At 48.4% G+C, this 51,026-nt stretch carries 37 protein-coding genes, 1 pseudogene and 1 riboswitch; of the genes and pseudogenes, 20 read left to right on the top strand and 18 right to left on the bottom strand.

The genetic code is table 11. From position 1 onward, the window contains the following. Nucleotides 1-197 precede the first annotated feature (197 nt). Complete coding sequence (locus ACESTD_RS15830; RefSeq protein ID WP_022402249.1) at nt 198-1,046, bottom strand: AraC family transcriptional regulator; 849 nt, start codon at nt 1,044-1,046, stop codon at nt 198-200. Nucleotides 1,047-1,266: 220 nt separating this feature from the next. On the opposite strand from ACESTD_RS15830, the gene ACESTD_RS15825 reads away from it, so the two are divergent. The 9 genes from ACESTD_RS15825 to rodA all read left to right on the top strand — a co-directional run bounded on the left by ACESTD_RS15825 (nt 1,267) and on the right by rodA (nt 14,590). Next, nucleotides 1,267-2,760 carry an ATP-binding protein gene (locus ACESTD_RS15825; RefSeq protein WP_005828554.1) on the top strand — a complete coding sequence of 498 codons (1,494 nt, stop codon included), beginning with the start codon at nt 1,267-1,269 and terminating at the stop codon, nt 2,758-2,760. 104 nt (nt 2,761-2,864) lie between these two features. Then, nucleotides 2,865-4,826 carry a ribosomal protection-like ABC-F family protein gene (gene abc-f / locus ACESTD_RS15820; RefSeq protein ID WP_008665967.1) on the top strand — a complete coding sequence of 654 codons (1,962 nt, stop codon included), beginning with the start codon at nt 2,865-2,867 and terminating at the stop codon, nt 4,824-4,826. A 20-nt stretch (nt 4,827-4,846) separates the two neighbouring features. Further along, nucleotides 4,847-6,883, top strand: a complete 2,037-nt coding sequence (locus ACESTD_RS15815) for a M13 family metallopeptidase (protein ID WP_061412075.1) — start codon at nt 4,847-4,849, stop codon at nt 6,881-6,883. A gap of 160 nt (nt 6,884-7,043) precedes the next feature. Continuing rightward, nucleotides 7,044-8,567: a bifunctional phosphoribosylaminoimidazolecarboxamide formyltransferase/IMP cyclohydrolase gene (gene purH, locus ACESTD_RS15810; protein WP_009037258.1), complete on the top strand. Its 1,524-nt coding sequence runs from the start codon at nt 7,044-7,046 to the stop codon at nt 8,565-8,567. Nucleotides 8,568-8,689: 122 nt separating this feature from the next. Further along, on the top strand, nt 8,690-9,712 hold the full coding sequence (locus ACESTD_RS15805) for a rod shape-determining protein (RefSeq protein ID WP_005828544.1): 1,023 nt from the start codon (nt 8,690-8,692) through the stop codon (nt 9,710-9,712). After that, entirely contained in the window at nt 9,712-10,557 is an 846-nt protein-coding gene (mreC, locus tag ACESTD_RS15800; protein ID WP_005828542.1) for a rod shape-determining protein MreC, read from the top strand. Before ACESTD_RS15805 ends, mreC begins: the two co-directional genes overlap by 1 nt. Nucleotides 10,558-10,663: 106 nt before the next feature. Continuing rightward, the gene (mreD, locus tag ACESTD_RS15795; RefSeq protein WP_005828540.1) at nt 10,664-11,167 is read left to right on the top strand and encodes a rod shape-determining protein MreD; all 504 of its coding nucleotides are present in this window, start codon (nt 10,664-10,666) and stop codon (nt 11,165-11,167) included. 19 nt (nt 11,168-11,186) lie between these two features. Then, on the top strand, nt 11,187-13,055 hold the full coding sequence (gene mrdA, locus ACESTD_RS15790) for a penicillin-binding protein 2 (RefSeq protein WP_034523063.1): 1,869 nt from the start codon (nt 11,187-11,189) through the stop codon (nt 13,053-13,055). Between the two features lie 77 nt (nt 13,056-13,132). Then, nucleotides 13,133-14,590: a rod shape-determining protein RodA gene (gene rodA, locus ACESTD_RS15785; RefSeq protein ID WP_005834947.1), complete on the top strand. Its 1,458-nt coding sequence runs from the start codon at nt 13,133-13,135 to the stop codon at nt 14,588-14,590. 317 nt (nt 14,591-14,907) lie between these two features. Here the strand turns inward: rodA and ACESTD_RS15780 are convergent, their stop codons facing one another. The 5 genes from ACESTD_RS15780 to ACESTD_RS15760 all read right to left on the bottom strand — a co-directional run bounded on the left by ACESTD_RS15780 (nt 14,908) and on the right by ACESTD_RS15760 (nt 20,966). After that, a complete protein-coding gene (locus ACESTD_RS15780; protein WP_034523064.1) occupies nt 14,908-15,393 on the bottom strand; it encodes a gliding motility lipoprotein GldH in 486 nt (161 codons plus the stop codon). Further along, entirely contained in the window at nt 15,371-16,747 is a 1,377-nt protein-coding gene (ricT, locus tag ACESTD_RS15775; RefSeq protein ID WP_171029046.1) for a regulatory iron-sulfur-containing complex subunit RicT, read from the bottom strand. The genes ACESTD_RS15780 and ricT overlap by 23 nt, the downstream gene beginning before the upstream one ends. Nucleotides 16,748-16,813: 66 nt before the next feature. Continuing rightward, on the bottom strand, nt 16,814-17,941 hold the full coding sequence (gene holB / locus ACESTD_RS15770) for a DNA polymerase III subunit delta' (RefSeq protein WP_117689258.1): 1,128 nt from the start codon (nt 17,939-17,941) through the stop codon (nt 16,814-16,816). A 72-nt stretch (nt 17,942-18,013) separates the two neighbouring features. After that, on the bottom strand, nt 18,014-18,967 hold the full coding sequence (gene metF, locus ACESTD_RS15765) for a methylenetetrahydrofolate reductase [NAD(P)H] (RefSeq protein ID WP_016274213.1): 954 nt from the start codon (nt 18,965-18,967) through the stop codon (nt 18,014-18,016). Between the two features lie 91 nt (nt 18,968-19,058). Continuing rightward, complete coding sequence (locus ACESTD_RS15760; protein ID WP_022402253.1) at nt 19,059-20,966, bottom strand: fimbrillin family protein; 1,908 nt, start codon at nt 20,964-20,966, stop codon at nt 19,059-19,061. Nucleotides 20,967-21,306: 340 nt separating this feature from the next. Here ACESTD_RS15760 and metA point away from each other — a divergent pair, with 340 nt between their 5' ends. The 5 genes from metA (at nt 21,307) to ACESTD_RS15735 (ending at nt 25,969) form a co-directional block, all read left to right on the top strand. Continuing rightward, on the top strand, nt 21,307-22,224 hold the full coding sequence (metA, locus tag ACESTD_RS15755; protein WP_005828529.1) for a homoserine O-succinyltransferase: 918 nt from the start codon (nt 21,307-21,309) through the stop codon (nt 22,222-22,224). Between the two features lie 18 nt (nt 22,225-22,242). Beyond that, nucleotides 22,243-24,108 carry a U32 family peptidase gene (locus tag ACESTD_RS15750; RefSeq protein ID WP_373158996.1) on the top strand — a complete coding sequence of 622 codons (1,866 nt, stop codon included), beginning with the start codon at nt 22,243-22,245 and terminating at the stop codon, nt 24,106-24,108. Between the two features lie 41 nt (nt 24,109-24,149). Beyond that, on the top strand, nt 24,150-25,205 hold the full coding sequence (locus ACESTD_RS15745) for a hypothetical protein (protein ID WP_005828525.1): 1,056 nt from the start codon (nt 24,150-24,152) through the stop codon (nt 25,203-25,205). A 76-nt stretch (nt 25,206-25,281) separates the two neighbouring features. Then, nucleotides 25,282-25,569 (top strand): hypothetical protein, encoded by a 288-nt coding sequence (locus ACESTD_RS15740; protein WP_005828523.1) that lies wholly within the window; start codon nt 25,282-25,284, stop codon nt 25,567-25,569. Between the two features lie 37 nt (nt 25,570-25,606). Then, a complete protein-coding gene (locus tag ACESTD_RS15735; RefSeq protein ID WP_005834963.1) occupies nt 25,607-25,969 on the top strand; it encodes a type II toxin-antitoxin system VapC family toxin in 363 nt (120 codons plus the stop codon). 112 nt (nt 25,970-26,081) lie between these two features. Here ACESTD_RS15735 and ACESTD_RS15730 read toward each other — a convergent pair whose 3' ends face one another. The 5 genes and pseudogenes from ACESTD_RS15730 to radA all read right to left on the bottom strand — a co-directional run bounded on the left by ACESTD_RS15730 (nt 26,082) and on the right by radA (nt 36,585). Beyond that, nucleotides 26,082-28,538, bottom strand: a complete 2,457-nt coding sequence (locus tag ACESTD_RS15730; protein ID WP_061412073.1) for a TonB-dependent receptor — start codon at nt 28,536-28,538, stop codon at nt 26,082-26,084. Nucleotides 28,539-28,802: 264 nt separating this feature from the next. Next, nucleotides 28,803-29,414 carry a LuxR C-terminal-related transcriptional regulator gene (locus ACESTD_RS15725; protein ID WP_005828517.1) on the bottom strand — a complete coding sequence of 204 codons (612 nt, stop codon included), beginning with the start codon at nt 29,412-29,414 and terminating at the stop codon, nt 28,803-28,805. 89 nt (nt 29,415-29,503) lie between these two features. After that, a pseudogene (locus ACESTD_RS15720) lies at nt 29,504-33,496 on the bottom strand (two-component regulator propeller domain-containing protein). Nucleotides 33,497-33,589: 93 nt separating this feature from the next. After that, nucleotides 33,590-35,212, bottom strand: coding sequence for an NAD(P)/FAD-dependent oxidoreductase (locus tag ACESTD_RS15715; protein WP_005834972.1), 1,623 nt, complete (start codon nt 35,210-35,212; stop codon nt 33,590-33,592). Between the two features lie 5 nt (nt 35,213-35,217). Next, a complete protein-coding gene (radA, locus tag ACESTD_RS15710; RefSeq protein WP_005834974.1) occupies nt 35,218-36,585 on the bottom strand; it encodes a DNA repair protein RadA in 1,368 nt (455 codons plus the stop codon). 121 nt (nt 36,586-36,706) lie between these two features. Here radA and ACESTD_RS15705 point away from each other — a divergent pair, with 121 nt between their 5' ends. Next, nucleotides 36,707-37,249 (top strand): carbonic anhydrase, encoded by a 543-nt coding sequence (locus ACESTD_RS15705; protein WP_005834976.1) that lies wholly within the window; start codon nt 36,707-36,709, stop codon nt 37,247-37,249. 10 nt (nt 37,250-37,259) lie between these two features. Here the strand turns inward: ACESTD_RS15705 and ACESTD_RS15700 are convergent, their stop codons facing one another. Beyond that, complete coding sequence (locus tag ACESTD_RS15700; protein ID WP_005834979.1) at nt 37,260-38,297, bottom strand: asparaginase; 1,038 nt, start codon at nt 38,295-38,297, stop codon at nt 37,260-37,262. 448 nt (nt 38,298-38,745) lie between these two features. On the opposite strand from ACESTD_RS15700, the gene thrA reads away from it, so the two are divergent. The 3 genes from thrA to thrC all read left to right on the top strand — a co-directional run bounded on the left by thrA (nt 38,746) and on the right by thrC (nt 43,831). Then, nucleotides 38,746-41,178: a bifunctional aspartate kinase/homoserine dehydrogenase I gene (gene thrA, locus ACESTD_RS15695; RefSeq protein ID WP_373158995.1), complete on the top strand. Its 2,433-nt coding sequence runs from the start codon at nt 38,746-38,748 to the stop codon at nt 41,176-41,178. A 21-nt stretch (nt 41,179-41,199) separates the two neighbouring features. After that, entirely contained in the window at nt 41,200-42,459 is a 1,260-nt protein-coding gene (locus ACESTD_RS15690) for a cofactor-independent phosphoglycerate mutase (RefSeq protein ID WP_008665992.1), read from the top strand. Nucleotides 42,460-42,529: 70 nt separating this feature from the next. Next, on the top strand, nt 42,530-43,831 hold the full coding sequence (thrC, locus tag ACESTD_RS15685) for a threonine synthase (RefSeq protein WP_035450267.1): 1,302 nt from the start codon (nt 42,530-42,532) through the stop codon (nt 43,829-43,831). A 485-nt stretch (nt 43,832-44,316) separates the two neighbouring features. On the opposite strand, the gene ACESTD_RS15680 is transcribed toward thrC, so the two are convergent. Together ACESTD_RS15680 and ACESTD_RS15675 are read right to left on the bottom strand one after the other, a co-directional pair. Then, nucleotides 44,317-44,640 (bottom strand): type II toxin-antitoxin system RelE/ParE family toxin, encoded by a 324-nt coding sequence (locus ACESTD_RS15680; RefSeq protein ID WP_120130138.1) that lies wholly within the window; start codon nt 44,638-44,640, stop codon nt 44,317-44,319. Next, complete coding sequence (locus ACESTD_RS15675; protein WP_165860120.1) at nt 44,625-44,792, bottom strand: hypothetical protein; 168 nt, start codon at nt 44,790-44,792, stop codon at nt 44,625-44,627. Before ACESTD_RS15675 ends, ACESTD_RS15680 begins: the two co-directional genes overlap by 16 nt. Nucleotides 44,793-44,861: 69 nt before the next feature. Here ACESTD_RS15675 and ACESTD_RS15670 point away from each other — a divergent pair, with 69 nt between their 5' ends. Beyond that, nucleotides 44,862-45,770 (top strand): DMT family transporter, encoded by a 909-nt coding sequence (locus ACESTD_RS15670; protein ID WP_005834988.1) that lies wholly within the window; start codon nt 44,862-44,864, stop codon nt 45,768-45,770. Here ACESTD_RS15670 and ACESTD_RS15665 read toward each other — a convergent pair. The 3 genes from ACESTD_RS15665 to ACESTD_RS15655 are packed head-to-tail and all read right to left on the bottom strand — an operon-like array spanning nt 45,730 to nt 49,377. Then, a complete protein-coding gene (locus tag ACESTD_RS15665; protein WP_009037242.1) occupies nt 45,730-46,407 on the bottom strand; it encodes a thiamine diphosphokinase in 678 nt (225 codons plus the stop codon). The genes ACESTD_RS15670 and ACESTD_RS15665 overlap by 41 nt on opposite strands. A gap of 7 nt (nt 46,408-46,414) precedes the next feature. Beyond that, on the bottom strand, nt 46,415-47,065 hold the full coding sequence (gene pnuC, locus ACESTD_RS15660; RefSeq protein ID WP_005834990.1) for a nicotinamide riboside transporter PnuC: 651 nt from the start codon (nt 47,063-47,065) through the stop codon (nt 46,415-46,417). After that, nucleotides 47,065-49,377, bottom strand: a complete 2,313-nt coding sequence (locus ACESTD_RS15655) for a TonB-dependent receptor (protein WP_005834991.1) — start codon at nt 49,375-49,377, stop codon at nt 47,065-47,067. Before ACESTD_RS15655 ends, pnuC begins: the two co-directional genes overlap by 1 nt. A 33-nt stretch (nt 49,378-49,410) precedes the next feature. Continuing rightward, nucleotides 49,411-49,507: riboswitch (TPP riboswitch) on the bottom strand. Between the two features lie 105 nt (nt 49,508-49,612). On the opposite strand from ACESTD_RS15655, the gene ACESTD_RS15650 reads away from it, so the two are divergent. Further along, on the top strand, nt 49,613-50,482 hold the full coding sequence (locus tag ACESTD_RS15650; protein WP_034528887.1) for a mechanosensitive ion channel family protein: 870 nt from the start codon (nt 49,613-49,615) through the stop codon (nt 50,480-50,482). Between the two features lie 125 nt (nt 50,483-50,607). Here ACESTD_RS15650 and ACESTD_RS15645 read toward each other — a convergent pair whose 3' ends face one another. Further along, nucleotides 50,608-50,850: a hypothetical protein gene (locus ACESTD_RS15645; protein WP_005828479.1), complete on the bottom strand. Its 243-nt coding sequence runs from the start codon at nt 50,848-50,850 to the stop codon at nt 50,608-50,610. Nucleotides 50,851-51,026: the final 176 nt, after the last annotated feature.

Raw genomic sequence — 51,026 nt, 5'->3', positions numbered from 1 at the left:
AAGATGTAGAAAGGAATAGACACTCGTTTCCACTCACAAAGATAGTCGCGGTCTTGCTTTTCATAGAGGAAATATAAGGAATTCTACGGTTATGTGTTTTTTATTGCTAAGAAGGTAGGTTGATGGCAGACTTCTCTTATTGAGGAATGCGGGTATTCTCATGGCAGAATATCCGCATTTTGTGTTTTGAGTAGATTTTATTGTTTTGAGGATGTACGGAACTTCTGAGGAGGTATTCCCGTATGACGTTTAAAGAATTTGTTGAAGAAGGCCGCATTATTAAAACCTAGACTCACGGCTATATCCTTTATCGGAGTGTTGGCGGTACAAAGCTGTGCTTTGGCATCCATGATGATAGTATTGTTGATGATTTCCATGGCTGTATGTCCTGATTCCTTTTTGACAAGGCGGCAAAGAGCTGCCGGCCTCATATTCATTTTCAATGCATAATAGGACACTTGATGCTCCCGGACATAGTCTGTGTGTACCAATCGGATAAAAATGCGGTATTGGTTGAAATGCCTGCTGCCCGGAGTCTCTTTTATTCTAGGGCGTTCCGGACAGAGTTCGGATATACCTTGTAACAGATAGGTCAGTAGAGTTTGCAATGAAACTAGACTTGAGGGGCTTTCTGTTCTTTGGTAGAGGTGTGACAAATAGGTCATGAACTCGGCATAAAGCTGGAAGTCCGTTTTCGATAGAGGAAAAATATAGTGTTTGCCTATAATGTGAAACTTATCCATCATGAGCTTGCCGGCCCCTGCACTTTGGATAAGTTGCTGGGAAAACATGGCGACATATATTTCAGCATCCTCTGACGTGTGTAGCAATTGTACGAAGGTCTCGGGAGGAATAACTAGGAGGGCGTTAGCTTCAACCCTGAATTGAGTATGGTTTATGATAGTTTTCAGAACTCCTTTGGTGCATAGAGCGAAGATACTGGCCTTGGTGTGGTATGGCTTTTCCACTAGCGGATTCAGTTCATTGGTTGTGATATGATTGCAGGCAATGAACTCGGCATTTATATTGAATTCGGATATATTCATGTTGGAGATTTTAAGACACAAAAATGGGGGATAATAATGTATAAATGACAGAGATAACAGTTAAAATCAATATTACGCTCAATTTGTCTCTGTTAAATAAGGTAAAGTTGTGAATAATAGAATATATACATGCTAAAACGGAATATTGATTTATAAGGGTTTGTTTGTGGCATAAGCATTTTAGCCCGAACTTTGCTCCTTGTATGATAAAACAATTCTGATGAATCCGAATGTTCCTCAAGAAGTACGTATAATAAATGCCATCTCCGAGCAGTTGTTCAACTCATGGCCCGTCAGCATTATTATGATTGATTTGGAAGATTGTATCTGGCGTCTGAATCAGCAGGTGATGAATGAACTCCATTTGAATGAGTATGTGATAGGGCGGCGTATCACTGACTTATTGGAAGTGGTATGTGATAAAAAGAATGTGTTAGAAGACCTTTTGCTGCAACTTCGGGAGAGGGATGTGCGGATTATTCCCTTAGATATCAATTGCTTTATACGTGAATTGAAGAGTGGTATCAGTTTTCTGATACAAGGTGCTATGGTGGGAATTCATGAAGATGGACAATTGGTGAGGATTGTACTCTATTTCAGGAATGTGTTGGAAGAACGGACACAGAAGCATTTGCTGAATATTGCGCTGAGCCGCACCCAGATATTTCAATGGTCTTTCGACATGGAACATAATCTGATGATTATAGAACCGCGTTATTTTGAATATTTGGGGATTCCTACGCGTGACTATACGCTGACGCCTGAGGAATTCGCATTTCTGATTCATCCGGACGACCGGAAGGGAGTGTTTGATGCTTTGGCTTTACAGTTGCATGGTAATTTGTACGAACGCCCAGTGGAATACCGTCTACGGAGGGGAGACGGCAAGTGGGAGTGGTTTGAGGCGCAATCTACCTATGTGGGGCAATTGACGGATTTGCCGTTCCGTATCATCGGTATTTGCATGAGTACGCAGAAATACAAGGATACGGAGAATAAATTGAACGAGGCTTTGCAGAAAGCGCAACGTAGCGATGAGTTGAAGAGCGTATTTCTTGCTAATATGAGCCACGAGATACGTACGCCACTAAATGCCATTGTGGGCTTCTCTACACTACTGGCTTGTGGGGATGCCGACTTGTCGCGGCAGGAGATTATGGAATTTACGTCTTTGATTGAAAAGAACAGCCAGTTGTTAATGGTGTTGATTTCAGATATTCTGGATTTGTCCAAGATAGAATCGAACACGATGGAATTCCATTTTGAGAAGGTTTCTTTAAATGGCATATTGGAAAGCATTTACAGTGCGCAGAAGATGAATCTTCGGAAAGGAGTGGAGCTACTGCTAGACCTTCCGGACCGGGCGGCAGTTATCTATACAGATCCTACGCGTTTGGGGCAAGTTGTCAACAATCTTATCAATAATGCGGTGAAGTTCACTGCTGAAGGACGCATAACCATAGGGTATAGGCTGAAGGACTTTGCTACATTGGAAGTCTTTGTGGAAGATACGGGAACTGGCATGTCGGAAGAAGTTCTGGCGCACATTTTTGAACGTTTCTATAAGGGAGATGCTTTTGTGCAGGGCACGGGATTGGGATTGGCCATTTGCAGGACTATCGTTGAAAGGTTTCATGGAAAAATAGAAGTGGCTTCAACTCTTGGCAAGGGGAGCCGCTTTGCAATTGTCCTTCCGCAGGAAATGCGGGAGTAGTGTTCTCTTTCTTGGATATTTGATGTAATTATGTGAGCGTATGATATTGTATAACGTTGAAAATCGCTACCTTTGCAGTCTTGAACGATAAATTCATTGACACTATGATATCTGTAGAAGGACTGAAGGTAGAATTTAATGCCACTCCTCTGTTCGAAGACGTCTCTTATGTTATCAATAAGAAAGACCGTATAGCTCTTGTCGGCAAGAATGGTGCCGGTAAGTCCACCATGCTCAAGATATTGGCTGGCATTCAGCAGCCCACTGCCGGCATTGTTGCCGTTCCCCGCGAATGTACTATCGGGTATTTGCCCCAAGTGATGATACTCAGTGACAAGCGCACCGTAATGCAGGAGGCTGAACTTGCCTTCGAGCATATTTTTGAGATGCAGGCGGGCATCGAACGCATGAATCGGCAACTTGCCGAACGTACCGATTACGACAGCGAGGATTACCAGAAACTGATTGACCGCTTCACTCACGAAAACGAACGTTTTCTGATGATGGGCGGCACCAACTACCGTGCCGAAATAGAGCGCACGCTCCAAGGGCTGGGCTTCAGCCGCGAGGACTTTGACCGCTCTACAAGCGAGTTTTCCGGTGGTTGGCGTATGCGTATAGAGCTTGCCAAGCTGTTGCTTCGCCGTCCGGATGTGTTGCTGCTCGACGAGCCTACCAACCACCTTGACATCGAGAGTATCCAGTGGTTGGAGAACTTCCTTTCCACCCGTGCCAATGCGGTGGTGCTTGTCAGCCACGACCGCGCCTTTTTGAACAATGTCACTACGCGTACCATCGAAATAACTTGTGGACGCATTTACGACTATAAAGTGAAATACGATGAGTTCGTGGTGCTTCGCAAGGAGCGCCGGGAGCAGCAACTACGTGCTTACGAGAATCAGCAGAAGCAGATACAAGATACGGAAGATTTCATCGAACGTTTCCGGTACAAAGCTACCAAGGCTGTGCAAGTGCAGAGCCGCATCAAGCAGCTCGAAAAGATAGAGCGCATCGAAGTGGATGAGGAAGACAACTCCTCTTTGCGCCTGAAGTTTGTTTGCAGTAGCCGTAGCGGTAATTATCCCGTTATCTGCGAGGATATGGAGAAATCCTACGGTGGGCACGTTGTTTTCCACGATGTAAATTTGACTATCAACCGAGGAGAGAAGGTTGCTTTTGTCGGTAAGAACGGCGAAGGTAAGTCTACGCTTGTAAAGTGTATTATGGGTGAGATTACGGATTATACCGGTAAGCTTACACTGGGACATAATGTGCAGATTGGATATTTTGCCCAGAACCAGGCACAGCTTTTGGATGAGAGCCTGACTGTATTCGATACGATTGACCGCGTGGCCGTAGGGGATATCCGCCTCAAAATCCGTGATATTCTAGGTGCTTTCATGTTCGGCGGTGAGGCTTCGGATAAAAAGGTGAAGGTGCTCAGCGGTGGAGAGCGTACCCGGCTTGCCATGATAAAACTGCTGTTGGAGCCGGTGAATTTCCTGATTCTCGACGAACCTACGAATCATCTTGACATGCGTTCCAAAGATGTGTTGAAGGAGGCTATCCGCGATTTTGACGGAACGGTGATAATAGTCAGCCATGACCGTGATTTTCTGGACGGACTTGCGACTAAAGTGTACGAGTTTGGTGGCGGACTGGTGAAGGAACATCTGGGAGGAATTTATGATTTCCTGCAAAAGAAGCAGATAGAGAGCCTGAATGAGTTACAGAAATCCCCTTCACTTTCCGCTTCGCCCACTGCCGGTAAGGCGGCATCGGGAAATGTTGGTGCAGAACCGGTTCAACCCTCGGCAGCCAAACTCTCTTATGAGGAGCAGAAGGAGCTTAATAAGAAGCTCAAGAAACTGGAACGTCGCGTTGCCGATTGTGAAGCGGAGATAGAGCAGACGGAGGCTGCCATTGCCATTCTTGAGGCCAGGATGGCCACACCGGAAGGTGCTTCGGACATGTCGCTTTATGAGCAGCACCAAAAACTGAAAGAGCAGCTTGACCGCGTGATGGAAGAGTGGGACGCGGCTACTGTAGAGTTGGAGAATCACTAACTATTATATTTTATATGTTTATGAAAGCAAATCATTTGTTACCCATTGCAGCATTCTGTCTGATGACGGCTTCCTGCAACACCGGCAAGCAGCAGGCTGAACTTACAGCAGGCATCCAGCTCGCCAATCTTGACACAACGGCTCTACCCGGAACTGACTTTTACCAATACGCATGTGGCGGTTGGATGAAGAACAATCCGATTCCTGCTGAATACTCACAGTACGGTTCTTTTACTATCCTTGCAGAAAACAACCGCAAGCAGATTCAAGGACTGATTGAAGAGCTTGCCGCCACCCAGCACGAAGCCGGCAGCGTGGCACAAAAAATCGGTGACTTGTACAAAATCGTAATGGACAGCGTGAAGCTGAACAAGGACGGTGTAGCCCCCATCAAGGCTGAACTCGACCAGCTGGCTGCTTTGAAGGACAAGAAGGAGCTTTATGCCTTGCTGGGCGATATGCAGAAGAAGGGTATCATCGCCTACAACGTGCTGTATGTTGGCGCTGACGAAATGAACAGTAGCATGAATGCTGTACAGACCTATCAGACCGGGCTGAGCATGGGCGAACGTGAATACTATCTGGAGAATGATGAGGCTACTGCCAAAATTCGTGATGCTTTCCGTACACATGTACAGAAGATGTATCAGTTGGCTGGTTTCGACGAGGCTACTGCCAAGAAAGGTATGGAGGTGGTGATGGATGTGGAAACACGTCTTGCCAAGGCTTTCCGCTCTCGTACGGAGTTGCGTGACCCGCATGCCAATTATAACAAGATGAGCATGGAAGAGTTGAAGAAGAATTATCCTACTTTCGATTGGGATGCTTATTTGTCTGCCATGGGCTTGAAGGATGTGAAGGAAATCATCGTAGGCCAGCCCGCTTCACTGAAAGCTGCTGCCGATATTCTGGATACGCTGCCCATTGAACAGCAGAGCCTTTATCTGCAATGGAAATTGATTGATTCTGCCGCAAGCTTGCTGAACGATGCTATGGCAGAACAGAACTTCGACTTCTACAGCCGCACCATGAGCGGTACACAAGAGATGCAGCCCCGCTGGAAGAGAGCGGTAAGCACTGTAAGCAGCGCGCTGGGCGAAGCTGTAGGTCAGATGTACGTGGAGAAATATTTCCCTGCTGCTGCCAAGGAGCGTATGGTGACTTTGGTGAAGAACTTGCAGGAAAGCCTGGGCGAACGTATCCAGAATCTTGCTTGGATGGGTGATTCCACTAAGGTGAAAGCTCTGGAGAAACTGGCTACCTTCCATGTGAAGATTGGTTATCCCGACACTTGGAAAGACTACTCCACACTGGAAATCAAAAACGACTCTTACTGGGCAAACATGGAACGTGCCAACGAGTGGAGCCATGCCGAAATGATAGCCAAGGCCGGCAAGCCGGTGGATAAGGACGAATGGCTGATGACTCCGCAGACCGTCAACGCTTACTATAACCCGACCACCAACGAAATCTGTTTCCCCGCCGGTATCCTGCAATATCCTTTCTTCGATATGAATGCGGATGACGCCTTCAACTACGGTGCCATCGGTGTGGTAATCGGTCATGAAATGACTCACGGATTCGACGACCAGGGTCGCCAGTACGACAAGGACGGTAACCTGAAAGACTGGTGGACTGCTGAAGATGCCAAGAACTTTGACGAGCGTGCCCAGGTGATGGTAAACTTCTTTGATAGCATCGAGGTTGCTCCGGGTGTATATGCCAACGGACGCATGACATTGGGTGAGAATATTGCCGACCACGGTGGTCTGCAGGTTTCTTATCAGGCATTCAAGAAAGCTACGGCTGCCAATCCGCTGCCGGTGCTGGACGGTCTTACTCCCGAACAACGTTTCTTCCTGGCATACGCAGGTGTATGGGCTAATGATATCCGTCCCGAAGAAGTGCTGAACCGCACAAAAAGTGATGTGCACTCATTGGGCGAATGGCGCGTAAACGGTGCATTGCCGCAAATCGGTGCTTGGTATGAGGCATTCAACGTGACAGAAAAAGACCCGATGTTCTTGCCGGTAGAAAAACGTGTATCTATTTGGTAAACCAACAAAATAACCCTTAAAAAAAGGCGGCAGACTGGAAACAGATGCCGCCTTTTTTAATTATACCTAATTTATTGTGTATGAATGTATGTATGAATAAACAAAATTTGTAACTTTGCGCATCAAATACTAATATACGCATACTTTAATACGCAAATCCATGTCTGAAACAAAAAGAATCAAAACAGCTCTGGTATCTGTTTACCATAAGGAAGGTTTGGACGAAATCATTACCAAACTGCATGAAGAAGGTGTAGAGTTCCTCTCAACCGGTGGAACCCGTCAGTTTATAGAATCCCTGGGTTATCCCTGCAAGGCAGTGGAAGACCTCACTACATACCCTTCCATCCTGGGCGGACGCGTGAAGACTTTGCATCCGAAGGTTTTTGGAGGTATTCTTTGCCGCCGCGGATTGGAGCAAGACATGCAACAGATTGAAAAATATGAAATCCCCGAAATAGACCTCGTCATTGTTGACCTCTATCCGTTTGAGGCTACCGTTGCCAGTGGTGCCGAAGAACCTGCCATCATCGAAAAGATTGACATAGGCGGTATCTCTCTGATTCGTGCCGCAGCCAAGAACTATAACGACGTGGTTATCATCGCTTCGCAAGCACAATATCAGCCGTTCCGCGACATGCTGATGGAACACGGAGCCACTACTACCATCGAAGAACGCCGTTGGTTTGCCAAAGAGGCTTTCGGAGTGTCTTCACACTATGATTCTGCCATCTTCAACTATTTCGATGGCGAGGAAGGTTCCGCTTTCCGTTGTTCTGCCAACAGCCAGAAGACTTTACGCTATGGCGAGAATCCGCATCAGAAAGGTTATTTCTATGGCAATATTGATGCTATGTTCGACCAGATTCACGGTAAGGAAATCTCTTATAACAACCTGCTCGACATCAATGCTGCCGTTGACTTGATTGACGAATTCAAGGATACGACTTTCGCTATCCTGAAGCATAATAATGCTTGTGGACTGGCTTCACGTCCCACTGTGCTCGAAGCATGGAACGATGCGCTTGCCGGTGACCCGGTATCCGCTTTTGGTGGTGTGCTCATCACTAATGCCGTGATTGACAAGGCTGCTGCCGAAGAAATCAATAAAATTTTCTTTGAGGTGATTATCGCTCCCGATTATGATGTGGATGCGTTGGAAATCCTCGGTCAGAAGAAGAACCGTATTATCCTGGTCCGCAAGCCGGCAGCTCTGCCTAAGAAGCAGTTCCGCTCTTTGCTGAATGGCGTATTGGTTCAGGACCGCGACCTTAAGGTGGAAACTCCTGAAGAATTGAAGACTGTAACTACGAAGGCTCCCACTGCACAGGAAATTGAGGATATGCTCTTTGCAAACAAGATTGTGAAGAACAGTAAGTCGAATGCCATTGTGCTGGCAAAAGGAAAGCAGTTGTTGGCAAGTGGTGTAGGTCAAACCAGCCGTGTGGATGCTTTGAAGCAGGCTATCGAGAAAGCCAAAAACTTCGGTTTCGACTTGAATGGCGCTGTAATGGCAAGTGACGCATTCTTCCCTTTCCCCGACTGCGTGGAAATTGCCGGCAATGAAGGCGTAACAGCCGTCATCCAGCCGGGTGGAAGTATCAAGGATGAACTCTCGTTTGAATATTGCAACGAGCATGGCATTGCCATGGTGACTACGGGATTCCGTCACTTTAAACACTAATTCGGATTTACGATTTGACGATTTACGATTTACGATTGAAGTTACATCGTAAGTCTGAATCTCAAATTGTAAAGAAGAGGAATATCAATCGTAAATCGTAAATAGTTAAATCGTAAATATTAATGGGATTATTCTCCTTTACACAAGAAATAGCGATGGACCTTGGCACAGCCAATACCATCATCACCACGAATGGCAAGATTGTGGTGGATGAGCCTTCGGTGGTGGCTTTGGACCGTCGTACCGATAAGATGATTGCCGTGGGTGACAAGGCAAAGATGATGCACGAAAAGACCCACGAAAACATACGTACCATCCGTCCGTTGCGCGACGGTGTGATTGCCGACTTCTATGCCTGCGAGCAGATGATACGCGGACTTATCAAGATGGTGAACAACCGTAACCGTCTCTTCTCTCCGTCACTCCGCATGGTAATCGGGGTTCCTTCGGGCAGTACCGAAGTGGAGCTGCGTGCCGTGCGCGACTCTGCCGAGCATGCCGGCGGGCGCGACGTTTATTTGATTTTCGAGCCGATGGCTGCTGCCATCGGTATCGGTATCGATGTAGAGGCTCCCGAAGGCAACATGATTGTTGACATAGGTGGTGGTTCTACGGAAATTGCCGTTATCTCTTTGGGAGGTATCGTAAGTAACAACTCCATCCGCATTGCCGGTGACGACTTGACTGCCGATATTCAGGAATACATGAGCCGCCAGCACAACGTGAAGGTCAGCGAGCGTATGGCTGAGCGTATTAAGATTAATGTGGGTGCTGCCTTGACGGAACTCGGTGAGGATGCTCCTGAAGACTATATCGTTCATGGTCCGAACCGCATCACGGCATTGCCCATGGAAGTGCCGGTATGCTATCAGGAAGTGGCGCATTGCTTGGAGAAGTCTATCTCTAAGATTGAGACAGCCATCTTGAGCGCATTGGAAAATACGCCTCCCGAATTGTATGCCGACATCGTTCACAACGGTATCTATCTTGCCGGTGGCGGTGCATTGCTTCGTGGACTGGATAAGCGTCTGACTGATAAAATAAACATACCGTTCCACATTGCGGAAGACCCCTTGCATGCCGTTGCCAAAGGTACGGGCGTGGCATTGAAGAACGTTGACCGCTTCTCATTCTTGATGCGGTAATGCGAAATTTATTAAACTTTCTCATTAAATATAATTACTGGTTCCTCTTTCTTCTGTTAGAGGTTGCCAGTTTTATTTTATTATTTCGCTTTAATCATTACCAGCAGAGTGTGTATTTCACCTCTGCCAATGGCGTGGCGGGGAAGGTTTATGAAATATCGGGTGGCATCACTTCCTATTTCCACTTGAAGACGGCCAACGAAGACCTGCTCGACCGCAACATGTGGTTGGAGCAGCGGCTTTCGTTTCTGGAAAATGTCTTGAAGGAGAAAGGATTGGACTCCGCCAGGTTGTACAGCATGGAACGGCTTGCTCCTACGGAGTATCAGATATTCAAGGCGAATGTCATAAAGAACAGCTTGAACAAGGCTGACAATTATATCACTTTAGACCGTGGAACAACAGAAGGTATCCGTCCTGAGATGGGAGTTGTAGATGCCAATGGCGTGGTGGGTATTGTGTATAAGACCTCTCCCCATTACTCGTTGGTTATTCCGTTGCTGAACAGCAAGTCGAGCATCAGCTGTAAGATTGTGGGCAGTGATTATTTCGGTTATTTGAAGTGGGAGGGAGGTAATTCCCGTTTTGCCTATCTGAAGGATTTGCCCCGGCATGCCGAATTCAATCTGGGAGATACAGTAGTGACCAGCGGCTATTCCACCGTGTTTCCAGAAGGTGTCATGGTGGGGACGGTGGATGACATGTCTGACTCGCACGACGGGCTTTCGTATCTGTTGAAGATAAAGCTGGCTACGGACTTTGGAAAGGTGAGCAATGTGCGCGTCATTTCCCGCAACGGGCAGGATGAACAAAAGGCATTGGAGTCGAGGGCGGACGAGAAGTGACTAAGAAATTAGGGATTAGGGGTTAAGGATTAGGGATTAATCATCTTTATATCTTATAACTTATACACTCAATAACTTGTAACTCGTAACTTATAACTCATTAGCGTTGTTAATTAATTATCTGCATAAAATAGGATGGTTCATAGGCTTGGTACTGTTGCAGGTGCTGATATTGAACAATGTGCATATTGCAGGATATGCCACTCCATTTCTGTATATCTACTTGATACTGAAGTTTGAGTCGGACACTCCCCGCAATGCGTTGATGTTGTGGGCATTCTTTTTAGGGCTGGCTGTCGACGTCTTTTCCGACACACCGGGGATGAACGCTGCCGCTACGGTGTTGCTGGCTTTCTTGCGCCCCACTTTCCTGCGGCTGTTCGTGCCTCGTGACACGCTGGATACACTGGTTCCGGCCATCCGTACAATGGGGATTCTTCCTTTCCTGAAATATCTGGTTGTGAGTGTGCTGATACATCACGGCTTGTTGCTTACCCTCGAATTCTTCTCTTTTGCCCATATTGGTACGCTGTTGTTGAGAATTGCGGCAAGTACCCTGCTTACTGTGACCTGCATTATGGCTGTTGAGGGAATAAGAAAGAAAGGATAAAGGGATTAAGGATTAGGAATTGATGAAAGACTATACACTGGAAAAGCGGAAATATGTAATTGGAGCGGCGGCTATTGTCATCGTTCTTATTTACGTGTTCCGGCTGTTCGACCTGCAAATCATGACTGATGACTACAAGAAGAACGCGGACAGTAACGCTTTTCTGAACAAGATACAATATCCATCACGGGGGGCTATCTACGACCGTAACGGTAAGTTGCTCGTGTTTAACCAGCCTGCCTATGATATTACGTTTGTGCCTCGGGAGGTGACGCAGCTGGATACACTCGACCTTTGCAGTGCCTTGAACATTACCCGTGAGCAGTTTGACAAACGGATGAAGGACGTCAAGAACCGCTGGATGAACCCCGGTTATTCCAAATACACCCATCAGGTGTTCATGACGCAGCTTTCTGCCGAAGAGTGCGGTGTGTTTCAGGAGAAGCTGTTCAAATTTCCAGGTTTCTATATTCAGCGGCGTACTATCCGTCAATATACCTATAACTCTGCCGGCCATTTGCTGGGAGACATCGGCGAAGTGTCCAAGAAAGACATTGAGAACGATGACTATTATATTCGCGGAGACTATATAGGCAAGCAAGGCATCGAGAAATCCTATGAAAAGTATCTGCGTGGAGAGAAGGGGGTGGAGATTCTGCTTCGTGACGCTCACGGGCGCATCCAGGGACACTACATGGACGGACAGTTGGACCGTTCCTCCGTACCCGGCAAGAACCTGACACTAGGCATCGACATTGACCTCCAGATGTTGGGCGAACGGCTGCTTCAACACAAAATCGGTGCCATTGTGGCCATCGAACCGGCTACGGGTGAGATTCTGTGCATGGTTTCCTCGCCTACCTTTGACCCTCATCTGATGATAGGGCGCCAGCGGGGAAAGAACCACCGCCTGCTGCAGATGGACAAGCGGAAGCCTTTGTTGAACCGTGCCATCATGGGAGCTTATCCGCCGGGCTCCACCTTCAAGACGGCGCAGGCACTGACTTTCCTTCAGGAAGAGATTATCCACGAAGATTATCCGACTTTCCCTTGTGCGCATGGTTTCAATCATAAAGGCCTTCATGTGGGATGTCACGGACATGGTTCGCCTCTGTCGCTGATTCCTGCCATCGCTACCTCTTGTAATTCCTATTTCTGTTGGGGATTGTATCGCATGTTCGGTGATAAAAAATACGGTTCGCCGCAGAATGCCATTACCGTATGGAAAGACCACATGGTATCGCAGGGCTTCGGCTATCGGCTCGGTACCGACCTCCCCGGCGAACAGCGTGGACTGATACCGAATGCAAAGTTCTACGACAAGCCCTATCGGGGTTCGTGGAACGGTCTGACGGTGATTAGTATCTCCATCGGGCAGGGAGAGATTCTCGCCACCCCGTTGCAGATAGCCAATCTGGGTGCCACCATTGCCAACCGGGGGCATTTCATTACTCCGCACATCGTGAAGGAGATAGAAGACAATGAACTGGACAGCATCTATCGCAATCCCCGTTATCCCACCATCGACCGCGAATATTATGAAATGGTGGTGAAAGGCATGCGTGCCGCTGTAGACGGAAGTACGGGTAGCGCCACTTGCCGCATGGCGGGAGCCATCCTGCCGGGTGTGGAGGTCTGCGGAAAGACGGGCACGGCACAGAACCGCGGCAAGGACCATTCTGTCTTTATGGGCTTTGCCCCGATGGACAACCCTAAGATAGCCATTGCCGTCTATGTGGAGAACGGTGGTTTCGGTGCCACGTATGGCGTACCTATCGGTGCCATGATGATGGACCAGTATCTGCATGGAAAGCTGTCGCCCGAGAATGAGATACGGGCGGAAGAATTCAGTAACCGGGTGATACTTTACGGAGATGAGGAGAGATGATGATTAGGGATTAAGGATTAGGGGTTAGGGATGAACGGTGAGTGACTTCAATAGTAAATAGTAAAATCGTAAATAAATTGGTGACAAGGAGAGATAGCATATGGAAATCATTGGACTGGGTGACGATTGTCGTTTACCTGCTGCTGATTGTATTCGGCTGGTTCAGTGTCTGTGGGGCGAGTTATGATTATGGTGACCGTGACTTTCTGGACTTCTCTACGCGTGCCGGCAAGCAGTTTGTCTGGATTATATGTTCCTTCGGGCTGGGGTTTGTGCTGCTGATGCTGGATGATTCCCTCTATGACATGTTCTCCTACCTTATATATATAGGGCTGATGCTGTTGCTGATTGTCACGATATTCATTGCGCCCGACACGAAAGGGTCGCGGTCGTGGCTCATTCTGGGGCCGGTCAGTTTGCAGCCGGCGGAGTTTGCCAAGTTTGCCACGGCGCTGGCGCTTGCCAAGTATATGAGCGCCTACTCGTTTACGATGAAGAATTGGAAAAGCTCCCTTATGCTGGCTTTCTTGATTCTTTTCCCCATGTTGCTGATTATCCTACAGCGGGAGACGGGTTCGGCATTGGTGTACTCTGCATTTTTCCTGATGCTTTATCGGGAGGGAATGCCGGGCGTGGTACTGTTCTCGGGTATATGTGCAGTGGCCTACTTTGTGGTGGGCATCCGTTTTGATGCGGTGATGATTGCCGATACACCGACGCCTATCGGAGAATTTGCCGTGCTGCTGATGGTACTGCTCTTTGCCGGAGGCATGGTGTGGGTCTATAAAAAGCGCTGGGAGCCCACGCGGAATATTATCGGCGGTTCGCTGGGAGTGCTGCTCGTGGCTTATCTGATTTCGGAATACGTAGTACCCTTCAACTTGGTGTGGGTGCAGTGGGGGCTTTGTGCACTTGTTATCGGGTATCTTGTCTTTCTTTCTTTAAGCGAGCGCCATTTATCTTATTTTCTGATTGGGCTGTTTGCTTTGGGTTCGATAGGTTTCCTCTACTCCAGCGACTACTTCTTCAATAAAGTGCTGGAGCCCCATCAACAGATACGTATCAAGGTGGTGCTCGGTATGGAAGAGGACCTTGCTGGTGCCGGCTATAACGTGAACCAGTCGAAGATAGCCATCGGCTCCGGGGGGCTGACCGGCAAAGGTTTCTTGAATGGTACGCAGACAAAGCTGAAGTATGTGCCGGAGCAAGATACGGACTTCATTTTTTGCACCGTGGGTGAGGAGGAAGGATTCGTAGGGTCTACGGCTGTACTGTTACTGTTCCTTATTCTTATTTTACGGCTGATTGTCGTGGCCGAGCGGCAGCAATCTCCCTTTGGCCGGGTGTATGGTTATTCTGTGCTTAGTATATTCTTGTTCCATCTATTCATCAATATAGGCATGGTGCTGGGGCTGACCCCCGTCATCGGTATCCCGTTGCCTTTCTTCAGTTACGGAGGTTCTTCTCTCTGGGGATTCACAATCTTGCTGTTTATCTTTCTGCGGATTGATGCGGGACGTAATCGTCGAATTTAGTTATGACCGTTTCCTTGTGGGACATACGAATGGACTTGATTATCATTACATTGCATTTACACATTGTTTACATCGTAATGTAACGGTCGTTACACCGCATTGTAACGTCCTTTACGCTGTATCGTAACGACTTTTACGCTATATTGTAACGCCCTTTACATGCTGGTGTAACGGTCGTTACATCCTGGCGTAAAAGACGTAACGCTACGAGGTAAGAGGGCAAGTTATGATACCCCGCCCGTTTCCGCTTCAAGGAGACGTGAGTGGGAGACTGAGGTGGTTGTTAGAAGAAGGTAATAAAGAACAATAGGGAGTTCCTATCTCTTCAGTTTGATGCCGATGTCATTGATTCCTTGCAGCCTTTCGTCCGGTAGCGTATAGGCCACTTTAAAGAGGTAGGTGCCGGGTTTGCCGATTCGAACGCTTCCTGCGGGAACGGCAGTCTGATAGAGACCTCCCCAGCCGTCACCTTTCCAGATTCCTTCTTTGTCCGCGAGGATTAGCTGTATGGTGTCCGTGGGTGACGGAATGGAATCTGCGGTGGTGTAGCAGATGGATAGAGGTAGATTCTGATAGGGGTAGTTGCTTCGGTTACGAACTTCCAAAGACAGTTTGTAGTAGGTCAGTGAGTCGGTGACCTTCACGTCGAAAGAGAGCGTGTCTTCGCGCAGCCAGCCTTCGGTGGGAAGGGATTGGAAGGAATGGTATACGGTCTGTTTGTCGCAAGCGCTCAGCAGGCTTGCGACAAACAGTAGTATGATACCTTTCAGGCAGAGATTCCTATTCTTGAGCCGGTTTGTCATTTTGGGCAGGTCTTTCACCTTGAGGTTTGGGCTTATTGTTACGGGGCGGACGACGGTTGTTATTGTTCCGTTGTTGACGTTCGCCTTGTTGCTGTTCACCTTGTTTGGGTGCTTGCCGGTCTTGTTTCTGTCTCGGTTGCCGGTCTTGCCTGGATTGTTCTCTCTGGTTGTTGGATTGCGGAGCACCCTGCTGCTCACCTCCTTGCGGACGACCGTTTCCACTCTTTTTCTTTCTCTTGTTACGGCTGTTGTTGCTGTTCTCGCCACCGTTGCCGTCACTGCCACTCTTGCCTTTCCGGCTGCGGTCAAAGCGGGTGAGGCTCTCTTGTTCCAGCAAGTCCACCGGCTTTTTGGGTTCGGAACGATGGGTTTCTTCTATCAGGCTGTCGGGCTTGATGCCACGTCTGTTCAAACCGATAATCTCGAAGGCGCGTCTGCCGCTGATGGTCACCAGGTTGGCGGGGATGTTCTTGTCACTTGAGTAGGTTATCTGGTTGCTCAGAATGTCGGCTTTGAAGAAGAAGAACTCGCCGTCTTTGGTTTCCAGGGTAATCTCGCGTGAGGGCAGGCGTTTCTGTGCTTCCACGTAGCAGTCCACTTCGTAGTTGAGGCAGCACTTCAGCTTGGCGCATTGTCCGGCAAGTTTCTGCGGATTCAGTGATATGTCCTGGAAGCGTGCAGCGCTGGTAGATACCGACACGAAGGAGGTCATCCAGGTGGCGCAGCAGAGTTCGCGTCCGCAGGGACCGATGCCACCAATGCGTCCGGCTTCCTGGCGGGCGCCAATCTGTTTCATCTCGATGCGCACGCGGAAGGCGTCGGCAAGGACCTTGATGAGCTGGCGGAAGTCCACACGCTCGTCGGCGATGTAGTAGAAGATGGCTTTGTTGCCGTCTCCCTGGTATTCCACGTCACCAATCTTCATGTTGAGGTTGAGGTCCAGGGCAATCTGGCGCGAGCGTATCATGGTGGCGTGCTCGCGGGCTTTTGCCTCGTTGTACTTCTCCATATCTACGGGCTTCGCCTTGCGGTAGATGCGTTTGATGTCTGCCTCAGACTTGATATTGGCTTTCTTCATTTGCAGCGGCACGAGACGTCCGGTCAGGGTCACCACGCCGATGTCATGTCCGGGGGTGGCTTCTACGGCTACGATGTCGCCTTTCTCCAGGGGTATCTTGTTGCTGTTGCGGAAATATCCCTTGCGGGTATTCTTGAACTGAACCTCTACCAGCTCGCTTTCATCGGCATTGCCCGGTATGTCGGCCAGCCAGTCGTAGGTGTTCAGTTGCTTGTCCTGCCTGCCGCAACTCTTGCAGCAGAGACCTCCGCTTCCGTTATGTAGTTTAAATTCCATCATCTATTTATTTACTATTTGACTATTTACGATTTGATACTTTGCATTTCATTATTTTGCCACTTTTCATTGTTTCAATAAAACAATCATTTTGAGAGAGAAGTCGAAAAACACCATGCGGGCGTTTACGTTCTGCTCGATGTGGCGTTGCGCTTCACTTAGTTCGTCCATGATACCCATGACGTTCCGTTCGTTGACAAAGGGGGCGAAACGGGTGGCGAAGTTCTGTTCGGGCAGCGTCATGTAGTTCATCTCCTTGCGGTGCAGGTTGTAGATGAAGTTCTCGCGGGTCATGCGCTGGCAGTAGTCCAGGAAGTTCTTCTGCCGTTCGCGTCCCATGGCAGCAAGCTGCTCGCTCCATTGTTTCATTTCCCGTATCTTGCGCTGGTAGGAGAGTCGCATCAGGCTGACAAAGAGGTTGAAGAACAGTTCGTTCTCTTCGTTCAGATGGATGGTCTCCAATACTTTGATGAAGTCTCCGTTTGCCAGGTGGGCTATCGTCTCGCTGTCGCGGGGCTGCACTCCGTACTTCTGCTGCAGGGCTTCGGCTATGTCGGCTTCTTCAATCTTAGGAATGTTGAAGCGCTGCGTGCGGCTGAGGATGGTGGGCAGTATCATTTCCGGAGCTTCGGAGATGAGGAGGAATATCGTTTTCTCGGGTGGCTCTTCCAGCAGTTTCAGCAGCTTGTTGGCGCATACTTCATGCAGCTTTTCGGGTAGCCATACGATGGTGACTTTGTAACCTCCTTCACTGGATTTCAGACTCAGCTTGCGGGTTATCTCGTCGCTTTCTTTGGCATAGATAATAGCTTGTCCGTTTTCGGCATCCATCTCGTTCAGCCAGTGGTTCAGCCCGAAGTAGGGGCTGTTCAGCAACAGGTGCCGCCAGTTGGCGATATAGTCGTCGCAGACTTCCTTTTTCCCTTTGGCGCTCTTGACGATAGGGTATACGAAGTGTACGTCCGGGTGCACCAGCTTATTCCATTTTACGCAGGAGGGACAAGTACCGCAGGCATCGGTTTCCGTCCGGTTGGGACAGCAGATGTAGCGGGCATAGGCAAGTGCCAATGGGAGTTTTCCTACTCCGGCAGGGCCACAGAAGAGTTGTGCGTGGGGGATACGTCCTTCCTGCACTTCTTGTATCAGCCTTTGCTTGGCTGCCTCTTGGCCTATTATGTCCTTGAAACTGAACACGGGTTAATTAGTTATAAGTTATTACTTGTGACACTGCCTATTGTCAATTGTCAACTGTTGATTGTCCATTGTTTAGTAGATTTGTTTGGCTACTTCCTTGATGCTGTCTGTAGCTCCTACCGAGTAGAAGTGGAGGCTTGGGACGCCATGGGCTATCAGCTCTTTGCACTGCTGCACGCACCATTCGATACCCACTTGCTGAGCTTCCGCATCGGTGTTGCACTTCAGAACCTCTTGGGTCAGTTCCTCGGGCAAATCTACTTTGAACGTCTTGGGTATCATGCTGAGTTGTGACAACTTCTTGAAGGGCTTGATGCCCGGGATAATCGGGATGGTGACACCGGCTTGACGGGCACGTTCCACGAAGTCGAAATATTTCCGGTTGTCGTAGAAGAGCTGGGTCACGGCATACTCTGCACCCATTTCCATTTTTTTCTTCAGCCAGTAGATGTCTGTATCCATGTTGGGGGCTTCTTCATGCTTTTCCGGATAGCACGCCACACCGTATGAAAACGGGGTATTGGTAACTTTCATCTCGGAGCCGTCCACAAAAATACCTTTATTGAAGTTGTTGATTTGCTCTTGTAGTTCGACGGCGTGGTGGTAACCGTTGCCCACGGGGATAAAAGAGGATTCGTGCTTTGCCTTGTCGCCACGAAGCACCAGCAGGTCGGTGATGCCGAGGAATTGCAGGTCGAGCAGCACGTACTCCGTCTCTTCGCGGGTGAAGCCGCTGCAAAGGATGTGCGGCACCATGGTGATGTTGTACTTGTTCTGGATGGCAGCAGCTACGGCTACGGTGCCGGGGCGGCGGCGCAGGCGGTTTCGCTGGAACAATCCGTTGCCGAGGTCTTTGTACACGTACTCGCTGCGGTGCGTGGTGATGTTGATGTATTTGGGGTCGAATTCCCGTAACGTATCTATGGTTTGATACAGCTTTTCGATGCCCGTACCTTTCAGTGGTGGCAATATTTCAAAGGAAAAAGCTGTTTTTTCGTTACTGTTTATCAGGTCGATTACTCTCATTTCTCTTTCGTTATCTTTGTCCGATTGGCAAAAATCTTGCACATTGGGAACAAAAATACAAAAAAGAAATGAGAAATGCCGAAATTGCCGGCTATTCTTTTATACAGCGGATGGAAAGAGCTTTATAGTAGGGCTTACCGGTGACATGGGCAGTGCTTGATACAAACTCGTCGCTTTCGCCGAGAAAATAAATGGTGCTTTCCGAAAGGGTATGCTTTGTATGATCCCAACTCCAAAAGGCGGTCATTTTATTGGGGCTGTTGTGTCCTTTGTTGTACCACATTCCTACCGGGAAAGCATTGAACCGGGTATGGTTGTTGACGGGGGCAACTTCACCGGATACCATTGCCTGCCATTCTCCTGCTTTTAGTATGGAGGCATCGTTGCCGGTGTAGTTTTTCAGCTGTTCCCAGTCTGCATCCGATGGAATTTTCCAGCCCTCGGGAGCCAGCTCTCCTGCCAGTATGGATTCTCCATTGTAAAAATAAATATCATATTTGTCCGGCTTGTAATATCCGGCTTTGTCTGTTCCCAAGTCACTCTGTTTTTTCAAGGGAGCTCCGTCACGGTAGGTGGTGGCATGGAGCTCTTTACCCATCCAGTATTGGGCTCCAATCTTGACAATGGGGTATTCGGTAGACACTCCTTTTCTGATGTCTCGAAGGGTGTAGCATGCCACATTCACTTTGATGGCGTTTTCCGGTTTATCCAGAAGTAGCTTATGGTTATTGTCTATATAGAGCTTGTCTATGCCGGTATATTCCCCTTTAGTGTAGGTAAATCCATAGTCGTCTGTATTCCAGCTTATTCTTCCTCCGCAGATGGTGTCTTTACGGTCTGCAAGCTGTAGGATGACTCCATTGCTCAGGTCGGTCTTTTCATTTTCGCCTATGGGATAGGCTATAACGGCTCTGGAAGTCAATGACGCTGATTTGAGATATTCCTTGCAGACTTCTGCAATGGGTATCCCTTCGTGATAAATTCTGTACACATTTGAAAGAGAAAAGGAGAGAGCGGAGATATGTATGGCAGTGTAATCTTCCATATTGTCGGTGTCGATGGGAGGGAGGCTGCTCCATTCCTTGATTTTTCCGGCAAAACTGCTCAGTACGTTGCTGTTGCTCTGCATGGCTGATATGTTAATGATACATTGCGTGCTGCTACTCATTTCCACTTCGGGTATTGCACAACTGTATATACGTCCGCTCCACTCCATAATGAAGGATTGCTTGCCATCATTTATCGTTTGGGGTATGATGATGAATTCCTTGCCGGTAAGTTTGTTGTCTTTGACGCTCCATTCGCCGGAGGCTATGATGTCTTGTGTCCCCGTAAGATTACTGAAAGTCCCGTCTTCCAGATTATAATCGGCCGAGGTCTTGAGCCCGGTTGCGATGATACGCGGATTGGCTTTCAGCAAATCATTGGCAGAGTTGCTTGCGTCGGGTGTCAGAGAGATTGCCAGTTTGGACAGCTTGTGTTGGAACTCCAGGGTTACAGATTTGGTTTTACTGGTGATTCCTTGCGCTTTAGCTACCAAGAAGTCACTTTGTGCGCGGTTTTTCTCATTGCTCTGGTCTATCTGCACAGATACGGGAAGAACGGGTGTACCGGCAGCTACCCCTTCGGTTTGGTAAGGGTGGTAACTGATAAAGTCCAGTGACACATCTCCTTCCGGATAGAATACTGTCTTTTTGGGAACCAGTGTGGAGCCTTCCGTATATTCCAGGGCCAGATTGTCAATATACCGTTTTCCCTTGATGGAGCCGGAGGAAGTGGTTGCAAACAAGCCCATTCTGTCTCCTTTTTCAAAGGCGGTGTTTGTGACCTTGGTACTGGCCTTTTCCATTTTGATAGAGAACGTGATAGGTGTCGTCCCTTCCTCGATTTCCGCTTCTGATTCTTCGTCAATCCGGTTCACACAAGCTGTATTCCCTAAGGACATGCAGCAGAATAAAGAGGCAGCCAAGACTCCTCTTGCAAGAATAAGTTTCTTCATTATATTATTATTGTGGGGCAACGGTTTTTCCGCTTTCCCAATTATACCCAATGAACCTTGTCTTAAAAATATGGATTTAGCAGAGCTATAACCGGTATGGAAAAGTCTTTTACGCTTTTGGATGCTAATTATCAGTATCACGCTTGATGCCGCAGTGCTTTTTAATCTTATTTTTTAATAACTTTTAATAGGTTTCGGGTACAAATGTAATTAAACGTGTTAAATGAAGAGGGATAAATCGATAAAACTTTTATAATTTATTTATCACACTCTGATTTTTTGCCTAACTTTACACGCTAAAATCGTAGACAGTAATAAGTTAAACCATAGATATAAACTCATGCCTTTAAATTTACCCGATAAACTACCCGCTATCGAGTTGCTGAAAGAGGAGAATATATTTGTCATTGACAATTCCCGGGCAACCCAGCAGGATATCCGTCCGCTGCGTATCGTGATTCTGAACTTGATGCCGCTAAAGATTACAACGGAAACGGACCTGGTGCGTCTGCTTTCCAATACTCCGCTTCAGGTGGAAATCTCGTTCATGAAGATAAAAAGCCATACTTCCAAGAACACTCCGATAGAACACATGAAAACATTTTATACGGATTTCGACAAGATGCGCGGTGAAAAGTACGATGGCATGATTATCACCGGTGCTCCGGTAGAGCAGATGGATTTTGAGGAGGTGACTTATTGGGATGAGATTACTGAAATCTTCGACTGGGCGCGTACGCATGTCACCTCTACGCTCTACATCTGCTGGGCGGCGCAGGCAGGGCTCTATCATCATTATGGAGTGCCGAAGTATGCACTGGATAAGAAGATGTTCGGTATCTTTGAACATCGTACCTTGCAACCGTTGCATCCCATTTTCCGTGGATTTGATGATATGTTCTATGTGCCGCATAGCCGCCACACGGAAGTGCGCCGGGAAGATATACAGAAGGTTCCGGAATTGACGCTGCTTTCCGAGTCGGAGGATGCTGGTGTATATATGGCGGTGGCCCGTGGAGGGCGTGAGTTCTTCGTGACCGGCCATTCGGAATACTCCCCGCTGACATTGGATACAGAGTATCGCCGTGACTTGAATAAGGGCCTGCCCATTGAGATACCCCGTAACTACTATGTGGACGATGACCCGGACAAAGGAGTGCTGGTGCGTTGGCGTGCCCATGCCAATCTGTTGTTCTCCAATTGGCTGAATTATTTTGTATATCAGGAGACGCCGTATAATATTAATGAAATAGGGTGAGTTACTCGTAACTAAACGATGATAAAGCAACGTAAAATAGAGCTGCTGGCTCCTGCCAAGAATTTGGAGTGTGGCATAGAAGCAGTGAATCATGGGGCAGATGCGGTATACATCGGTGCACCCAAGTTCGGTGCGCGTGCGGCTGCTGTCAACTCTTTGGAGGATATTGCCGCTTTGGTGGAGCATGCCCATCTGTATAATGCCCGTATCTATGTGACGGTCAATACCATTCTGAAAGAAGAAGAGCTGAAAGAGACGGAGAGGATGATTTGGGAGCTGTACCGCATCGGTGTGGATGCACTGATTGTACAGGATATGGGGATTACGCGGTTGAATTTGCCGCCCATTCCGTTGCATGGCAGTACGCAGATGGATAACCGTACGCCGGAGAAAGTACGTTTCCTTGCCGATGCCGGTTTCCGTCAGGTGGTGTTGGTACGCGAACTTTCTTTGCAGGAGATACGCGGTATCCATGAGGCGTGTCCCGACGTGCCGCTCGAAGTCTTTGTACACGGGGCTCTTTGCGTCAGTTATAGCGGGCAGTGCTATGTCAGCCAGGCTTGTTTCGGACGGAGTGCCAACCGGGGGGAATGTGCGCAATTCTGCCGTTTACCCTTCAGTCTGGTAGATGCCGATGGCAAGACCATTGTGCGTAATAAGCATCTGCTTTCTTTGAAGGACCTCAACCAAAGCGAGGTGTTGGAAGAACTGCTGGATGCCGGAGCCACTTCGCTGAAGATAGAAGGCCGCTTGAAGGATGTGACCTATGTGAAGAATGTGACGGCGGCTTACCGTAGGAAGCTCGATGCCATTTTTGCCCGTCGCAAGGAATATACCCGTGCTTCTTCGGGCACCTGCCGTTTCGATTTCCAGCCACAGTTGGACAAGAGCTTCAGCCGTGGTTTCACGCATTACTTCCTACAAGGCAGGGGAGGGGAAATCACTTCATTCGATACGCCCAAATCTTTAGGAGAGGAGATGGGCACTTTGAAGGAACAGCGCGGTGGATATATTACGGTGGCAGGCGTGAAGCCTTTCCACAACGGAGACGGCGTCTGTTTTTTGGACGAGCAAGGACGTTTGCAGGGTTTCCGTATCAACCGGGTGGACGGTAACAAACTCTATCCGGCAGGGGAAGTGCCTCGCATCAAACCTCGTACACGGCTTTATCGCAATTTCGACCAGGAGTTTGAACGTATCCTTACCCGTAAATCCTCCGAACGCAAAATCGGTGTTTGTTGGGAGTTGGCAGATACTTCTTTCGGTTTCAGCCTGACGGCTGCGGACGAAGATGATAACCGCGTGACACTCTCTTTCCCTTATCCGAAAGAACCGGCACGCACGCCACAGGCGGATAATCTGCGCAGCCAACTGGCTAAGTTGGGGAATACCCCTTTCGAGGTAGCCGGGCATTTATCAGAAGAGGCGTCGGGTATCAGGCTCAATCTCTCTGAAAACTGGTTTCTTCCTGCTTCCGTGGTGGCAGACTGGCGTCGGCAGGTGATAGATAGGCTGATTGTGGCTCGGCGTGTTACTTATCGTCGTGAGTTGGCTGTCTGGAAACCGACAAGCCATGCTTTCCCTGCTACTTCACTGACCTATCTGGGCAATGTGATGAACAGTGCTGCCCGGAGTTTTTACCGTGAGCATGGACTTTCGTCTATAGCACCTGCCTACGAGGCACAAGCGGTTCCGGATGCTGTACTCATGTTCTGCAAACATTGCCTGCGTTTCAGTATGGGATGGTGTCCCACCTATCAGAAAGGACATTCTCCTTATAGGGAACCTTATTATTTGGTTGGGACGGACGGCAAGCGTTTCCGCTTGTCTTTTGATTGCAAGAATTGCCAGATGAAAGTCATTGCTCATGAAGAGCCGCTTTAATGAAGGACGAAGAATGAGGAATTACTAATAAAGACTTGAAAATGAGGAGTGAGGAACGGGCACATAATGAAAGGCTGGCAAATGACCGGTACCGGGAAGCGGGCAGGGACAAACATCCTTTGCGTTCACTGCGTTCCCTCCTATTCTGCATTCTTTATTTTTCATGCTTCATTGCTTTAGTTTCCTGCCATTATTCCCGTCCTAATCTTGAAGATGAACATCTGTCTAAGGAGACGCGTGATTCGCTGGCCTATCTTTTTGAGCGGCATTATACTTGGAATACCAATCTGGAAGTGCTGGCAGATTCTGTGAATTTGGCTTGTCTGCCCGTGAAGGACTGCTATAATATGCTTTATCGGGGAGACCGCGTGGTGGTTGCCGAGTTCGCCATCCATCCTGCCGACAGTGTGGATAGTGTATGGGTGAAGCTTGCCCATTCGCAGGAAGTGCAGGGTTGGTTGCGGGAGTCCGAAATGATGCATGCCTTTGTTCCTACAGACAGCATTTCGCAGGCCATCTACTTGTTCAGTGATACCCATGCCTCTTATTTTATCATTATTTTTGCCTTGTTTGTGGCAGTCTGGCTGTTCCGGGCTTTTCGGCGCAAGCAGTTGAGGATGGTGTACTTTAATGATATAGACAGTCTCTATCCGTTGTTGCTATGTCTGCTGATGGCGTTCTGTGCCACTATTTACGAATCTATACAAGTGTTTGCGCCGGAGACGTGGCAACACTTCTATTTTAATCCTACCTTGTCGCCGTTCAAGGTACCGCTTGTGCTTTCTGCTTTTCTGATGGGTATCTGGCTGTTTATAGTGGTGTTGCTGGCGGTACTCGACGATTTGTTTCGCCAGTTAAGTCCGGCGGCGGCCGTATTCTATCTGTTGGGGCTGGCCTCCTGCTGCATCTTCTGTTATTTTTTCTTTATCCTGACTACATCTATCTACGTCGGATACTTGTTTTTGACCGCTTTTGTATGGGTATTCCTCAAAAGGCTTCGCATTTCGCTGCTGGCTTCACGCTATCGTTGCGGCAGATGCGGGCAGAAACTGAGGGAGAAGGGAGTCTGCCCACATTGCGGAGCTATCAATGAATAAAAAAGCTTTGTAACTTTTCCATATTCAGTAGGAAAATGTAACTTTGTAGTTGAACTTTTAAAAGGAGGAATTGATTATGAGTAGTTTGGAGTTGGAAGCCGGAAAATTGGAGTTGATTCGTGAGATAGTCAATATCAATAGCAGTACTGCATTGGAGAGCCTCAGAAAATATATGAAGGAGGTTTTGAATAAGAATAGTCATTCCATTCCGACAGCGGCAGATAGCAAATTGCTGACTAAGCGTATGCTTGCAAAGTATGCCGGTAGTTGGAAGGACAATCGTGATTCTGATGAAATCAATGATGATATATATGCATCACGCCTTTCTCGAAAAGAAGAAAACTTTAGCCCCTTTGACGAATGAAACGATATTTGCTTGATCTAATATTTGTGTTCACTTCATGCGTCAGAAATTTGGAGTAGACGAACATATTGAAAAGGTGGGCTGGGAACATTGTTGCATTTCGGAGGTTACGGTAGCAGAGTTGTTGTTCGGTGCAGAGCGAAGTAATAATGTGGAGAGAAACTTGCAGCTTGTTACTGATTTCTGCCAAGATATCAAGGTAATACCTTTGTCCTCGGCTTTATGTTGTTATGCCTGGAGTAAGGCTGCCTTATATAGTCAAGGAACTCCCATTGAGGATTTGGACTTATTTATAGGATGTACAGCGGTGGCTAACCAAATGATAATGGTTACTGAAAACAAGAAACATCTGGAAAGAATACCTAATATTGAAATTGAAAACTGGGTACATAGAGGATAACTTCTCCTCTGTCAGATAGAAACATAGAAACGGTCGTTCGGGTATGCAATGTGTAAGTACCCGAACGACCGTTTCTATTTTCCTTTACTTTCGGAGGGACAAAGCTCTCCAATCAGAACCTGCACCTCAACTCTATTCCCGCCTGCACAGGCCGTCCTTTCTGCATAAATCCGTTCCCCATACTCTCAAAATAGAACGAAGCATACTCTTTGTCCAGTGCATTGCGCACCCAGAAATCAATCTGTCCATGTCCTTTCTGGAAGCTGATACGTCCGTTCAGCGTGCCGTAGAAGGCTTGGCTCACGGTATTCTTCTCGGTCCAGTAGATGCGCCCGGCACCGGTGTAGTTAGCGTTCAGCTGGATGCGGTCCAGCCAGTGTCCCGGACGGATGCGGAAGATGTACTGACCGCCCACGTTCATGGTATGCTTGGGAACAAAGGGTACGTGCTTGCCGTTGTAGCTGATTTCCTGAAGCTCCCCATTCACTTTCTCGTTGGTGATGTAATCCTTAAAGGTGGCATAGGTATAACCATAACTTGCATTCAGCGTGAAGTCCGTAGCAACGGCAGCCGTCAAGGCAACCTCTGCCCCCTGGCTGCGGCTTTTGCCGGCATTTGCCGTTTCGCGTCCCAGTCCGCTTGGGGCGAAGCGTGAAATCTGCTGGTCGCGGGTTTCCAGCCAGAAGATGGCGGCGTCGGCATGCAGACGTCCGTCCAGCAGATTCAAGTGTGTTCCTATTTCGTAGTTCCAGGTCTGTTCGGGCTTGTAGACGGTGGCGGATTTTGCATCCGGATTCTCTCCCGCATCGGGGAAGTATTTGCCCACCAGCTCTTTGTAGGCATCCGGCACGTTGGGCATAATCGCCTCTTTGCTTTGCCGCATCATGTCATTCTTCAAACTGGATTGCAGCAGGTCGGAGAACATCTGCACGTTGTAGCCTCCCGAACGGTAACCTTTGCTGACCGTTGCATACACATTTCCTCTGTTTCGCGCAAAGTCATACTGCAAAGCAAACTTGGGCAACAGCTGAAGATAATCCTTATCAATGTTTCCTTGGTAGCGCGACTCTACGGTCAGCGCCGTCTCCGGCATCATCTCTATTTCGCGGATGACGACGTCGCCCCGCTTCATTTCTCCCTTGATGCCCACCTTGTAGTCCAGGCTGGTGCCGGAGTTGTAATCCATCTTCATACGCTCATAATCCAGGCGTAACCCGGCAGTGAACGACACTCCTTTCAGCCCGAATAAATCTCTGAAGGTGGATTGATGAAAGAGTGCCCCATTCAGCAGCGGAGTGTCGAAACTGCCCCCGATGGGCATGGTCCGGCTGCTGATGCCCAGTGAGGGCAGGATATTCATGCTCATGGACGGTCCCATCTCTACTTGTATTTGCGATGGGATGACACTGCCCAACATCTGGTTCAGCATCCCCATTCCGGCTTCCCTGAAAGTGACGGGAGCTTCCGTATTCAGCCATTGGTAGAAGCCGAAGGCGCCGGTGGTCCATTGCCAGCGGCTGCCGCTTTTACTCTTCAAGATGATTTCCTCGCTCAGTGCGTGGGAGCGTTGTTTCTGTTGCAGGGTATAGATGTCGTTGGCGGTGAAGTCTTGGTCTATGTCCATGCAGTCCTTTAGAAACTGGTAGCCGGTGACCATGCTCAACGTGAAGTGCTGTGTCTGGTATTCCAGGTTCAGACCCGTGTTCAGCAGGTTGCGGTAGTAGTTGCTGCGGGCGTTATTGGAGATTTTTCCGATGTAGGGCTTCAGCGGCTCGCTCTGTGCTTCGGGGGCCAGGCTGCCTTGGTAGAAATACGGGTAGCCACCCTGGTCGCTGTATTCGTAGTTGATGTTTAGGTCCACCTTCCAGTTGTCCGAGGGGAGGTAGATGGCGCGGATGCGTCCGCCTGCCGATTGCCCCTTGTCCGCTTTCTCGTCCCTCACCGTGTTGCGGAAGAATCCTCCTTGATAATCGTAAAAACCTCCGGTGGAAAAGGCGAACCGTTCCGAAAGGCGGTGATAGTGGGTCAGCGAGGTATTATAGGCATTGTACGTACCTGCCCCCATGCGGAAGTCCGTCCCCTGGTAGGAGAAGGGCGATTTGGTGTGCACCTTAATCAATCCGCCCATGGCATTGCGCCCGTAGAGCGTGCCCTGCGGACCGCGTAGCACGTCGATGCGCTCTACGTCGGCATAGCTGAAGTCGAAGGCTGACTTGTCTATATAAGGTATATTGTCTACATAAAGTCCTACGGAGGGAGTGTTGATGCGCGAGCCGATGCCGCGGATATAGACTGCCGAAGTCAGTCGCGAGCCGTAGTCGGGGATAAACATATTGGGCACTACGGATGTCAGATTCTTGATGGAGTTCACCTGTGCGTTCTGCATGTCCTGCTGCGAAAGCAGGGTGACGGCGGCGGGCTGCTCGCGCAGTTTCCGGTTTTCTTTGGGGGCGGCAATGACGGTTATTTCCTCTACATCCACCACTTTCAAGGTGTCTGCCTCTTCGGCAAGTACGTTGCCGGTTGCCAGGAGGCAGAAGATACCGGTCAAAATTCTATATCTATTCATAAACTGGTTTTTTAGCGCCTGCAAAGTAAAGGGATTCTTGCGGAAGGGACAATCCTCATTTATTAGGATTTCGTTCCTGGAGTGCTAATCTTAAATCGTTCCATCATGCGGAAAATATCGTTCCTCCGTGGGGTAAAAATCGTTCCACCATGGTGGAACGATTTTTACCCCACGGAGGAACGATTAGATGTTAGCACATTAGCACACTAATTGGGGCGAAGTTTTTCTGAAAAGACTTCGCTTCTGATGTATCCGGTTGTAGGATTATATTCTGTCCGCTTCCACATATCCGTGCATCACGGCATAGATAGTCAGCCCGGACACGGACTTGATACCCAGCTTCTCGGTGATATTCTTGCGGTGTGAGATGACGGTGGTCAGGCTGATGTTCAGTTTGTCGGCAATCTCCTTGTTGATGAGACCTTTGGTAATCAGCACCAGCACTTCTATTTCGCGGGCGGAAAGGTCGTGCCCGGCGGCTGTATTTATTGCCATATCCGAGTGTCTGGCGGGTGCCGGCTTTCCGTGGTTTTGTCTGTATTGGTTTCCGTATTGGCGCAGCTGCAGAATGTTTTTTGCCAGATTTTGTTCGTCCTGATAGATGTTTAGCGTCGGCATGCCCGACAGTTGGGGGACGGTTTCACCATTGACCAGCACAATGGTTTTGGGCTTGCGCTCCAGAAAGAAAGCGGTATGCTCGAAGTAAATCTGTGAAGAGATGAAATAATGTACATACATGTCAGGCGTATCATCCATCAGTTCGCCAAAGGAACGGAAAGAGCGGATGATGGCTGTCGGGATGATTTCCTCCAGCAAGTTCTGCAGTCCCAGACAGGAGAGGGTGTTGGAGTCGACGATTGCTATTTCAGGAGTCATTCTCGTTTTTTTGTTTCTGCAAAAATACGGATTATTTTTTAGGGTTTGTCTGTGCGGGGCTGCAAAATGAAAAATTCTCCTATGCAGAACTATTCTCCCTCTCCTTTTGGGGAGCGGGGAGTGTCTCCTTTCGCATATTGGCTGGGGCTGACATTGAAATATTTCTTAAAGACTTCCCGGAAGTATTTCCCATCGCAGAAACCGGTTCTTTCTGCTACTTCAGTCACGGAATATTTCCCTTCTTTCAATAGCTCGGTAGCATGTTTCAAACGGATATTCCGTACGAAATCTGCCGGTGCCTGGCCGGTCAGCGCTTTCAGTTTACTGTAGAAACTGGTACGGCTCATATTCAGGAGCGAGCACAATACGTCCACTGTGAAATCGGGATTATCCATGTTCTCCTCGATATGTCTCTTTACATTCGACATGAATTTCCAGTCGAGACTGTTGGAGCAAGTGGTAGTTGTGGAGGGCTCTTCTTCTGTATTGATTTCCAAATTCGCATATCTCTTGCGCAGCAATGCGCGGTTGGCAAGCAGATTGGCAATGCTGGCTTTCAGTATGTTTATGCTGAAAGGTTTTACAATATATTCGTCCGCACCGATATGGAGTCCTTCGAGAATGTTCTTTTCATCTCCCAGTGCCGTCAGCAGTACTACCGGGATGTGGGATGTTTCAATATCGTTCTTGATGGCGATGCATAATTCGTCGCCTCGCATTTCCGGCATCATGATGTCGGAAAGAATCAGTCCCGGCCAGAATTGTTTTACAATGGTCAGCGCTTCCTTGCCGTTGTTGCATACTTGTACATTGTAAATCGGAGAGAACGACTGGAAGAGATAGTTGCGCAGCTCGTCATTGTCTTCTACAATCAAGATGCGATGCAGTTTGTCATTGTCTTCAGTCCGGAGTTCTCCGGCAAGTTTCAAAGGAACGGTGGGGACATCCGGTTCATAGAAGGTCTTCTTATCCTTAACGGACAGAGTGAAGTTCTTGAACTGTTCTTTCTCTTTGGGAAGGATGATTCTGACAGTACTGCCTTGGCATTCGGTGCTCTCAATGTATATTTTTCCATTGTGCAGGCTTACCAGCTTCCGCACCAGCATCAGACCGATACCGCTTCCCGTTATTTTGGAGTTGATGGCATTTGTTCCACGGAAGTGCATCTTGAACAGTTTTCTTTGTTCTTTGGCGGGAATTCCTATTCCATTATCTTTGACTTCTAGTCTCCAGGAGCTTTTCATGTCATAAACAGAAATGAGTATATCGCCATTTTGGGGAGTATACTTCAGAGCATTGGATATGACATTTTCCAGGATAGAGTCCATCTTCTCTTTGTCGAACCATACATTCATGTAGCTGAAATTGCTTTCGTATCTGAAAGTGATATGTTTTATGGTGGCATAGGTCTGGAAATTGTTGTATATCTCCTTGATGTAAGTATTCAATTCATATTCTGCTATGTACAGATGAGGGGAATATACTTCTGCCCGTTCAAAGTTTATCAGATTGGTAGTCATGCGCAGGAGGGAGTTGACATTTCTCAGTGCCATGTGCATATTGTTGGTCTCGGCTTCGTTCAGTGTCTTGTTTTCAAGCATTTCTTCCAGAGGTGCCTTTATCAGTGTCAATGGCGTGCGGATATCATGCGCGGTATTGACAAAGAAACGGGTTTTCTCATCGGATATCTTTTTCTGTTTTCTCAGTGCCATGACACGGAAACCGACAACGGACATCAGTACTGTCAGCAGGACATAGCAGGCTATGGCCCAAAAACTGAACCAGACGGGGCGCGCAATGCTGATGTCGATGCTTCGCTCTTCAAAATAAAGATAAGGCTATTCCTTGGATACCGCCCGTATGTAAAGTTTGTAATCGCCCGAGGCAAGGTTGGTGAAGCGGAGATGCCCTTCTTCACCCAGGCGGTTCCAGTCATCGTAAAAGCCTTCCAGCTTCCAGTAGAAAGTGACATTGTCCGGCGCGTCATAATTGATGGATGAAATACTGAGGGAAAAAGTGTTCTGGTTATATTTCAGCTTTAACCGGTCTGTCTGGTTGATGTTTTCCTTCAAGGGGGAATTCGGACTGCCGGGAAAGACTGTCTGATAGAGTATCTGAAAATCGCTGAGTATCATAGGAGAGTAGATGTACTTGGGCAAACGGGTTCCTTCGGGAAACTCGATGGCTCCGTCTGTGCTGCCAAAGACAAAACCCTTGTTCTTGCGTAGCGTTCCGGAAGAGGCACTGAAGCAGGAGGACATCAGCCCTTGCTCTTTAGTCCAGTTGTGGAATGTCTTCTCCGTAGGGTGGAAACAGCTGATTCCGTTTTCGGTACTCATCAGGATATGCCCGTCCGACTCGGGGAGTATGGTGTAGATGTTGTTTGAAATCAAGGCACAATTGTCCTTGTGATAATGCTTGAACGTACTGTCCTTTGCGTTGTAGACAACCACTCCGGAGCCGTTTGTTCCTATATATAGAGAGAGGTCTTCCGCTTGGTAAAGTGTGTTGATGTAGGTCGTCTCTTCCTGCAAGGCGACATATTGGAATCTACCCGACTCTTTGTCCAGCAGATACAGTCCGGCACTTGTCCCAATCCACATGTGTCCGTCGTCCTTTTCTGTAATGGCGGTGACGGAATTTATTCCGGGATACAGACGGACGGAATTCAGGGACAAATCGAAGCACTTCAGATTATAGAACCCTCCGGACCAGATATATCCTTTGGAGTCTTTTACAATGTCGCGGATATACTTGTCAGGACGAATGTTGTCCGGATTGAGCAGGTAAGGGGAGAAATATTCTACCGAGAGTGTCCTTTTATTTATTTTGTATACTCCCGAAGTATATCCTCCTGCCCAAATAATGCCGGGTGATACCTCGCATAGCGTAATGAAGATGTGATTCTTGTTTTTCAGTTGATGGTCGAAGGAGCTCAGGAATGAATGCCACTGCCCGGTTTTCGATTGATAAAGGCTGATTCCGTTACTTGTTCCGAACCATAGGTCTCCGTCACTGTCTTCAATGACAGAGTGTACCTGGTCGTTGACCAGCGATTGTCTGTTTCCGATAGAATGCTTTATCCAGTTGTAGCTTTTGTACCGGTTGTCTATAATGGTAATTCCTTCCGGGTAGTTGGCTATCCATATCCGCTTTTCTTCATCAATATAAATGTCATTGATGTTATTGCTGTTCATCTCATTGTGGCTTTTGTAGCTGGAGACGATGTACGGTTCCGAGATACACGAGTTCATGTTGATTTTGTGTATACCCATACCTTCTGTCGCTATCAATAGCTCTGTCTGGTTCAGAGGTTTGATTCGGGCAATGTTTACATCGCTCAAATCCGTATTGGAGTGTATAATCCGTTGTTGCCGTATGTCGTAGGCAAAGACTCCTTTTTCAAAAGTACCGATGAAAAGTCTTTGTGATTCTTGGTGGAAATAGAGTGAACTGATTTGGGCCTGGATTTTGTCAAGAGGTTCAAGAGGGACAATCTGCAATGTCTCATTTTCGAGTTTGACATATCGCAATCCCTTGTCGGTACCCATGAAGAAGTGGTTATTGTCCACTTGTTCGATACTTGTAATGCTGCTTTTCAGTTCATTGGACATTTGATGGACCTCTCCGGTTTGTGTGTCGTAGAGAGCGATGCTGTATCTGCTGCAGAGCCAAATCCTGTGATTGCAGTCCATATAGCCGTAGCTGATATTGACCGGTGTCTTGGGCAGTTTATATACTCTGTTGAACACATCGTGTTCTTGGTTGTATTGAAAAATGCGACCGGCTTTACCTATGACCCATAATTTCCCTTTCTCTTCAAAATATAGCCAACCGAGATGGATGGGGAAACTTGACTCTTTGTTTTCTTCTATTAATTTATAATGCTTGATGTCTTTTCCATTGTACCGGTCTATGCCTTCGTTGGTGAGGAACCACATGTAACCTACCGAATCCTTTTGAATGTCGAAGATTCTGCGGTTGCTCAATCCGTTTTCCACCCCTATGTATTTATATGTTTGCGCCGTAGCTATGAGAGGCAAAAGGAATAGAAAGCATACAATGTTTATGATGAACCTCATAATAAATACAATATAACAACATATATGTGATAATAGTTTACAAATTAAACGAGAAAAAGTGAAAAATCAAAATTTGGATGTAAATATTATAGCTTAATCAAAGAATGCCTTTGCCGCTTCCGCACATCGTTCGCCGTCAATTCCGGCAGAAACAATGCCTCCGGCATATCCGGCGCCTTCTCCGCAAGGGAACAATCCTTTTACGCGTACATGTTGCAGTGTCTCCTTGTCTCTTGTTATGCGTACCGGCGCCGAAGTACGGGTTTCCACTCCAATCATTGTCGCCTCGTTCGTCAAGAAACCACGGCTGTATTTCCCGAATAGCTGGAAACCTTTGCTCAGGCGTTCTGCAATGAAAGAGGGCATCCAGAAGTGGAGAGGTGAGGAAACCAGTCCCGGTGCATACGAAGTTTCCGGCAGGTCGTAACTCAGTTTTTTCTTAGTGAAGTCTGCCATTCTCTGTGCCGGTGCTGTCTGCTTCATATTGCCTTGTTGCCAGCAGAGGCGCTCCAGATACTCTTGAAAATACATCATGCTTAATTGGGAATTGACGGTTGGCAATTGACAATTAGCCGCGCTGTCGTGCTGCATAGAAATTGTAAATTGTAGATTGTCAATAGTAAATTGCTCTATGTCTTCCGGGCGTAGCTCTACCACCATTCCCGAATTGCTCCAACGGGAACCGCGGTTGCTGGGACTCATCCCGTTGACTACAATCTGCTCGGGACCGCTGGCGGCGGGCACAACGAAGCCGCCGGGACACATGCAAAAGCTATATACTCCTCGTCCGTCCACTTGGTTTACAAAACTATATTCGGCGGCAGGCAGATATTTTCCCCGTCCGTTCCGGTTGTGATATTGTATTTGGTCTATCAAGGTGGCAGGGTGTTCTAGTCGTACGCCTACGGCAATGCCTTTAGCTTCAATCTCTACATTGTTGGCGGCAAGCCAGCGGTATACGTCCCGGGCAGAGTGACCGGTGGCAAGTATCACCGGGCCAAGGAAAGTCTTGCCGGTATTTGTTTCAATGCCTTTGACTTCATCCTTCTCTATGAGCAGGGCGTCCATGCGTGTTTCAAAGTGGACTTCGCCACCGCACTGGATGATAGTGTTCCGCATGTTTTCAATAACACGCGGCAGTTTGTCCGTACCTATGTGCGGATGTGCATCTACCAGTATGGAAGTGGAGGCTCCATGTTGGCAGAAGACGTTCAGAATCTTGTCTACATTGCCACGCTTCTTACTGCGTGTGTACAGCTTGCCATCCGAGTAAGCTCCGGCACCTCCCTCTCCGAAGCTGTAATTGGACTCCGGGTTGACGAGTTGCTGGCGGCTGATTTGCGCCAAGTCTTTCTTGCGTTCCCGTACGTCCTTTCCACGCTCCACAATGACGGGGCGCAGACCGAGCTCTATCAGTCGCAGGGCGGCGAAGAGTCCTCCGGGACCGGCGCCTACCACTACTACTTGGGGCTTTCCTTCTACATTATTATATAAGGTATGTTGATATTCGTCCTCTTTCGGCATTTCGTTCAGATATGCCCGTACGTTGAGGTTGATATAGATTGTCCGTTGGCGGGCATCGATACTGCGCTTCAAGATGCGCGTTGCTGTTATCTCCCGTGCATTCAGTCCTTTCTCATGTACTAAGTACTCTTTCAGGCGTTGCTCGTTTGCCGCTACTTCGGGCAATACGCGCAGTTGGTATTCTTGTATCATAATGATTATCCGAATAGGGCACGGAATGCTTCTTCCACCTTCCGTACCGGTATCAATTCCATTTTAATCTTCTTCGTGTTCAGTCCTTGCATATTATACTTGGGAAGTATGAATCGCTTGAATCCAAGTTTCTCTGCTTCTCCGATGCGCTGCTCTATGCGGTTCACTGGGCGGATTTCACCTGACAGACCTATTTCTCCCGCCATGCACACCTCCGGCTCTATGGCCGTGTCCATGTTGCTGGAGAGGATAGAGCTGATGACGGCAAGGTCTATTGCCGGGTCGTTCACTTTCAATCCACCGGCAATATTGAGAAATACATCTTTCTGTGCCAGTTTGAAGCCTACACGTTTTTCCAATACGGCCAGCAGCATATTCATGCGGCGGATGTCGAACCCTGTGGCAGAGCGTTGTGGGTTACCATATACGGCACTGCTGACCAATGCCTGCGTTTCGATGAGGAACGGTCTGATGCCTTCTATCGCGGAGGCGATGGCTATGCCGCTCATACCTTCATGGTCCTGGCTCAGCAGTAGTTCGGATGGGTTGCTCACCTGCCGTAATCCATCTTGCCGCATTTCGTAAATACCCAGTTCGGCAGTGCTTCCGAAGCGGTTCTTGATGCTACGCAGGATGCGGTACATGTAGTGCTGGTCGCCCTCGAACTGGAGTACGGTATCCACGATATGTTCCAGTACCTTGGGGCCGGCTATGCTTCCTTCCTTATTAATATGCCCGATGAGGATAACCGCCGTATGCGTTTCCTTGGCAAAGCGCAGGATGGAGGCGGAACATTCCCGTACCTGGGCAATACTCCCCGGCGACGATTCAAGGGTTTCGGTAGAAATCGTCTGTATGGAGTCGATGATGACGATGTCCGGGCGGATGTTCTTGATATGGACGTAAATCTGTTCCAGGGAAGTTTCGCACACGATGAGGCAATCACTGGAAGCACTTGTCAAACGGTCGGCACGCAGTTTCAACTGACGGGTACTTTCTTCGCCGGAGACGTAGAGGATACGTTTCTCCGGTATACGGAGTACGGTTTGTAGCACCAGGGTGGATTTCCCGATGCCCGGTTCGCCGCCAATCAAAACAAGAGATCCTTGTACAAGACCACCACCTAGTACCCGGTTCAGTTCGGCATCATGGAGGTCGATGCGCGGTTCGTCATCGGCTACAATTTCATGGAGGGTTATGGGTTTGGCTTTGGCGGTCTCTATGCCCGATACGGGACGCTTGTTCACCACTTCTTTCCGTACCACCTCTTCCACATACGTGTTCCACATTCCGCACGACGGACACTTGCCTACCCATTTGGGAGAGTCTTGTCCGCAGTTGCTGCATACATAAACCGTCTTCTCTTTAGCCATAGTTGTGCATTCTCTTCTAAAATGATTGCCCAAAGGTACAATTTTTCGATGCAGGGCTTGCAGACTCCCATAGAGTTTTTTTATTTTTGTGAGTAGAAAACAATAACATGTTATAAAAGCCATGATAGAAGATATTCTTGCATACAACAAGCGTTTTGTAGCCGAGAAGGGGTATGAGAAATACATCACGAATAAATACCCGGATAAGAAGATTGCCATCCTCTCTTGTATGGATACCCGTTTGACCGCTTTACTGCCGGCAGCCTTGGGCATCAAGAACGGCGATGTGAAGATGATAAAGAATGCGGGTGGAATCATTTCACATCCGTTCGGTAGTGTCATTCGTAGCCTGATGGTGGCCATTTACGAGTTGGGCGTGACGGAAGTGATGGTTATTGCCCACTCCGATTGCGGTGCGTGCCACATGAGCAGCGCCCAGATGATAGAGCATATGAAGGCCCGGGGCATCAAGCAAGAGACGATTGATATGATTCGTTTCTGCGGAGTGGATTTCGAGTCTTGGCTGTATGGATTCGAAGATACGGAGAAATCGGTAAAAGGTACGGTGGAAGCTATTATCAATCATCCGCTGATACCGAATGATATCAATGTCAGCGGTTTCATAATAGATTCTGTGACGGGAGAATTGACCCCGGTGCAGTGATAGTTGTGCTTCACACGGTAATTTCCCCTGCCAGCGGTCGTCCCATCAGTTCGCGTATTTCGGCAGGCGGATAATCGTGCCCCAGAAGGAACATCAGCTTGGTTACGGCAGATTCCGTTGTGCTGTCATATCCGCAGACAACTCCTGCCTGCATCAGTTGGTAACCGGTTTCATAGCGCTCCATTTCAACAGTGCCGGCACTGCATTGGGTGACGTTGACAATGATGATGCCTTGTTCGCAGGCATCATGCAGGCGGCGTAGAAACCATTCCTTTCGGGGAGCGTTGCCGGAACCGTAGGTTTCGAGGACTACGGCCTTCAGTCCTTTAGTGGCAAGTATGGCTGCCACGACATTTTCCTGAATACCTGGAAAAAGCTTCAGTATGGCGATGTTGGTATCAAGCAGATAATGAGGCTCCAGTTCGTGGGGAGTGCCGTGCGTATGAATTTGCACATTATTATATTTAATATGTATACCGGCGGAAGCGAGTACCGGATAATTGAAGGAACGGAAAGCATTGAAGTTCTCCGCGTTCATTTTGGTGGTACGGTTGCCGCGCATCAGGTGGTTTTCGAAGAAGATGCAGACTTCGGGTACGATGGGCTGTCCGTTGGAGTGGCGGTCGGTGGCTATTTCGATGCTGGTCAGCAGGTTTTCCTTGCCGTCTGTGCGGAGCACGCCAATGGGCAGTTGCGAGCCGGTTAGGATGACGGGCTTGTTCAGCCCTTCAAGCATGAAGCTGAGTGCAGAAGCTGTGTAGGCCATGGTGTCTGTGCCATGCAGGATGACGAAGCCTGTATATTGGTTGTAGTTGTTGCTGATGATGCGTACCAGTTTGCGCCAGGCATCGGGGTCCATGTCCGAGGAATCCATGGGCGGGTCGAATTGATAAGTGTCGATACGGAACGCAAATCTCTGAAGTTCGGGAACATGTTTCTGCAACTGCTCGAAGTTGAAGCTTTCCAGGGCGCCGGTTTCTGCATTCTCTATCATTCCGATAGTTCCACCGGTGTATATTAGCAAAACGGAAGTGTTTTCTGGGTTCATGCGCACTTTTCTTTCATGTTTTCCATGCAAATATAATGATATATATTGAGAATGATAGCAAAATGTTAGAAAAGAATAAACGGATATACAGAAAAAAGGTATGGAAAGTGTGAAAGTGTAAGCCGTAAGTTGTGCATATTTCTTGCCTTTTTAGAGGCTTTCTGCATTTTTATCGCAAAAAAGTCGCAAAAAGTGATAGATTGAATGTTTTTATTGTTACTTTTGCAACACTTATCATAAATGATAGAAACAAGAGACTATGAACAAGTACTATCAACATACAGTCACATCCATGTGGACCATGACCCTTAGGGGTTAGGGATAGTATTTTGTGTTTCTACGTGTTACACCATTTTCAAGCAGTTTTTCCATTTAATTAAAGTCAATGCAAGCCGTAGCAGCTTGTTTCCGACACATTGTATCAACCATCTCAACAATATAAAGAGAAATGAAAGTAATGAAATTCGGCGGAACGTCCGTAGGTTCCGTGAACAGTATTTTGAGCGTCAAGAGAATTGTAGAAGCAGTCGATGAACCGGTTATCGTGGTGGTGTCCGCATTGGGCGGCATCACGGACAAGTTGATAAACACCTCTAGAATGGCGGCAGCCGGTGATGCTTCTTACGAGAATGAGTTCCGGGAGATTGTCTATCGTCATGTGGAAATGATTAAGGAAGTGATTCCGGCAGGCGAGGCGCAGGTTGCCTTGCAACGCCAGATTGGTGAGCTGCTCAACGAGCTGAAGGACATCTTTCAGGGCATTTATCTGATAAAGGACCTTTCGCAGAAGACGTCCGATACGATTGTGAGCTATGGCGAACGTCTTTCATCTATCATCGTTGCCCAGTTGACGGGAGCGGAGTGGTTTGACTCACGCAAGTTTATCAAGACGGAAAAGAAGCATTCCAAGCATGTGCTGGATACGGAGCTGACAAATTCGTTGGTGCGCGAGACATTCAGTAGCCTGCCCAAACGCGTATTGGTTCCGGGTTTTATCTCCACAGACAAAATGACGGGAGAGGTAACGAACCTGGGTAGAGGTGGCTCTGACTATACGGCGGCAATCATTGCTGCTGCACTGGATGCCGACAGTCTGGAAATCTGGACGGATGTAGACGGATTCATGACAGCTGACCCGCGTGTGATTTCCAGGGCATACACTATCAATGAATTGAGCTATGTGGAAGCTACGGAGCTTTGTAACTTCGGTGCGAAAGTGGTCTATCCGCCTACAATCTATCCGGTTTGCCACAAGAATATCCCCATTCTGGTGAAGAATACCTTCAATCCGGAGGGTGTGGAAACTGTCATCAAGCGAGAGGTTTCCGACCCGCAAAGCAAGGCCATCAAGGGTATTTCATCCATCAATGATACGAGCCTAATTACAGTGCAAGGCCTTGGTATGGTAGGTGTCATCGGTGTGAACTACCGTATCTTCAAGGCGCTGGCAAAGAATGGCATCAGTGTGTTCCTTGTGTCCCAGGCTTCTTCGGAGAATTCAACGTCTATCGGTGTGCGCAATGCGGATGCTGATCTGGCTTGCGAGGTGCTGAACGAGGAGTTTGCCAAAGAAATAGAGATGGGAGAAATTTCTCCTATTCAGGCAGAAAAGAACCTGGCTACCGTGGCCATCGTAGGCGAGAACATGAAGCATACGCCGGGTATTGCCGGAAAGCTGTTCGGTACGTTGGGGCGTAACGGTATCAATGTGATTGCTTGTGCGCAGGGTGCTTCGGAAACCAACATCTCGTTTGTAGTGGACAGCAAATCATTGCGCAAATCGCTGAATGTCATCCATGATTCTTTCTTCTTGTCGGAATATCAGGTACTGAATCTTTTTATCTGCGGCATAGGAACCGTAGGCGGCAGCTTGATAGAGCAAATTCACAGCCAGCGCCAGAAGCTGATGCAGGAGAACGGCCTGCAGCTGAATGTAGTGGGCATTGCCGATGCAAACAAAGCCATGTTCAGCCGCGAAGGTTTCGATTTGGGACGTTTTCGTGAAGAACTGCAGGAGAAGGGAAAGGACAGCTCTCTGGAAACGCTGCGTAATGAGATTATCGGTATGAACATCTTTAACTCTGTCTTTGTGGACTGTACGGCAAGTGCAGGCGTGGCTTCCCTTTACAAGGACTTGCTGCTGCACAATGTTTCGGTAGTGGCTGCTAACAAGATTGCTGCTTCTTCCGAATACGAGAACTACCGTGAACTGAAACAGATTGCCCGCCAACGCGGTGTGAAGTACTTGTTTGAAACCAATGTAGGCGCCGGACTCCCCATCATCAATACCATTAACGACCTTATCCATAGCGGTGATAAGATATTGAAGATTGAAGCCGTGCTGAGCGGTACGTTGAACTATATCTTCAATAAAATCAGTGCCGACATTCCTTTCAGCAAGACCATTAAGATGGCGCAGGAGGAACGTTACTCCGAGCCCGATCCGCGTATCGACCTCAGCGGAAAGGATGTTATCCGCAAACTGGTGATTCTGGCACGCGAGGCCGGTTACTGTTTGGAACAGAGCGATGTTGAGAAGAACCTCTTTGTGCCCGATGACTTCTTTGAAGGCTCCCTGGATGACTTCTGGAAGAAAGTGCCGAGCCTCGATGCCGATTTCGAAGCCCGCCGCAAGGTGTTGGAAGCCGAGAACAAGCATTGGCGTTTCGTAGCCAAACTGGAAAATGGCAAAGCATCTGTCGGTTTGCAGGAAGTCGGCGCCAACCATCCGTTCTACGGGCTGGAAGGCAGCAATAACATCATCCTGCTGACCACGGCACGTTATAAGGAATATCCGATGATGATACAAGGCTACGGAGCCGGTGCGGGTGTAACGGCTGCGGGGGTATTTGCGGATATTATGAGCATTGCAAACGTTTAATCCAAATCGTAATATAGAAAGATGAAACACATCATTATATTGGGTGATGGTATGGCCGACTGGCCCGTGAAGGCTCTGGGAGGCAAAACCTTGCTGCAGGCGGCTGCAACTCCCTATATGGACAAGCTGGCACGCATGGGACGTGTGGGAAGGCTGGTGACGGTGGCCGAGGGATTTCATCCCGGCAGTGAGGTGGCGAATATGTCCGTTCTGGGCTATAACCTGCCGAAGGTGTACGAAGGCCGCGGTCCATTGGAGGCGGCGAGTATCGGTGTGGACTTGCAGCCGGGTGAGATGGCGATGCGCTGCAACATTATCTGCATCGAGGGAGACAATATCAAGAATCATTCTGCCGGGCACATTACTACAGAGGAAGCGGATGTGTTGGTAAAATACCTTCAGGAGCATTTGGGTGATGACCGCGTGCATTTCCATACGGGCGTGCAATACCGCCATCTGCTGGTAATAAAAGGAGGGGACAAGCGCATTGACTGTACGCCGCCCCACGATGTCCCTTTGAGGCCTTTCCGTCCGTTGATGGTGAAGCCGATGGAGGGTACGGAGAATATTTCGGTCCCCGAAGGCGGTGCAGAGCTTACTCCGAAGCAGACTGCCGATTTGATTAATGATTTGATTCTCCGTTCGCAAGTGTTGCTGGAAAACCATCCGGTCAACATGAAGCGGAAGGCCGAGGGTAAGGACCCTGCCAATAGCATCTGGCCGTGGAGTCCCGGTTATCGTCCGCAGATGGAGCGCCTTTCAGACAAGTTCCCGCAGGTGAAGCGTGGTGCTGTGATTTCTGCCGTGGATTTGATTAACGGCATCGGCTACTATGCCGGATTGCGGCGCATCACCGTAGAAGGTGCGACGGGGCTTTATGATACCAACTATGAGAATAAGGTGGCTGCCGCCCTTGATGCATTGCGGACGGATGATTTTGTCTACCTGCATATCGAGGCCAGTGATGAGGCCGGTCACGAAGGAAATGTCCCCTTGAAGATTATGACGATTGAGAATCTGGACAGCCGTGCCGTAGGTCCTATCTACGAGGCTGTGAAGGATTGGGAGGAACCCGTTGCTATCTCCGTATTGCCCGACCATCCCACTCCCTGCGAACTCCGTACGCATACGGCCGAACCTATCCCGTTCCTCATTTGGCATCCGGGTATCGAGGCTGACGAAGTACGGACATTTGATGAAGTGGCAGCCTGTGAAGGCAGTTACGGACTGATGAAAGAAGACGAGTTTATTAATGAATTTATGAGTTCCACCACAGAGTAACACAGAGTTTCACGGGGTTTTATTTATAGAGAATTCTGTGAGACTCTGTGGTGAATAAAAAAATACCGCAATGAAATATTATAGCACCAACAAACAAGCCCCCGAAGCCACTCTTGAAGAGGCCGTGGTAAAGGGGCTTGCCGCAGACAAGGGGCTTTTCATGCCCTTTACAATCAAAACTCTGCCACAAGAGTTTTACGATAGCATCGATACACTCAGCTTTCAGGAGATAGCCTATCGCGTGGCAGATGCTTTCTTTGGCGAGGATGTTCCTGCCGATACGCTGAAACAGATTGTTTATGACACACTCAGTTTCGATGTCCCTCTGGTCCGGGTGACAAAGAATATTTATTCGCTTGAGCTGTTCCATGGTCCGACGCTTGCCTTTAAGGATGTAGGCGGTCGCTTCATGGCGCGTTTGCTGGGATACTTTATCAAGAAAGAGGGCAAGAAGCAAGTCAATGTGCTTGTTGCTACCTCCGGTGATACGGGTAGTGCCGTTGCCAATGGTTTCCTCGGTGTGGAAGGCATACACGTCTATGTGCTCTACCCGAAGGGAAAAGTCAGTGAAATCCAGGAGAAACAGTTTACTACCTTAGGGCAGAATATCACGGCCATTGAGGTCGATGGCACGTTCGACGATTGCCAGGCTCTGGTTAAATCCGCTTTTATGGACGGGGAACTCAACGAGCACCTGCAACTGACCAGCGCCAATTCCATCAACGTGGCGCGTTTCTTGCCGCAGGCATTCTATTACTTTTATGCCTATGCTCAACTGAAGCGTGCCGGTAAGGGAGACAATGCCGTCATTTGTGTACCCAGTGGTAACTTCGGCAATATCACTGCCGGCCTCTTCGGCAAGCGTATGGGACTACCCGTGGAACGCTTTATCGCTTCCAACAACCGCAATGATATCTTCTTCCAATATTTGCAGACGGGTGTTTATACACCGCGTCCCAGTATCGCTACCATTGCTAACGCGATGGATGTGGGCGACCCGAGCAACTTTGCCCGCGTACTCGACCTTTACGGAGGCAGCCATGCCGCCATCTCTGCCGAAATCAGCGGTGCCACTTATACCGACGAGCAGATTGCCGAAACTATGCGGGAAGTGTGGAAGAAAGACCATTACCTACTCGACCCGCACGGAGCCTGCGGCTTCCGGGCCCTGGCCGAAGGACTGAAACCCGGCGAAACGGGTGTATTCCTGGAGACGGCCCATCCGGCGAAGTTCAAGGATACAGTGGAGAAGATTATCGGTGAAGCGGTAGAGATACCTGCCAAGCTTCAGGCTTTTATGCGCGGTGAGAAGAAGAGCCTGCCAATGTCGAAGGACTTTGCAGACTTCAAGCAATATCTGATGCATGTATAAAGAATGGGACGTCAGTAAAGAAAAACACCGGATTGCTTGACATTGCCTTTCGGATGTTGTATCTTTGTAACTGCAATCTTAGTTCAGATTCAATTTTAAATTAGCATAAAAGGAGAGGCGTCGCTTCTCCTTTTTTGTTGTGTTCTTCCGTCACTTCATTAGCCAAAGCTTAGGGTTTACTCTCCTAAACCGGTGCTTTACAGATTTAATCCTCCACTTCAGCAAGCGGAATGGCAGGCATTTGCTTGGAAAATCCCGGCGGTTTTGACGAAAAGCTCGGATGTTTTTGACGAAAAGTCCGGATATTTCGGATGAAAAGCTCCGAGCTTTCGGATGATATGTTCAGCGCCGACAGATGGTGTGTCGAGGATAAACAGATGATATGTTCGGGACGGATACATGGTTTGTTCCGGCTATATGAACGGACGATCATGCGTCTGTTCCGTTAATCTTCCATAAATCTGCTCTTGACAAGATTGACTGCTTTATTCTGTATCGGGTTCTTCCCGGATGAGGTCTATCATGCTGCCCAACTTATGATGGTTGTTCCATAACACAAGCACTTCTATCTTCCGGAGACTGTGCCGGTAAAGAAGCGTATAGTCGGGATGCGGGATGGTGTACCGTATGTTCTCTGCTTCGGTGGGCTGTCCGATAAACGGATTCAGCGTGACACGGTACAATGCATTTTGGAACAAGGTGTACAGAGCCCCGCCACACCGTTTGTTGCCATCTCTTTCTTGCGAGGAAATCAGCAGGTCCTTCAGAGCTTCTTTGGCAAGTGGCGACCAGATTATTTGTTTAGCCATGCTTCCACCTCCTTACTGATTGTGACATCCTCTTGTCCTTCTCCCTCATCCAGTTGCCGGCAGGCTTTCTTAAGGTCATGGCGTAGCCGGGTGGAGAATGCGAGGACTTGCTTTGTTTGCTGGGACGATTGCTCTTCTTTAACTTTTGCCATAACGTTATCTCCTTTTTCCTTAAAACATTTCAAAGTAATGAATTGTTTGAGGGGAAAAATACGAAGCTGATGAAAGATAAGAAACTGGAAGCCAATCTCAGTATGGTTGCATCGCGCGTCATGGCGGGGTTGAATATGAATGGATTGAAATTTCTGCTCCCTTTGTGGCTGGGTGCATTGACAGGTGTCACGGTGCGTTGTGTCTTTGCTGCCGTGGCATTTTGGATAACAAGCTGGTTTGTAAAGGAGGCACCGGTCACAAGGCGGCAGCGGATAGGGCTGTTCTGTCTGGGAGCTTTCGGACTCTACGGGTTCATGTTCTGCTATCTGCTGGGCATCAGTAAGACGACTCCGGTTTCCAGTGCCATCTTCAACTCCATGCAGCCCATTTGGGTCTTTCTGATATCTGTCTTTTTCCTGCACGAAAAGGCTACGCTGATGAAGATAATCGGCATAGCGCTGGGTTTTGGCGGTGCGTTGTTGTGTATCCTTACGCAAGGCAGTGATGACCTGGCGCACGATGCGTTTACGGGCAACATGCTCTGTATGGTGAGCTCGCTGGTCTTTGCCGTTTACCTGATTGTGAGCAAGAAACTGCTGGAAGAGGTCGGGGTAGTGACGATGATGAAGTACATCTTTGGCGGTGCGGCAGTAACGGGATTGATTGTGTCGTCCATTATAGGCTGGGATGCACCCTTGCTTACGGATGCCTTGCATGGGGAGTGGCACTGGGTGCCGTGGGCGGTGCTGGCGTTTGTGCTGGTTTTCCCTACTTACCTCAGTTACTTTCTGGTTCCGGTGGGCTTGAAGTATCTCAAGACGACGGTTGTAGCCATGTACAGCTATCTGATACTGGTGGTGACTACCGTTGTTTCCCTCACCTTGGGGCAAGACCGTTTCAGTTGGACGCAAGCCGCTGCCATTGCCATGATTTGTATCAGCGTGTACTTTGTTGAAGTGGCGGAAGCGAAGAAGTAGTGACGAATACCAGGTATTCCCCTTCCGCCTCGATGGTGAATTCTGTACTGGTGCATTCGTTGAGTGTGCCTTGCCACCAGTTGGTGAAATCGCTGAGGGGATAGACCAGTCCTTTGCCATGCAGACCGTGTGCAGTGAAGTTGATGATGGATACTTGCTGTCCGGGATGGCTTGGGAAGGTGCGGGTACTCCGGCAGGGGATGAAGATGCCGTAATCGGTATAGGTACGTACATCGGCTCCGGCACGGAGATAGTCGATGAGCAGGCTGATATTTCCCAGTGTATGGTCTTCACGTTTGCCCGTGGCACCGATGATGGCGATACGGCGTTTGCCTTTCGCCAGCAGGAAGTTGACGGCTTTAGTCTGGTCGTTGGTCTCCTGGTCGCTGATACGGTGTAGGATATGTCCGAACTTCCGGCGGTTTTCATCACTGAGGGAGTCACCGTCGCCGATGATTACGTCGGGAGTATGGCCCCGGCGGATGTATTCGTCCGCTCCGCCGTCGCAACAAACCACGTAAGGCGCTTCCGCCAATATCTTTAAAGGTAGGGGACTTGCAGGATATTCCCCATTCGCCAAAACTACGGCATCAATAGTTAATAATTGCTCGTTGCTCGTTGATAGTTCGTCTTTCATGTCTTTCTTAATCCCTAATCTCTAATCCTTCATCCTTGTTCATCATTTTCCTCCATTTGAAGTAGCCAAAGATAGCTATAATTGTGTAAAGGGCATATAGTCCGGCTGTAAAATCAAGTCCTTTGTAGATGTACAGTCCGGCGCTAACGGCATCTACCGCAATCCATGCCCACCATTGCTCTACATATTTCCGTGCCAGCATCCACATGCCGGCTATGCTCAGTGCGGTGGTGAAGGAGTCCAGCCAGGGCACATTGCTGTCCGTGAAGTTTATCAATATCCAGGCAATGCCAAGCAGAGCGGCGATGAATACGGCGGTAAGCGGCAGCAAGTAGCGCGCCGGCATATGGGTGATAGGAAGTTCCAGTTTTTGTTCTTCTGTTCTTGTGTCCTCTCCTTTCTGTCCTGCACCTTTCCGCCGCAAGATAGTCCGGCGCAGAAATGCTCCGTACTTCCACATCATCCAGCCGTAGATGGCAGCACCCAGATAATAGATGTTGATGCCGAAGTCTGCATACAGCCCCGCATCATAGTAGACAAAAATATAGACGGCAGGCATAATGATGCCCGCTATCCAAAGATAAATGCTTGCCCGGTACTCCAACCAGAGATAGAGAATCCCGACCACAGTGCCTATAATCTCAAGAGTATGTTCCATCAGAAATTGATTGCTATATGTCCCAATACATTCGTTCCCGCCTGGGCAGCGTAGCCGGCATAGTTGTAACGGACTTTTCCTCCGTTGTCGTCGTGATAGTATCCGCTGCCTGCGTATCCGTTGTTTTCGTATTCTTCATTGAACAGATTGTAGATGGTGCACCCTACGGTTACCGACTTTACTTTAGGCAACTTGAAGGTATAGGACAGATTCAGGTTGCTTACGAAATAAGCATCCAGTGTGCACTCCTCTCGCTTGGCGTTACTCATGTATTGCTTGCTGATATATTGTGACTGCAACGAGGCCTCGAATCCCTTGAACGTATAGCCGAAGCGGTTGTTCAGTATGAAGTCGGGAGAGAATGCGATGGGGGTATCCCCGTGTTTGATGACCCATGCTTCCGACCCAGCCTCCTCGTTTTCAAAAAGTGTCTCGGTAAAGTTCTGCACACGGTTCTTGCTGAGTGTGGCATTGATGTCCCATTGCAAGCCGCAGTCCAGTTTGATGCCAGCCATCAGTTCAATACCCGTACGGTAGCTGTCGGGCACGTTGCTGGCCATGGCTTCGCCTATCTCGTTCAGCTCTCCCGTCAGTACCAGCTGGTCTTTATAGTCCATATAGTAGAAGTTGGCACCCGCATGGATCCATGAGTTGGCGAAGGTATATCCCAGTTCGTAGTCGAACAAACGCTCAGCCTTGGGATGTTCGGTGAAGTAGCCGTCGGTGTAGTTGTTGCGCGTAGGTTCTTTATGGGCTACGCTGAACGAACCGTATAGGCGGTGGTTGCGGTCGATTTGCCAGGACAGTCCGGCTTTCGGGTTGAAGAAGTCGAAATCTTCGTCAATGTCCAATTTTTGCATTCCCGGAGTGGCGGCAGTCCAGTTGTACTTGTCGTTCAGTCCGTTTATCTTGTAGTTGATGTGGCGGTATTGCAGGTCGAGGTAGGCGCTGAGGCCGCTTACCAGTTCATAATTGACTTTCAGATAAATATTTCCGTCGTTCTTTGTGGCGTTGTTGCGGTAGTAGTCGTGGTCGGGGTTCAGTTCGCCGATATAGTTCTTTACCCAAAGCACTTTTCCGAAGTGGTCGCCGTCATAGCGGTTCAGTGCACCGCCTAGCGAGGCATGCAGACGGTCGGCTTTGTAGCTTACGGAGAAGATTCCACCGCCAAACCAGTTGTCCATTGCCTTCTTGCGGATAAGGTCGCTTACTTCTACCTTGCCGCCATTGTATTCGAAAGGAGACATGCCGTACTCTGCTAACGAGCGTTCACCTTTATATTCTTGATAGTATCCGTCGCCTTTGGTGTAGTGCAGGCCGATATTCAGGTTCCATTGTGGGGTGAAATTGTGGTTGAATAGCAGCTGGTAATTCTTTTGCGTATAGTTGTCGGTCTGGTCGTCATAGAAATGCAGTGCACCTCCTTCGTCCGTGAGGTAATGCTTCTCGCCGTTGTCGTCTTTATAATATTCTTTGTTGTATACATGGCCGTCCCGGTCGGTGGCGTACATGAATCCGCAGGAATTATAACGCCGTCCGTAACGTTCCATCTCTTCCTTGCTGGCATAGTTCCATGCGTGGTAAGTGCGCTCTTTGCCGGCAAAGGTTATCAGCTTGATAGAGGTGTTGTCATTGTAGTACCCTCCTTGCAGGTAATAGGAGTTCAGTCCCACAGACGCCCGGTCTATATATCCGTCTGTACTGATGTTGGAGAGCCGCGCGTCGAACGACCAATGATTGTTGATGAGTCCCGTTCCCACTTTCACCGTCTCCTTGTGCGTATGGAAGGAGCCGTAGGAACCGTTGAATTCTGCATAGGGTTTCATGGAGAAATCACCCGTCTGCATGTTGATGCTGGCACCGAAAGCTCCTGCACCGTTCGTTGAGGTACCAGCTCCGCGTTGCACCTGCATATCCTTGACGGAGGAGGCGAAATCCGGCAGGTTGACCCAGAATACCGTGTGGCTTTCCGCATCGTTGATGGGAATACCGTTAGCGGTGACGTTGATGCGTGTGCCATCTGTTCCGCGGACTCTCAGTGTGGTGTAACCCACCCCGGCACCGGCGTCGCTGGTAGTAATGGCGGAGGGTGTCATACTCAACAGATACGGCAGGTCTTGTCCGAAATTCTGTTTTTTCAGTTGTTCTTTGCCTATATTGGTGAATGCCACCGGTGTGCTGTTTGTGGCACGTGTGGAGATGACTTCCACTTCCTGCAGGTTTATCACCCGCAGACTGTCTTGCTCTTGTGTCTGCGCACAGACACCCAGTGCTGCCATAAGGAGGCAGGTCGCCATTGCATGTCTCTTCATTTGCAATTGTTTCGTTTAGATGAATACAGAAAAGGGGAACTTTTCTTCTTTTCCCTCCGCCGGCATTACCCGGATCAGGTTAATGGGTATGATCTCAGCCCGTCGTATTAGGGCACCCCTTAGTTGAAATCGGGAGCAAAGGTAGGAGTTTTCGTCGAAAGTGGCAAGTTAAGTGAACGAAAGTCAGAGTTATTTGTTAATTTTGCAGCATTAATTTTAAAAAAAGAGTATAGTTATGTTATCATCTTTATTCATGGCAGCCTTTGCTGCCCAAGTTGCTGACGATGGTTTCAGCAAACTGCAGATATTCCTTCAGCAATTGATAGATTGGGGCGTAAGTGCCGGTGGACGTATTATTGGAGCTGTCATCATCTTTGTGGTAGGACGGTTCTTGATTTCCTTTCTTAGGAAAATGCTGGCGAGGTTATTGGCAAAAAGACATGTGGATGCCAGTATCCAGAGCTTTGTGAAAAGTTTAGTCAATATCTTGCTGACCATTCTGCTGATTATTGCCGTTATCGGCAAATTGGGAGTGGAAACTACTTCTTTTGCAGCTTTGTTGGCATCTGCCGGTGTGGCTATCGGTATGGCACTTTCCGGAAACTTGCAGAATTTTGCGGGTGGATTGATTGTACTGTTGTTCCGTCCTTTCAAGGTAGGCGACTGGATTGAAAGCCAGGGAGTGTCCGGAACGGTACGTGAGATTCAAATCTTCCATACGATTCTGACCACAGCCGACAATAAGGTAATCTATATCCCTAACGGTGCGTTGAGCAGTGGTACAGTGACTAATTACAGCCGTGAGGATACGCGTCGTGTAGATTGGGTGATCGGTGTAGAATATGGTGAGAATTATGACAAGGTAGAGAGCACCGTGCGTCGTATCATCTCCGAAGACAGCCGTATCTTGAATACTCCCGAACCGTTTGTAGCTCTTCATGCCTTGGATGCCAGCAGTGTGAATGTGGTGATTCGTGTTTGGGTGAAGAGCGGAGACTACTGGGGCGTTTATTTTGATATGAACAAGAAGATTTACTCCGTATTCAATGAGGAAGGTATCGACTTCCCATTCCCGCAGTTGACGGTGCATCAGGCGAAAGACTGAGTGGGCTACAAGTTTCAATTTACTGGCTATCAGCTACTATAAGTTACGGGCTACAAGTGTACTGCATTATCATACTGCAGGACACTTGTAGCCCGTAACTTAATAGTAGTCGGTAACTCCGTAATTTATTTATAACTTAATTCTGCCTCTATTTCTTCGCAGACATCTTGCTCCAGGTTGAGCAGCTGATTGATTTCTTTTCGTTTTTCCAAATCCGTGAAATAGCTCTCCACTACTGCATAGATGTTGAAGCCGGTTGTGGAACCCGCAGCCAAATCCAATGACTCAACCATTTTCTCTACTGCTTGATGAATGCGTTTCTTACTGATAAAATGCAGTTCATTACTATGAATTAAGCTCTTTTCCATGATATTTTCTGTTTTAGTTATTGTAGTTATAACATTCTATCAAGCAAGTAAGTTCATGTAGATTGAACAGATTTGACAGTCGGTCGAATGATATTTTTCCTATATTTCCTCTATGAAAAGCAAGACCGCGACTATCTTTGTGAGTGGAAACGAGTGTCTATTCCTTTCTACATCTT

It is taken from the genome of Bacteroides sp. AR20 (genome assembly GCF_964250605.1).
Classification (GTDB): domain Bacteria; phylum Bacteroidota; class Bacteroidia; order Bacteroidales; family Bacteroidaceae; genus Bacteroides; species Bacteroides uniformis.
The sequence above is the reverse complement of the archived record's forward strand: the minus strand, read 5'-3'. Positions and strand labels throughout refer to the sequence as shown.

Excerpts from the sequence above, each read along its gene's own strand:
- ACESTD_RS15650 (WP_034528887.1), top strand. The coding sequence starts at position 49,613 with ATGTTATCATCTTTATTCATGGCAGCCTTTGCTGCCCAAGTTGCTGAC.
- ACESTD_RS15700 (WP_005834979.1), bottom strand. The coding sequence starts at position 38,297 with ATGAACCCAGAAAACACTTCCGTTTTGCTAATATACACCGGTGGAACT.
- radA (WP_005834974.1), bottom strand. The coding sequence starts at position 36,585 with ATGGCTAAAGAGAAGACGGTTTATGTATGCAGCAACTGCGGACAAGAC.
- ACESTD_RS15745 (WP_005828525.1), top strand. The coding sequence starts at position 24,150 with ATGAGGAGTGAGGAACGGGCACATAATGAAAGGCTGGCAAATGACCGG.
- thrA (WP_373158995.1), top strand. The coding sequence starts at position 38,746 with ATGAAAGTAATGAAATTCGGCGGAACGTCCGTAGGTTCCGTGAACAGT.
- ACESTD_RS15675 (WP_165860120.1), bottom strand. The coding sequence starts at position 44,792 with ATGGCAAAAGTTAAAGAAGAGCAATCGTCCCAGCAAACAAAGCAAGTC.
- purH (WP_009037258.1), top strand. The coding sequence starts at position 7,044 with ATGTCTGAAACAAAAAGAATCAAAACAGCTCTGGTATCTGTTTACCAT.
- ACESTD_RS15730 (WP_061412073.1), bottom strand. The coding sequence starts at position 28,538 with ATGAATAGATATAGAATTTTGACCGGTATCTTCTGCCTCCTGGCAACC.
- ACESTD_RS15665 (WP_009037242.1), bottom strand. The coding sequence starts at position 46,407 with ATGAAAGACGAACTATCAACGAGCAACGAGCAATTATTAACTATTGAT.
- ACESTD_RS15830 (WP_022402249.1), bottom strand. The coding sequence starts at position 1,046 with ATGAATATATCCGAATTCAATATAAATGCCGAGTTCATTGCCTGCAAT.
- metA (WP_005828529.1), top strand. The coding sequence starts at position 21,307 with ATGCCTTTAAATTTACCCGATAAACTACCCGCTATCGAGTTGCTGAAA.
- ricT (WP_171029046.1), bottom strand. The coding sequence starts at position 16,747 with ATGGAATTTAAACTACATAACGGAAGCGGAGGTCTCTGCTGCAAGAGT.
- ACESTD_RS15750 (WP_373158996.1), top strand. The coding sequence starts at position 22,243 with ATGATAAAGCAACGTAAAATAGAGCTGCTGGCTCCTGCCAAGAATTTG.
- ACESTD_RS15825 (WP_005828554.1), top strand. The coding sequence starts at position 1,267 with ATGAATCCGAATGTTCCTCAAGAAGTACGTATAATAAATGCCATCTCC.
- ACESTD_RS15815 (WP_061412075.1), top strand. The coding sequence starts at position 4,847 with ATGAAAGCAAATCATTTGTTACCCATTGCAGCATTCTGTCTGATGACG.
- ACESTD_RS15705 (WP_005834976.1), top strand. The coding sequence starts at position 36,707 with ATGATAGAAGATATTCTTGCATACAACAAGCGTTTTGTAGCCGAGAAG.
- ACESTD_RS15735 (WP_005834963.1), top strand. The coding sequence starts at position 25,607 with ATGCGTCAGAAATTTGGAGTAGACGAACATATTGAAAAGGTGGGCTGG.
- ACESTD_RS15740 (WP_005828523.1), top strand. The coding sequence starts at position 25,282 with ATGAGTAGTTTGGAGTTGGAAGCCGGAAAATTGGAGTTGATTCGTGAG.
- ACESTD_RS15715 (WP_005834972.1), bottom strand. The coding sequence starts at position 35,212 with ATGATACAAGAATACCAACTGCGCGTATTGCCCGAAGTAGCGGCAAAC.
- ACESTD_RS15780 (WP_034523064.1), bottom strand. The coding sequence starts at position 15,393 with ATGACAAACCGGCTCAAGAATAGGAATCTCTGCCTGAAAGGTATCATA.
- ACESTD_RS15680 (WP_120130138.1), bottom strand. The coding sequence starts at position 44,640 with ATGGCTAAACAAATAATCTGGTCGCCACTTGCCAAAGAAGCTCTGAAG.
- ACESTD_RS15645 (WP_005828479.1), bottom strand. The coding sequence starts at position 50,850 with ATGGAAAAGAGCTTAATTCATAGTAATGAACTGCATTTTATCAGTAAG.
- ACESTD_RS15805 (WP_005828544.1), top strand. The coding sequence starts at position 8,690 with ATGGGATTATTCTCCTTTACACAAGAAATAGCGATGGACCTTGGCACA.
- ACESTD_RS15690 (WP_008665992.1), top strand. The coding sequence starts at position 41,200 with ATGAAACACATCATTATATTGGGTGATGGTATGGCCGACTGGCCCGTG.
- pnuC (WP_005834990.1), bottom strand. The coding sequence starts at position 47,065 with ATGGAACATACTCTTGAGATTATAGGCACTGTGGTCGGGATTCTCTAT.
- ACESTD_RS15670 (WP_005834988.1), top strand. The coding sequence starts at position 44,862 with ATGAAAGATAAGAAACTGGAAGCCAATCTCAGTATGGTTGCATCGCGC.
- ACESTD_RS15725 (WP_005828517.1), bottom strand. The coding sequence starts at position 29,414 with ATGACTCCTGAAATAGCAATCGTCGACTCCAACACCCTCTCCTGTCTG.
- metF (WP_016274213.1), bottom strand. The coding sequence starts at position 18,967 with ATGAGAGTAATCGACCTGATAAACAGTAACGAAAAAACAGCTTTTTCC.
- mreC (WP_005828542.1), top strand. The coding sequence starts at position 9,712 with ATGCGAAATTTATTAAACTTTCTCATTAAATATAATTACTGGTTCCTC.
- ACESTD_RS15760 (WP_022402253.1), bottom strand. The coding sequence starts at position 20,966 with ATGAAGAAACTTATTCTTGCAAGAGGAGTCTTGGCTGCCTCTTTATTC.
- ACESTD_RS15655 (WP_005834991.1), bottom strand. The coding sequence starts at position 49,377 with ATGAAGAGACATGCAATGGCGACCTGCCTCCTTATGGCAGCACTGGGT.
- thrC (WP_035450267.1), top strand. The coding sequence starts at position 42,530 with ATGAAATATTATAGCACCAACAAACAAGCCCCCGAAGCCACTCTTGAA.
- abc-f (WP_008665967.1), top strand. The coding sequence starts at position 2,865 with ATGATATCTGTAGAAGGACTGAAGGTAGAATTTAATGCCACTCCTCTG.